Origin of the sequence: Fictibacillus enclensis, assembly GCF_030123385.1 — a bacterium.
GTDB lineage: Bacteria > Bacillota > Bacilli > Bacillales > Fictibacillaceae > Fictibacillus_C > Fictibacillus_C enclensis.
Genome location: NZ_CP126109.1, coordinates 2,758,899 through 2,814,866, shown reverse-complemented (window position 1 = coordinate 2,814,866; position 55,968 = coordinate 2,758,899). Strand labels below are relative to the sequence as shown.

The window sequence follows — 55,968 nt, the reverse complement described above, 5'->3', positions numbered from 1 at the left end:
AGGAGATTCTCCCGTCCAATTTAAAGGACGATCTGCTGCTCCGGGTATCGCTGTTTCAGTTAATCCCGCCCGATGAAGCAATTGCCTTTTTAGAGCGGGCAAAGGAACAGCATATGTTTGGCCATGGCTTAATGGAAAAATGGAGAGACAGTCATTTTCCAGAAGGGCAGTTTAACCAGGGAGATTTAGGAGAATACTTAACATCTGAATTTGGAAAACGTTATATGCAGCATTGGATTGAATGGTGCGACTGGGCAATTCATGTGATCAAGCGTACAAAAGAGAAGGGCAGTGATGATGAATGATCCTGGAATGGACAGAAAAAGCAATAGAGAAAATAGAGCACAAGGTGCAGGGGGGACAGTTGTTTTTGAAATACGATACGGATGGCTGCGGCTGCGTGGTAAGTGGTGTGTCTGCACTCTGGCTGGTCGATGAGCAGCCAGATGGGACAGTGAGGATGGATACCAATTTTCTTCCCGTATATATGGAAAAAAGCAAACTGGTATTTTTTGATGAAAAGATGACGATTGATTACAAAGAAGAGCAAAATACATTTCAACTAAAAAGTCCAAACCAGATGCTTAATCCGAATCTTCGGTTTGAAAATAAAATAGAAACAGGAAAGGGCGCTTAACTCAAAGCGCTCTTTCCTGTTTGGAGAGCAAAAATTGCCGGCTTTGAAGGCCGCGGGAAACGAAGGGAGCAATAAATTCCACAGCCTCCAGCAGGGGCTCAAGCTGAATCCCGGTGCTGATCCCCATGGAATTAAGCATGTATACGGCATCCTCGGTTGCGACGTTTCCGGTTGCACCCGGAGCAAATGGGCATCCGCCAAGTCCGCCGGCAGATGTATCAAACCGATCGATACCGGCCTGGAGTGCAGAGAAGATATTCGCGAGGGCCATTCCTCTTGTATCGTGGAAATGGGCAGCAATCAACAGTGTGGAAGGAAGATGGTGCTTAAGAAGGCTGAACAGTTCGAACACTTCCTGCGGATTGGCAAGGCCGATGGTATCCGCCACGCTTAATTCATCCACGCCAAGCGCCGCAAATTCCTCAGAGAGGGCAAGAACCTCCTGCTCATCCACTTTTCCTTCATACGGACAATAAAAAGCGGTGGAAAGGCAGGCACGGACAAAGAAGCCCTTTCGTTTCATATCTTTAATCAGCGGGGCAAGCTCTTCCATGCTGTCTCTGGTGCTTTTGTTTATGTTCTTTTGGTTGAAGGTGTGGCTTACACCGACAAAAAATGCGGCATTTTTGCAGCCGGAAGAAAGCAGGCGGGAAACGCCTTTTTCATTGGGGACGAGAACAAGATTGCGCGTGACATCATCCAGGCAGTGCTCGATGATCTGTTCTGCATCACTCATTTGCGGAACCCATTTTGGTGAAACAAAAGAGGTGAGTTCCATTTCCTGAATTCCCGAGGCTTTCAGTTTTTGAATGAATTTAATCTTTTCCTGGGCAGGAACAAGCTGCTTTTCATTTTGAAGCCCGTCGCGCGGTCCAACCTCAATGATCGAGACTCTTTGGGGTAATTCCATGCTTCCTCCTATGTATATATCTGTCATTGATTCCTCTTTATTTTACGTTTTGGCCAGTTAAGATGCAATACAGAGAGAGGAAATATGATATGATAAAAGGGAAAATTCAGAAAAAAATACGGGAGTGAGAAGAAATTTATGGCGATACAGGAAGCAGTGATTGTAAGCGCTGTCAGAACACCGATTGGCAGCTTTTTGGGCGCGTTGAAAAATATACCAGCCACCGAACTTGGGGCGATTGTAATTAAAGAGGCATTGGAGCGCGCCAATGTTTCTCCTGATGATGTGAGCGAAGTGATTATGGGTAATGTTCTACAGGCAGGATTGGGGCAAAACCCCGCGCGGCAGGCTGCGATTAAGGCAGGGCTTCCGAATTCTGTTTCAGCAATGACCATTAACAAGGTATGCGGATCGGGTTTAAAGGCGCTGCATCTGGCAAGCCAGGCGATCATGCTTGAAGAGGCGGACATCGTCGTCTGCGGCGGGATGGAGAACATGAGCAGAGCACCGTACCTTTTGGATAACGCAAGAACAGGACTGCGCATGGGAGATGGAAAAATGTCAGATTCCATGATCCATGACGGTCTCTGGTGCGCATTTAACGATTACCATATGGGCATGACAGCGGAAAACCTGTGTGATGCCTATGGACTCAGCCGCGAGGAAATGGATGAGTTTGCAGCAGATAGCCAGCAAAAATGCGAAAAAGCGATCAATGAAGGAAAGTTCAAAGACGAAATTGTATCTGTTGAAATTCCCCAGCGAAAAGGAGAGCCGCTTCAATTCTCAGAAGATGAATATCCGAAAAAAGGAACGACGGCTGAGGGGCTTGCCAAGTTAAGACCGGCGTTTAAAAAGGATGGCACAGTAACAGCCGGGAACGCATCGGGAATCAATGATGGAGCGGCGGCTCTTGTGGTGGTATCGCGGAAAAAAGCCGAGGCACTCGGACTGACACCGCTTGCTAAAATCGTTGCCAACGCCAGCGCGGGCGTGGATCCAAGCATTATGGGAATCGGACCGGTGGATGCCACGAAAAAAGTGCTTGAAAAATCCGGGGTCACCCTTGAGAATATTGATTTGATTGAAGCAAACGAAGCATTCGCTGCACAGTCTCTGGCTGTAGGAAGAGAACTCCAATTTTCAACAGAGAAATTAAACGTGAACGGAGGAGCCATCGCCCTTGGACATCCAATCGGGGCAAGCGGCGCAAGGATTCTTGTCACCTTGCTTCATGAGATGAAAAAAAGGAATAACCGTTTGGGGCTTGCCACGCTTTGTATCGGGGGCGGACAGGGTGTAGCCACCATTGTTGAAAATGAAAATTGGAAATAAGGGGGACGGCATATTATGAAAATGGTGGAAAGCAGTGCATTGAATGCAGTGAAGGATATTCCGGATGGTGCGACACTGATGGTCGGTGGATTCGGCCTGGTAGGAATTCCGGAGAAATTGATTTTGGCTCTTGTGGAAACAGGTACAAAAGATCTGACTGTCATCTCTAACAACTGCGGTATCGATGACTGGGGGCTCGGCCTTCTCTTGCGGAATAAACAGATCAAGAAAATGGTGGGTTCCTATGTGGGAGAAAACAAAGAGTTTGAGCGCCAGGTGCTTTCCGGTGAACTGGAGGTTGAACTCACCCCCCAGGGCACATTGGCTGAGCGCATCCGGGCAGGCGGTGCGGGCATTCCCGCTTTTTATACCCCGGCCGGCGTAGGTACGCCGATTGCTGAAGGCAAAGAAGTGCGTACATTTGATGGGAAGGAATACGTGCTGGAACATGGGATGACGGCGGACTTCAGCCTCGTTCGGGCAGCACATGGCGACAAAGCAGGCAACCTCGTTTTTAATAAAACAGCGCGAAACTTTAATCCAATGATGGCTGCAGCGGGCAAGGTGACCATTGCAGAGGTCGAAGAATTGCACGAGATTGGTGAGCTGGATCCAGACTGCATCCACACGCCTGGAATCTATGTTCAGAGAATGATTGTTGCGCCTCAGGAAAAGCGCATTGAGCGACTGACTGTTCAATCATAAAGAGAGAAAGTGGGGATGGGCTATGAATAGCAGAGAGAAAATCGCCAGAAGAGCAGAAAAAGAAATAGAGGATGGCTTTTATGTAAATCTCGGCATCGGTATGCCGACTATGGTCGCGAACTACATAAGCGAGAATAAGAGTGTGGTGCTGCAGTCGGAAAACGGGCTGCTTGGAATTGGCCCTTATCCTAAAGAAACGGAAGTGGATCCCGACTTGATCAATGCCGGAAAAGAGACCGTGACTGCCATCAAGGGAGCCTCCTATTTTGACAGCGCAGAATCATTTGCCATGATTCGGGGAGGACATGTGAATATTGCCATCCTGGGTGGTATGGAAGTATCAGAAACCGGTGATTTGGCCAACTGGATGATTCCGGGGAAAATGATCAAAGGAATGGGCGGTGCCATGGATCTTGTTCATGGCGCGCAAAAAATCATTGTCATTATGGAGCATGTCAACAAGAGCGGACAGAGCAAAATCCTGAAAAATTGCAGTCTGCCGCTGACAGGAAAGGGAGTAGTGGACCGGATCATTACGGACCGAGCGGTTATTGATGTAACGGATCAGGGACTGAAGCTGATTGAAGTAGCTAATGGGTACAGTATTGAGGATATTAAAAACTGCACCGAGCCGGATTTGATCACCGATGAAGTAACGCTGGGCGTTTATTAAGGCAAAGAGAGCGGGGGAGGAAACATGACGGAAGTATATGTGGTAGAAGGGGCGCGAACGCCGTTTGGAAGCTTTGGGAAATCATTGAAAAATGTTTCGCCGATCCAAATGGGCACCCTGACTGCGCTGGAAGCGATGAAGAGGGCGAATATCGACCCGGCGCAAATCGGGGATGTAGTATACGGAAATGTCATTCATTCCAGCATAGACGCTGCCTATGCGGCGAGGCATGTCGCTTTAAAAGCAGGGGTTCCCGAGACCGTTCCGGCCATGCTGGTAAACCGTTTATGCGGTTCTGGGCTTCAGGCGGTCATCAGCAGTGCACTTGCCATTCAAACAGGTGATGCGGATCTGGCATTATGTGGCGGGGTTGAAAACATGTCCAAAAGTCCGCATTCTACCTTTAATCAGCGGTTTCAAGGCCAAAAGTTTGGGCACCTTGAGTTCGAGGATATGCTTCTTCATACGCTGACCGATCAGTATATTGGCTGCGGAATGGGAATTACCGCAGAAAATCTTGCAGAGAAGTACAGTATCAAACGGGAAGAACAGGATGAATACGCCCTTCTTAGCCATCAAAGAGCGGCTAAAGCGATTCGTGAAGGAAGATTCACACAGGAAACAATACCAGTTGTCATTGAGGAAAAAAAGAGCCTTACCTTCACGGTGGATGAACTCGTAAAGCCTGAATCCACCCTTCAGCAGCTTTCCGCCCTGCGCCCGTCCTTCAAAAAAGACGGAACCGTAACGGCGGGAAATGCAAGCGGAATCAATGATGGTGCGGTATCTTTGGTGCTCGCAGGTGAGGACTCCGTTAAAAGCAAGCAAGTCAAACCGCTGGCACGGATCGTATCCTGGGGAATCAATGGCGTTGATCCTAATATCATGGGAATCGGTCCGGTTCCAGCTTCACAAAAAGCCCTTGCTAAAGCGACCCTTTCCATTGAAGACATGGATCTTGTAGAAATTAACGAAGCGTTTGCCTCCCAATACCTGGCGGTTGAAAAAGAATTGAGTCTGGATCGTGAAAAGACGAACGTGAACGGGGGTGCCATCGCGCTCGGCCATCCGGTCGGTGCCAGCGGATCCCGTTTGCTCCTTACCCTTGCGTACGAACTCCGAAACAGAGGCTTGCGCTATGGATTGGCCAGCCTTTGCATCGGTGGCGGCCAGGGGATTGCCATGATTATCGAAAATGTAACTTCATAACCAAAAAGCTGCCAAACGCCATTTTCAGGCGATGGCAGCTTTTTTAACTTAGTTCTTTCTGGAAGTTGTGGCTTCGGAAGAAACGTTGATTGAAGTGCAAGGTGCGTGACAGGTGAGACTAAGGAGGCGTTTACGCCGGTAAAAGCGAGCAATCTGGAACGGAAATCAACCACTCCCAGAGCAACAAAGCTTATCTTAACGCCGGTGCTGATTGTAGACAGAAGCTTTTGAAAGGGAATGGATCACGGCAACTTCATCTGCCGAAAGTTCAGGTGTGTGAGCAGCTCCTACATTCGACAGCAGCTGATCAACGGAGCTTGCTCCTGGAATAACGGCTGCGACCGCAGGATGATGCAGGCAATAACGGATGGCCGTCTGGCTCAACGTCCGTTCACTGGCCAATTTGTCCTGCAGCCCTTTCACAAGTTCATGGATTTCTTTTCCTTCATATTCAAGATACTGATCACTTTCGCTGCGATTCAACGCCCGCTCGGAAAGCCAGCCTTTGGCAACAGGCCCACGGGCAATCACGCTGATCTTTTTGTGATGAAGGAAGTCAAGCATTTCTTCTTCCGGTCGCCGGTCAAGGATGCTGTACTGCATCATGACGCTGACAATCTCTGAATGCTCAGCGTAATATGAAATCACGTTTGGCCGGATGGACGAAATGCCATATTCACGAACCAAGCCCTCCTGTTTTAATTCGTTGAACGCTGAAATCGTTTCATCCATGTTGTCTTCAATCGTTCCTCCGTGAAGTTGGTATAGATCGATATAATCGGTTCCCAATCGGTGCAGGCTGTCCTTTATGGCTTGTTTTATGTATGTTTTCGAAGGATCCCAGTCCCAGCTTTTTTTATCTGCTGTCCAGCGATTTCCAACCTTCGTGGCCAGAACGACTTTATCTCTGAAGGGACGAATGCTTTTTCCTACGAATTTCTCATTCCAACCGAATTGATAGAGATCGGCTGTGTCAAAGTAAGTAACGCCTTCTTCATACGCACGCTTTAAAATTTCTTTTCCTTCCGCCTCATTTTCCGGCACAAGGGACATGCAGCCCAGTCCAATTTCACTGACTCGCAGCTCTGACGATCCAAGTTGGTTGCGCTTCATTACGTACCAGCTCCTTTATTTGATAGGTTTAAAAAAAGGGTAGCATGAAAACGGGCAAAAAAAAAACTTCCAGCCTGCAGGGTCACTGTTTTGGCCCCGGGGCGGAAGAGATCCACTCTTGCACTGTGGTATGTTCTTTCATATAACGCTTGAGCATGTACCGTATTTGCCACGCTTTTCCCACCAGGGTCACGCTTTTGGGCTGAATATAGATCTTCACTTGAACAGCTCCTTTTAAATGTGTGTTACGCTTTTCCTTATGGTAGACTTTATGTAGCCAAACAAGATATAGAACCAGGAGTGAGATCAGTATGGAACATTTAAATGAAAAGACCCTTTCTACTGAATCCGTCTATGAAGGGAAAATTATAGATTTGGAAATTCAGGAAGTAGAGCTTCCAAACGGAAATAAAAGCAAGCGCGAAATCATCAGACATCCGGGCGCAGTAGCTATTATTGCCATCACACCGGAAAATAAACTTCTCTTTGTCCGGCAGTTCCGCAAAGCGCTGGATAAAATTATTGTGGAAATTCCCGCAGGAAAGCTTGAAAAAGATGAGGATCCGCAAAAGTGTGCAGAGCGTGAGCTGCTTGAAGAAACCGGATATGAGTGTGAAAACTTGGAATACCTCACCTCGTTTTACACGTCACCGGGATTTGCTGATGAATTGATTCATTTGTTTTATACAGACTCTCTGAAAGAATGCAAAGAACAGCAGCCGGATGAAGATGAATTTCTGGATGTGATGGAAGTAACGCTTGAAGAAGCGCTTGAGCTTGTAAACGACCAGCAGATTCATGATGCAAAAACAGCCTATGCGGTGCAATATGAACAACTAAAAAGGAAGATGGAGAATCATGCTTAACACCTATTATGCCGATCTTCACGTACATATCGGCAGATCCCGTTCAGGGAAACCGGTGAAAATTACTGGAGCAAGAACGCTGACTTTATCCAATATTCTCGAGATGGCGTCCTCAGTTAAGGGCATCAATCTTCTGGGAATCATAGATTGCCATGTGCCGGAAGTCATTGATGAGATGGAAGAAATGCTGGCGGCGGGCGAAATGATAGAACATCCGGAAGGCGGATTGTGGTATCAGAATGTTTGTCTTCTTCCCGGGTCCGAAATCGAAATTTACGATGAAAACTGCAAGGGACCCGTACATGTTCTTTCATTTTTTCCTACCGTGGAAAAGATGAAGCATTTCAGCCTGTATTTGCGCGGAAGAATGAAAAACGTGACATTGAGCTCCCAGCGAATCTATGAATCGGCACACAACCTGCAGCGTGTCACCAAAGAGCTGGGTGGCCTGTTCATCCCTGCCCATGTGTTTACGCCTCATAAAAGTGTGTACGGGAAAGGTGTAAAGAGCTCGCTTTCTGAAATATTCCTGCCTGAACTCATCGATGCAATCGAGCTTGGTTTAAGCTCGGATACGAATATGGCGGACGGGATCCAGGAGCTTCGGCAATTTCCGTTCCTCTCAAATTCGGATGCACATTCACTGGAGAAAATCGGGCGGGAATACCAGACGATACAAATGGAAAAACCGACATTTGCAGAGTTTAAACTGGCGCTGATAAATAAAGAAGGACGAAGGATAACAGCCAATTACGGGCTCGATCCGAGGCTTGGAAAATATTACGAAACCACCTGTGCCAAATGCTCTGCGTTTATTTATGAAGAAACAGGAATGAAATGTGCCGAGTGCAAGAGCACCGCAGTCATCCGTGGTGTACGAAACAGAATCACCGAACTGTCAGCCATTCCGGTGACTCCGACTGACAGGGGAGAAAGACCGCCTTATATCCATCAAGTGCCGCTGGAATTTATTCCGGCTCTGGGCCCGAAAACGCTGCAGAAACTTAGGGATCATTTTGGGACGGACATGGCGGTGCTTCATGATATTGAAGAAAAGGATTTAAGAACCGTAGCTCCGCAAGCTGTCGTACGTCATATCCTTCTGGCAAGAGAGGGGAAACTGTCTCTAAAGGCCGGAGGGGGAGGAACATACGGAAAGGTTGCCCAACAGCAAATCTAGTAAATAAAAATAGACATACCTCCCTTTTTGATTCATAGAATGAATTAAGAGAGTAAGGGAGGAAAAAGAGATGGCTTCAATTAAAAGATTTGTTTGGTTCCATTTGCAGGAACACTATTCGCTTTACGTATTTGTTTCCGTCCTGCTGCTGATGGGAGTCATTTTTGGCGCTGTAATTGTAAACAGTCTGACCCTTGGGCAAAAACAAGATCTGCTGAATTACCTGTCGCGGTTCTTTGGTGAAGTCTCCGATGGAAGTTTTGCCAATTCACAGGATATGTTTTCGCAAAGCTACAGCCACTATATTAAATACATTATGCTCATGTGGATTCTAGGCCTGTCCGTCATCGGTCTGCCGGTCATTTTGATCATGCTGTTTATTAAAGGTGTGGTGATTGGGTTTACGGTCGGATTCCTGGTGAACCAAATGGGATGGCATGGGTTTCTGCTTGCTTTTGTATCGGTGCTGCCACAAAACATTATTTTGGTTCCCGGCATCATTATTGCCGCTGCCGCTTCCATTCTATTTTCGATCAAAATGATCAGGCAGCAGTTTCTAAAAAAATCGAGCGATCCTTTTTTTCCAAAGTTCTTCAAGTACTCGGCGCTCATTCTTGCTGTGGGGTTGTTTCTGGGCCTTGCGTCTTTGTTTGAAGCGTATCTCTCTCCCCATTTAATGGAAGGCGTGATGAGTTTGACCAAAAAATAAACCCCTATAAATTATCAGATAATAATTATTTTAAACTGTATATTATAATCATTTTAAATTGACACCTTTTCTTCTCATGACTTATAATATGGATGTGAAACATAAGGGAGGATCAGGTATGGAAAGCCGTATTGACCGTATCAAAAAACAGCTGCATTCCCAGAGCTACAAGCTTACTCCCCAGCGAGAAGCAACCGTTAGAGTCCTCCTGGAGAATGAGGAAGATCATTTAAGTGCAGAAGACGTATATTTGCTGGTGAAGGAAAAAGCGCCGGAGATAGGTCTCGCAACCGTGTACCGTACATTGGAATTATTAACCGAATTGAAAGTGGTCGATAAAATAAATTTTGGAGATGGGGTTTCCCGCTATGATCTACGAACAGAAGGAGCCGCTCACTTTCATCATCACCTCGTCTGCCTCGAATGCGGAGCCGTTGATGAAATTCAGGAGGATCTTCTGGAAGATGTAGAAAAAGTAGTGGAAGAAGGATGGAATTTTAAAATTAAAGACCATCGCCTGACCTTTCACGGGATCTGCCACCGCTGTCACGGGAAGGAAAAAAATGATGAGACATCCGAATGAATGATGCTCATCATTTTTTTATTTATTTACAAATTCAAAGGAATAAGTTAACGTAAAGTTACAGTGAAAATAGAAAATGTGTATAATCCTTTAATTCTTTGGCATAACCTGTACTAATAAGTGTACGGGGAGGCTTAAAGACATGGGATCTTGGCTGAAATTATGCTGGAGTGCATTCAAAATATTTTTTTCATTTACGGCCTGCACATTATTATTCTATTTTGGCTTGCTTTGGATCAATCAGGAATATCAGAATTATCATAGATACGACGTGCCAAAAGGAAAAGCAGTGAAGGTATTCCAAAACGATTCTGCCGCTGAAAGTGTGGACGAGAGCAATTGGCTCATCCGACTGCTGTTTTTTTACGAATCCAGTGAATGAGGAGTGCAGATATGAAAGATCATGTCCAGGATTTTATACATTACTTGATCGTCGAACGTGGTCTCTCGAAAAATACCGTTGATTCTTACCGCCGCGATCTTGAACAGTATGCGCTGTATATGGAAAAGGTCGAACGTATCGATGCGATCGGCAAGATTCAGCGTGCCAACATTGTAGGCTATCTGCTCCATTTGAAGGAAAATGGGAAAGCGGCGACCACCATAGCCAGAAACATTGCATCGATCCGGTCGTTCCATCAGTACTTGCTTCGGGAAAAGATCAGCGACGCCGATCCGTCAGTACATATCGAAACACCAAAAACCGAACGCAAGCTGCCCAAGGTCCTCTCGATGAAGGAAGTGGAAGCGCTTTTAGATGTTCCGGATTCATACCATCCTTTTGGTATGAGGGATAAGGCTATGCTTGAACTTCTGTATGCTACTGGAATCAGGGTGACAGAACTGGTAAGCCTGGATCAGTCCGATGTTCATCTGTCCATGGGATTTTTGCGCTGCCTCGGAAAGGGAAACAAAGAACGGATCATTCCTCTCGGCAAGATGGCGGCAAGTGCCATTCAGGTGTATTTGGAGTCCGGCAGACCGGCTCTCCAAAAAGGGAAAAGCGGCAATGCTCTGTTTTTGAACCATCATGGCAACCGTTTGTCACGGCAGGGATTCTGGAAAATCCTGAAACACCTTGCGCAAAAAGCAAATATTGAAAAAGAACTGACACCTCATACTTTGAGGCATTCATTCGCCACTCACTTGTTGGAGAATGGAGCAGATTTAAGGGCGGTTCAGGAAATGTTGGGCCATGCGGATATTTCAACCACACAGATTTATACCCATGTGTCAAAAACGAGATTGAAAGATATTTATGCTGCCTATCATCCAAGGGCGTAAGCCTTTTTTAAATTGAGAGGTCTGACTTCTGACATCATTCGATCTTAGTTTGCTGTCAGTCATGGTAGGATATAGTATCTAAAGATGAATTATTTTGTACTGGAGGTCATTAGGAATGGAATATAAACGGTTCAAACGCACATTTTTAATTGTGATGGATTCCGTCGGGATCGGGGAAGCACCTGATGCCGAAAAATTTGACGATAAAGGTTCAGATACGCTTGGCCATATCGCACGGGAAATGAATGGACTTCAAATGCCGAACATGGAAGCACTGGGTCTTGGCAACATTCGTGAAATCCAGGGAGTTCAAGCGGCAAAAGCGCCGAAAGCCCATTATGCAAAGCTTCAGGAAGCGTCGAACGGAAAAGACACGATGACCGGTCACTGGGAAATCATGGGTCTCTTTATTGACCAGCCCTTTCAGACGTTCCCGGAAGGATTTCCGGACGACCTGATTCAGCAGCTTGAGGAGAAATCTGGCCGCAAAATCATCGGAAACAAGCCGGCATCAGGAACGGAAATTATGAAAGAGCTTGGCGAGGAACATGTGAACACTGGTGCGCTTATTGTTTATACATCCGCTGACTCTGTTCTTCAGATTGCTGCCCATGAAGACGTTGTTCCGCTTGAAGAGTTGTACAACATCTGTGAAATGGCCAGAAAAATGACGATGAACGACAAATACATGATCGGCCGGATTATTGCCCGCCCGTTCGTCGGTAAACCTGGAGATTTCCAGCGGACTTCAAACCGCCATGATTATGCGCTTAAACCGTTTGGTAGAACTGTGATGAACGAGCTGAAGGACGGTGGCTATGATGTGATTGCGCTGGGGAAAATTTCTGATATCTATGATGGTGAGGGAGTGACTCAGGCGATCCGTACGAAATCCAATATGGATGGCATGGATCAGCTTGTAAAGTCCATGGACCAGTCGTTTACAGGGCTTAACTTCTTAAATCTGGTTGATTTCGATGCGTTATTTGGACACCGACGCGATCCAAAAGGTTATGGAGAAGCCCTTCAGGAGTTTGATGCCCGGCTACCGGAAGTGTTTGAAAAGCTAAATGAGGATGACGTTTTAATCATCACTGCTGACCATGGAAACGATCCGGTTCACCATGGTACTGACCATACACGCGAATACGTGCCTCTTCTTGTTTATTACAAGGGCATCGAATCAGGAAAACCGCTGAAAGTGAGCAAAACTTTTGCTGACATCGGAGCTACAGTAGCCGATAATTTTCATGTGAAGCTGCCGGAGCACGGCGAAAGCTTTTTAGATCAATTAAACTAGGGGGAAATGAAATGGGAGAATTGAAACCGATTCAAACGGCTGCAAATTTTATACAAAACAAACTTTCTTCCCAACCTGAAATCGGTTTGATTTTGGGCTCTGGTCTTGGAATTCTTGCCGATGAAATTCAAAACGCTGTCGTTCTTCCGTACAGTGATATTCCTGAATTTCCGGTCTCAACGGTTGAGGGTCATGCCGGACAGCTTGTCATCGGGGAACTTGAGGGCAAGCAAGTGATCGCGATGCAGGGACGCTTTCATTATTATGAAGGATATTCTTTGGAGAAGGTTACTTTTCCGGTGCGCGTGATGAAGGAACTAGGCGTAAGCAGTGTTATCGTAACGAATGCTGCAGGCGGAATTAACACGTCGTTTCAGGCAGGGGACCTTATGTTGCTTACCGACCATATCAACAACTTGGGTGACAATCCGCTCATCGGGCCAAACGACAGCTCGTTCGGCGTACGTTTCCCGGATATGTCGGATGCATACACGCCAGAGCTGCAGGAGACAGCCCGCCAGGCTGCATCCTCGATCGGTATTTCCCTCAAAGAAGGAGTCTATGTGGCCAACTCTGGCCCAAGTTATGAAACGCCGGCTGAGATCCGCATGCTCCGTATTCTTGGCGGAGATGCAGTTGGCATGTCCACTGTTCCCGAAGTCATTGTGGCGCGTCATTCCGGTATGAAGGTGCTGGGATTGTCGTGCATCTCCAATATGGCTGCAGGGATTCTGGATCAGCCGCTAACCCATGATGAAGTGATGGAAACCACTGAACGGGTAAAATCGAATTTTCTTGGCCTGGTCAAAGGCATTGTTAAAACCATTTAAGGGAGGAAGAAAAGATGGCTACACTATTATCAAATATGAATGAAGCAGCAACGTTGATTCAATCGAAAATAGAAGGAATGCAACCTGAAATTGGTTTAATCCTTGGCTCAGGCCTTGGTGAACTGGCCGATGAAATTGAAAATGCCGTTCAAATCGATTACAGTGAGATCCCACATTTCCCCGTCTCAACGGTTGAAGGACATGCAGGTAAACTGGTCATTGGCACATTGAACGGAAAGACCGTTTTAGCCATGCAGGGCCGTTTTCATTATTACGAAGGTTACAGCATGCAGGATGTAACGTTTCCCGTGCGTGTCATGAAAGGTCTGGGAGTTAAGCTGCTGGTTGTGACTAACGCATGCGGTGGAATGAACCCGGAATTTTCAGCGGGAGACCTTATGATTATTAACGATCACCTGAATATGACGGGTGCCAATCCGCTGATCGGACCGAACGATGCAGAACTCGGGCCGCGTTTTCCTGATATGAGCACAGCTTATACACCAGAACTTGTTCAATTTACAAAAGAAACAGCATCTTCTCTGGGAATTAATGTTCAAGAGGGTGTATACGCAGGTATTACCGGGCCAACCTATATGACGAAAGCAGAGCTTCGCATGCTTCGTACAGTAGGCGCAGATGCAATCGGGATGTCAACTGTGCCGGAAGTTATCGTGGCAAGCCATATGAGCCTGAAAGTGATCGGAATTTCCTGTATCACAGACATGGCGATCGCGGACGAGCTTGAACCGCTTACTCACGAACAAGTAGTGGCAGTGGCGAACCGCACAAAGCCAAAATTCATCAACCTGGTAAAAGAAATCGTAAAAAATGTAACTCTGTAATGGACAGATTTTCAGAAGTAGACCGCTTCTGGTTACTTGAACAAAAATAAAGAAATAGAAAGCTCAATGAGGTGGACATAAATGAGGGCTGTCGATATTATCTTAAAGAAACGACACGGAAAAGAATTAACAAAAGAAGAAATTGATACATTCATCAAAGGCTATACAAACGGTGACATTCCTGATTACCAGGTATCCGCTTTCCTAATGGCCGTGTACTTTAAAGGCATGACAAAAGAAGAAACGGCTCACTTAACTAACGCTATGGTTAAGTCTGGAGACGAGATTGATCTCTCCAAAATTGAAGGTATTAAAGTCGATAAACACTCTACTGGGGGAGTGGGCGACAAGACAAGCCTGATTATTGCTCCTCTTGTGGCTTCAGTAGGCGTTCCTGTGGCGAAAATGAGCGGGCGGGGCTTGGGTCATACTGGAGGTACTGTTGACAAATTAGAATCCATCGAAGGCTTTCAGGTAGAATTAACGACTCAGCAATTTATTGAGAATGTTAATAAACATAAGATTGCAGTTGTTGGCCAAAGTGGCAACTTAACTCCTGCGGATAAAAAACTTTATGCGTTAAGAGACGTTACAGGCACCGTGGACTCTATACCGTTGATTGCATCATCCATCATGTCCAAGAAGATTGCTTCAGGATCCAACGCTATTGTATTGGATGTTAAGTTTGGTTCCGGTGCGTTCATGAAGACGTTGGAAGATGCCAAAGCGTTGGCAAGTGCGATGGTTGGAATCGGTAACGAACTAGGCCGTCAAACAGTTGCCATTATTACAGATATGGACCAGCCTTTAGGACATGAAATCGGGAATGCAAATGAAGTTCAAGAGGCAATTGCCGTCTTAAGTGGTAAAGGTGATAAGGATTTAACAGAGGTTTGCTTGACACTCGCAGGTAATATGGCTGTATTAGGCGGGGCTTATTCTGACTTTGATGAAGCAAAACGTGAGTTGCAGAAGATATTGGAAAGTGGCAAAGCTGTAGAAAAGATGAGAGAATTTGTTGAATCCCAAGGTGGAAACGGTAATCAAATTACAAATCCTGAAACATTGCCTCAAGCTAAATATCACATCGAAATCAAGTCAGATGAAGAAGGCAATGTTCAAACCATTGATGCTGAATCGGTTGGAATTGCTGCGATGCTATTGGGCGCAGGAAGAAAGACGAAAGAAGACAACATTGATTATGCAGTAGGTATTACCTTGAAGAAAAAAGTAGGGGATATAGTTGCCAAAGGAGAAACACTTGCTGTATTCCATGCTAATTTTGAGGATATTGGTGAAGCAGAGAAAACATTGAAGAACGCTTACACATTTACAAATCAATCCGTGGAAGCACCTAAACTAATTCACGATATTATTAAATAAAAGAAATAATTGAATAAAAGCATGACGTAAAGGGAGTTTCTCAGCGAGAAGCTCCCTTTTTTTCTCTCCCGCTGATATTCCTGTATAAACCAAAAATTAATGGAAAAAATAGGGGTATCATGATTGGAGGGAAATGGAATGAAACGATACATAGTGGCTGCTGTTGCGCTCGCGCTTCTGCTGACTACGGGCGGAGGCCGGACATTTGCTTCTGAAAAAACACAAAGTCTTGCTCCAAATGCATCCTCAGCTATTTTGATTGAGCGTGATACGGGAACTGTTCTTTTTGATAAAAACAGCCATAAAAAATTGCCGCCGGCGAGCATGACCAAAATTATGACCATGATTCTGATCATGGAAGCCCTTGATACAGGAAAGATCAAACTGACCGATCCTGTAAGAGTCAGTGAATATGCTGCTTCTATGGGAGGATCTCAAATTTTCCTAGAACCCGGTGAAGAAATGAGCGTTCACGACATGATGAAGGGAATTGCGATTGGAAGCGCAAATGATGCTTCTGTGGCCATGGCAGAAAAAATCGGAGGCTCTGAAGCATCCTTTGTGGATATGATGAACAAGAAAGCGAAACAGCTGGGATTAAAGGACACATTTTTTAAAAATCCTACCGGGCTTCCTGCTGCGGGACATTACTCTTCCGCTCATGATATGGCTATTATGGGGAAAGAACTGTTAAAGCATGAAGAAATCACTAAATATACCGGCCTGTATGAGGAATATCTCCGTCAAAATACGCCGAATAAATTTTGGCTGGTGAATACCAACCGTCTTGTGAAGTTTTATCCAGGTACAGATGGCCTGAAAACCGGCTTTACACAAGAAGCCAAGTATTGTCTTACTGCTACTGCCAAAAAACATGATATGCGGGTGATTGCTGTGGTGATGGGTGCACCCAACCCAAAACAGCGCAATCAACAAGTCACGCAAATGTTTGATTATGCCTTTTCTCAATATGCAACCAAAAAATTATATGACCGCCATCAGATTGTAAAGCAGGTAAAGATCCAAAAAGGAAACAAGCAGCAGCTGGCCGTTGTGACATCCGAAAGCATTTCCCTGCTTTCTAAACGAGGAGAAAAAGAAAACAACGTGAAACCGCTCATTCAGGTGAATCCCGATTTGAAAATGCCGATTAAAAAAGGGCAGCAAGTCGGAACGCTGAGCATTATGAAAGGCGGAAAGACCGTAACAAAAAGTCCGCTTCTTGCTTCAGAGAATGTAAAGAACGCGTCTTGGTGGAGTTTGTTTAAACGTACGCTTGGACATATGGCGAAATCGTCATAACCTCATGTTTTGACTAAATGGGACGAATCCGCACTAGTTTTGTAATAGTGGAGGAATTCGTCCTTTTATTATCGAAAGAGTTGCGTATCAAGAAGAAGGAGGAGAGACGTTTGAGTCTTAACATCGGGCTGGAGATCAAGCATACAGTATTATGTATTCGCCTGGATGGGGAACTTGACCATCACACGGCTGATGAATTGAGGTCAAAGGTAGATGGTATTTTAAAGAATAAGAAAATTGAACATATCATGCTGAACCTTGAAGGGCTGGATTTCATGGACAGCTCGGGCCTCGGCGTAATCCTTGGGAGGTATAAACAAATCAAGAGCAATAACGGCGAAATGGTGGTGTGCGCCATTTCGCCTGCAGTAAAAAGGTTATTCGACATGTCCGGTCTGTTTAAGATTATCAGACTGGAAGAAAATGAAGAATATGCCCTACAAACCCTGGGGGTGGCTTAATCATGAAAAACGAAATGAAAATTCAGTTTTCAGCACTAAGCCAGAATGAATCATTTGCGCGGGTTACGGTTGCAGCCTTTATTGCACAGCTGGACCCTACCGTGGATGAATTGACCGAAATTAAAACGGTGGTTTCAGAGGCTGTGACCAACGCTATTATCCATGGCTATGAAAACTCGTCCGATGGCATTGTTTACATTGAAGTCTTGCTTGATGAGGATACTGTAAAGCTGACCATCCGGGACAAAGGCGTCGGCATATCTGATTTGAATGAAGCAAGGCAGCCTCTCTTCACTTCAAAGCCGGAGCTCGAAAGGTCCGGGATGGGCTTTACGATTATGGAGAATTTTATGGATGAGGTTGAAGTGATTTCCGAACCCTCCTATGGCACCACGATCCACTTGACAAAATTTTTGGCAAAAAATAAAGCGGTTATCAATTAAGGGGTATGCCTTATGGATGTCGAGGTTAAAGGCGGTAAAAACGAATCGTACTTTAAGGATGAGGAAATCAAGCTTTTGATTAAACGAAGCCAGGAAGGCGATCAGTCGGCCCGGGACTTGATCATAGAAAAAAATATGCGTTTGGTCTGGTCGGTCGTACAGCGGTTTATCAACCGCGGTTATGAACCGGATGACCTCTTCCAAATCGGAAGCATTGGGCTTTTAAAGTCGGTCGATAAATTCGATTTAAGCTATGATGTTCGTTTTTCCACGTATGCCGTTCCGATGATCATAGGAGAAATCCAGCGATTCATTCGGGATGATGGAACAGTGAAGGTCAGCCGGTCGTTGAAAGAAATGGGAAACAAAGTCAGAAAAGCGAAGGATGAATTGTCCAAAGTACTTGGTCGAACCCCGACGGTCAACGAAGTCGCTAAGAAGCTGGAGATCAGTGTGGAAGATGTTGTGCTGGCACAGGAGGCCGTACGGGCACCGACTTCCATCCATGAAACCGTATATGAAAACGACGGAGACCCGATTACTCTGCTTGATCAGATTGCAGACAGCACCGAAAATAAGTGGTTTGACAAAATTACCTTGCAGGAAGCCATTGAATCGTTGGATGAACGAGAACGCCTTATTGTTTACCTTCGCTATTATAAGGACCAGACACAATCGGAAGTCGCTGAGCGGCTGGGAATCTCGCAGGTGCAGGTATCCCGGCTTGAAAAGAAAATTTTGGCTCAGATGAAAAGCCAGATGGATGAATGAATCCATCTGGCTTTTTTGTGTGGAAGCTTAAATGTGAATGCAGCTTTTTGCCTATGGTAATTGATGGATAATTCTTGGAAGAAGAATGATACAACTTTATCAAATCCATACTAAACAAGAATGTTGAATATCAGGAGGTGCAGCCATGAAAGAATCTGCTGTTTACATAAGGATGAGACAAAAGGTTCAGGTTGTGCTTGAGCAGCCCGTGACACTTGGAACGGTTGCCCAAATAGTGGCTCCTCCGGCCCTGCAAAAAAAGCTGCAAATGCTGGTCATTTACCAGGTAAAGCCAGCCGATAAGCATTTAATCGTCCTTGATGTGATGAAAGTTGTTCAGCATATTCAGCACGTATGTCCGGGCATTGAAATCCAAACAGTAGGTCCCGCTCAATCGATTCTGGAGATCCAGTACAAAAAAAAGAAGCTTGCGCCTGTCTATTTTGTGCTTGTCTGGCTGCTATTATTTATTGGGTCCGCACTGGCCATCATGAACTTTCATGAGGATGTCAGTATGCAGGTGGTCCACCAAAAGATTTATTACATGGTGACGGGCACTTATGATAACCAGCCGTTGATTTTGCAAATCCCCTATTCCTTGGGACTTGGGATTGGAATGGTTCTTTTTTTTAACCATGTCTTTAAGAAGAGACTGAATGAAGAACCTAGCCCGCTTGAAGTAGAGATGTTTAAATACCAGCAGGATTTGGATCAGTACGTCGTCATTCATGAAAATAAGGAAACCGAGAAAAAAATTCATGGTGATTAAAAGCGTGTTTTTGGCCTTTATCGGTTTTGGCGGGGGCATTGCGGTAGGATCGGGGTTTGTGGCTTTTCTTACGGTGCTTGGCATTATTCCCCGCCTGATGCAGCTCAGTAAAACCTTTTGTTATATCAGGGGGTACGAATGGAGTGTCATCCTCGGTGCTGTCCTTGGCGGATGGGTAAATTTAAAGGATATATCCTTTCACCTTTCCCCGTTGCTGCTCGTGCCGATAGGTGCCTTCTGCGGAGTCTTTGTCGGTATGCTGGCTGCAGCGCTGACTGAGGTCTTGAATGTCATGCCGATTCTTGCGAAACGGATTGGAATGGGCGAAAGGCTGCTGGTCATCCTCATGGCGATCGTTTTAGGAAAAGTGCTGGGCTCTTTGTTCCACTGGATGGTTTACGTTAACCAATAAAAAAGAAGGAGTAACAGGTAATGTCAAATAAAGAACAACAACAAGAATATGCAAAGAAAATCAAACCTCTTCAGCCTAAACCCCCATACTTTATCAATTGCCTGAAGGCGTATTTGGTCGGCGGGCTGATTTGTGTCATTGGCGAGGCACTTATGAAATTTTACATGACCTATTTTAATTTTAATGAAGAAACTGCCGGTAATCCGACCGCGGCCACACTGATTTTAATTGCTGCCCTGTTGACGGGCATTGGGGTGTATGACAAAATCGGACAGTTTGGAGGAGCGGGATCAGCCGTACCCGTCACCGGTTTTGCCAACGCCATAACTAGTGCTGCACTGGAGCATAAGAGTGAAGGCATTGTGCTTGGGATCGCAACCAACTTATTTAAATTGGCAGGTGCTGTTATCGTATTCGGAGCTGTTTCTGCTTATATTTTCGGAATGATACGCTATGCGTTCAAAACGCTAATGTAAAGGAGTGAGGAGCATGAAGCTGCAAGGAAGACAGACGTGGAAATTTGGAGATCAGGTTTTCCTTAATTCCACAGGGACAGCAGTTGGCCCAATGGAAAGTGAAGGGCCGCTCGGTTCTTTATTTGATGTAAGATACAATGATTTGCACTGTAATGAAAAAAACTGGGAGCTTGCGGAACGGCGTTTGATGGAAGACTCCATCGCAAGTTGCCTTAACAAGGCCAAACTGACGAATGACGACATTAACTTTTTTCTCGCCGGTGATCTTTTGAATCAGGTAGTGACGGCAAACTATGTAGCGCGCGGCAATGAGATTCCATTTCTGGGCGTTTTTGGCGCCTGCTCCACATCAATGGAATCCCTGGCCGTGGGTGCGGCATTAGTGGATGGCGGGTTTGCCCAAAGGGTCGTGGCGGCTGTCAGCTCTCATAATGCAACGGCTGAGCGGCAATTCCGTTATCCGACGGAATACGGCGGTCAGAAACCGGATACCGCCACATTTACGGTCACAGGGGCCGGGGCTGCACTGATCACCAGTGAACCCTCATCGGTTAGAATCACATCTGCCACGATCGGAAAGGTTCATGATCTTGGCATAAAAGATCCATTTGATATGGGCTCGGCCATGGCTCCAGCGGCAGCAGACACAATTATGGCGCATTTGAAAGAGACCGGCATGGCCCCCGAAGAGTATGATCTGATTGTGACGGGTGACCTGTCAGGGGTGGGAGCCCCCATTGTAAAGATGCTCTTGAAGGAAAAAGGGATTGATGTCTCGGGTAATCACAGAGACTGCGGATTGATGGTATATCGGCCGGACCAGGAAGTGTTTGCAGGGGGAAGCGGCTGCGGATGCTCAGCGGTGGTCACGTATGGCCATTTGATAAAAGAACTGAATTCCGGCAGCTTGAAGCGGATTCTTGTAGTGGCAACCGGAGCCCTCTTAAACCCGACGATGATCCAGCAAAAAGAATCCATCCCTACGATTGCTCATGCGGTGGCTCTTGAAGGAACCAAAGGGGGAAGCAACTGATGGATTATTTATGGGCATTCCTTGTGGGTGGCGCTATTTGTGTGGTGGGCCAGCTGCTGATCGACATTTTTAAACTGACCCCTGCCCACATAACAACCTCCTTTGTTGTTCTTGGTGCATTGCTTGATGCATTTGGCATTTATGATAATTTGATCAAGTTTGCCGGAGCCGGGGCAACTGTCCCCATTACAAGCTTCGGACATAACCTCCTTCATGGAGCGATGGCTTCAGCGGAGGATCATGGTTTTATCGGAATTGCCATGGGAATATTCGAGCTCACTTCAGCAGGGATTTCATCCGCGATTTTGTTCGGTTTTCTTGTGGCCTTGATATTTAAGCCGAAGGGGTGAATCTGGTGGGGAAAAAACGCGTCATTCTGATAACAGACGGGGATCTTTATGCACTGCGTGCGGTAGAGCATGTCGCCCGCGAAATTGGAGGACGCTGTATTTCCCACTCATGGGGAAATCCTTCAAGGTTAACCGGCCAACAGCTTGTATCCCTGATCTTAAAAACGCCATATGATCCCGTGCTCGTCATGTTTGATGACTGCGGATTCCGTGGGGAAGGACCGGGGGAACTGGCTATGCGCGCAGTATGCGGACATCCGGGAATTGAAGTTCTCGGGGCCATAGCGGTTGCTTCAAAAACACGTCATTCAGAATGGACAAAAGTCCACTTCTCCATTGACCGCTATGGAAACTTTACGGAATTTGGCATTGATAAGAGCGGGCTTCCTGATCTTGAAACAGGGAGGATCAACGGTGACACGGTTTACATTCTTGATGAATTAAACCTGCCGATCGTCATTGGGATCGGTGATATCGGGAAAATGGCTGGACATGATGCGGTGGAAAAGGGGGCACCCGTCACCAGCCTGGCGGTGGCGACCATCCTAGAAAGGAGCGGATTTAATGCAGGAATCAAAGGAAAGACAGAAGACACCAATCAGTAAAAAAATCCAGGAAAACGAACATGAGCTGAAATCGAGGCTCGGGATTGGTGTCAGTTTTGATGTAGGAGTCAGAAAGCTTCATGTCTTGAAAAAGGAAGTTCAGATCTACTATTGCACGGGGCTATGCGACAGTCTCTTTATCATTGAAATCATGCGGGAGCTCATGGACATGGATCATGGGCACCGTGCGCCTTCCAATGTCAAAGAAATTTTGCACGATCACCTTTCCCATCAGCAGGTGGAGTTGACGGATAACCTGGAGATTGCCATAGACAGAATGCTTTCCGGACTGATTTCTGTATTTTTGGAAGGCGAAGACCAGGCATTCATCGTTGATGTAAGAAGCTATCCTGGCCGTCAGCCGGAAGAACCGGACATTGAGAAAGTGGTCCGTGGCTCAAGGGACGGATATACCGAGAACATCATCATTAATACCGCTCTGACCCGCCGGCGTATCCGCGACGAGCGGCTGCGTCATGAAATAATGCAAGTCGGAAAGCGCTCCAAAACGGATATTTGTATATCGTATATTGAGGATATTGCTGATCCAGGGCTTGTCGATCTTGTTAAACAAGAACTTCAGAGTATTGATATCGATGGTATCCCCATGGCCGATAAAACCATTGAAGAATTTCTTGTGAAACAAGGCTGGGATCCTTTTCCGCTTGTCCGGTATACCGAACGGCCGGATGTTGCGGCCCAGCATTTAATGGAAGGCCATGTTCTCGTAATCACCGATACGAGCCCAAGTGTTATCATTACACCGACAACCTATTTTCACCATGTACAGCATGCAGAGGAATTCCGTCAGACGCCGATGGTCGGCGCTTTTATCCGCTGGGTCCGGTTTGCCGGCATCATTGCCTCGCTTCTCCTCCTGCCGCTCTGGTACCTTTATGCTACACAGGAAGGACTGCTGCCACCGAATATCGATTTTATCGGACCAAACAAAACGACGAATATCCCTTTGTTCCTGCAAATTGTCTTTGCGGAAATCGGGATTGAAATCCTGCGAGTAGCCGCGATACATACCCCCAGTCCGCTTTCGACGGCGATGGGCTTGATCGCAGCGGTGCTCATTGGCCAGATCGCCATCGATGTGGGACTGTTTGTTCCGGAAGTCATATTATATGTATCAGTCTCAGCGATCGGAGGGTTTTCTACCCCAAGCTATGAACTCAGTGTTGCCAACAAAATGCTCCGGCTCGTCCTTCTGGTGCTAACGGCCATCTTCCATGTGCCCGGGCTTGTCGTAGGCGCCACTCTGCTCCTTCTGTATCTTGCTTTTGTGAAAAATTTAAATACGCCCTATCTGTGGCCTTTTATCCCATTCAACGCCAAGGCGTTTGTGCAGATCATGATCCGGCTCGCTGTACCTCTATCGAAAGTCCGGCCGAGCATCGTTCATCCGCAAAACAGCAAAAAGCAGCCAACTTCTTAAGAAGTGTTGCCGAATATCCAATTTTGTGATAAATTTGTTCATAACAATTGGATATGCCTCATTTATAAATAATGGGGTAGAGGCGCAAAGCGGATGAGTAGGGTGATGGAGTGAATGGACATGATGAAATCATCTTAAAGGCCAATTTGCCGAAGTGTGGGAATGATCCATCCGTTCTCATGCTGGGCCGCTGCCGAACAGACAGCGGACTGTCACTGCAATGCTTGCAGTGGAGAACTATTCCGGCAAATGGGGGTACGGTAGTAGACAGCCAGTGTACCTTATACATGGGCTGTCTTTGTTTTTTTCGTCGGAAAAGAATCTCTGCAGGATAGAAAAGGGGAGATTATGATGTACTTACATGGCACAAGCTCGATTAATGAAGATAATCATTTGACGATTGGCGGGCTGGACACGGTTCAGCTGGCACAAAAATACGGAACACCGCTTTATATTTACGATGTGGAATTGATCAGGCAACGCGCAAGGTCGTTTAAAAAAGCGTTTGAGGAACAAGGCATAAAAGCCCAAGTGGCGTATGCGAGCAAAGCATTTTCCTGCCTCGCGCAGGTCCAGCTGGTGGCAGAGGAAGGCTTAAGCCTGGACGTTGTTTCCGGGGGAGAGCTTTATACAGCTCTTGCCGCTGGATTTCCTGCAGAACGCATCCATTTTCATGGCAACAATAAAAGCTATGATGAGCTTCAATATGCCTTGAAGTCCGGAATCGGATGCTTTGTTGTGGACAATTTTCATGAGCTGCGCATGCTTAATGAGCTCTGTGACAAAATGAATACACAAACATCCATTCTTCTTAGAATCACTCCTGGTATCGAGGCTCATACCCATGAATACATTCTAACGGGGCAGGAAGATTCAAAGTTTGGTTTCGACCTTCAGAATGGCCAGGCGGAAAAAGCAGTGATTGAAGCACTGGATTCAGAAGCGATTACCCTTCTTGGGGTTCATTTTCATATCGGTTCGCAAATTTTTGAAACAGCGGGTTTCATTCTGGCCATTCAGAAACTGTATGATTACCTTGCCAAATGGAACAATGATTTATCCTTTTTTCCCAAAGTGTTAAATCTTGGGGGTGGATTTGGGATTCGTTATACAGAGGCAGATGAACCGCTCGAGCCCAAAGAATATATTGATGCGATGATCGGTGAAGTGACACGACTATCTGCTTCAAATTCAGTTTCAGTACCTGAAATCTGGATTGAACCCGGCCGTTCGCTCGTTGGAGACGCAGGAACCACCATCTATTCGGTCGGCTCACAAAAGGATATTCCTTCGGTCAGGCATTATGTGGCAGTAGACGGAGGGATGAGCGACAATATCAGACCTGCACTATATCAGGCCCAATATGAAGCGGCACTTGCCAACCGGGCGCGAGAAAAAGGAACAAAAAAGGTGTCTGTTGCAGGGAAATGCTGCGAATCCGGGGATATGCTCATTTGGGATATTCTTCTGCCCGAAGCGCAAACCGGTGATTACCTTGCTGTATTCTGTACAGGGGCCTATGGCTATTCCATGTCCAACAACTACAATCGTATTCCAAGGCCTGCGGTTGTATTTGCGGAAAATGGAGAAGAACAGCTCGTCGTCAAAAGAGAAACCTATGAAGACCTACTAAGGCTGGACCTGCCATTAAAAAACGGCGTATTGGCCGGTAATTAATCAAGCCTCACTGGACGCTCGGCCAAAAAAAGCATAAAATAAGGAAGTATGCTGAATTCAGGAGGTAATATACATGAAAAAAGGTTCAATTGAATTTGAAAACGGAGAAAAAATATCAATCGAGCTGTTTCCGGAAGAAGCACCCGGAACGGTAGCAAACTTTGAAAAGCTTGCAAACGAAGGGTTTTATAATGGGGTAACTTTCCACCGTGTTATTCCCGGCTTTGTAGCACAAGGCGGAGATCCTACGGGAACAGGGGCAGGCGGCCCTGGGTATACCATTAAATGTGAAACCGAAGGAAACCCTCACAAGCATGTCGCTGGTTCATTATCCATGGCGCACGCAGGAAGAGACACAGGCGGAAGCCAGTTCTTCATTGTACATGAGCCGCAGCCTCATTTGAACGGTGTTCATACCGTTTTCGGACAAGTGACAGAAGGCATGGATACCGTGCTTCGCATCAAGCAAGGCGATGTCATGAAAGAAGTGAAAGTCTGGGAAGAATAATAGCAGAAAAAAGCCTCCATTTTAGGAGGCTTTTTTATTTGTTTCCATTTTCTTATTCCGCTGTTTTGTTTTTTCGTTTTTTTTGTGCTTCCCGCTCACGAATGATTTCGCTGCGGTCCCGGGTCCGGTGTTTATGGATAATCTGGTCATTATCCATATCGCTCACAGCTCCCCATAAGGAACCATGTTTCATTATGGATTGGCAGCAAACATCAAGAAGACCCTCATCTGTAACAGGAAGATTCATGTCGGTGTAGGGGCTACGGGTGGAGATATCACTGAGCCGTTTTTTTAACTGATCAAGCAACAGGGAATGATCAAGACCCAGTTCTGTAAGGTTATCTTTTTGGCCGTTAAGGCGTTTAATAGCACTTTCCATCATTCTGCGCGCCCCTTCATAGTTGCTCCTTCGTTGATGATAAAGGGAGACAGCAATCTGAATCAGGCCAACCCAGACGTCATTTTGCATGCCTTCTTTTTTCCAGTGTTCTTCGAGGACTTCATGGCACTCGAAATAATCCCTTGTTCCATGAAAGTATGCCAGAAAGTCAATATAAGCTTCAGGGTACATTGAAGGTCCTCCTTCGGACAGGTTCTTCTTTATTCTACTAAAAAAAGAGAAAGCAAAAAAGGAACTCCCTTTAAAATATGGTATAATTCCGATACAAGATACATTGTAGAAACAGAGGTTGCGAGAATGAAATACAGCGTGAAGATAGATGCATTTGAAGGTCCTCTGGATCTGCTGCTGCATCTTATTGGTACGTATGAAATTGACATTTATGATATCCCGGTCGCGGTCATAACCGAACAATATATGAATTATATACATACCATGCAGGAATTAAAACTGGATGTAGCCAGCGAATATTTGGTAATGGCTGCTACACTGCTTGCCATCAAAAGCAAAATGCTTCTTCCCAAACAGGAAGTTCTCGATTCCGATGATCAGCTTGATCTGGATGAGGATGATGACCCGCGGGAGGATTTGGTACGAAGACTGGTGGAATACAGGAAATTTAAACAGGCCGCGCATGATTTGAAAGAAAAGGAAACGGCCAGAAGCATGATTTTCACCAGAGAGCCAATGGATCTCACTTCCTATGAAAATGAGGAGGATGACCTGAATCCTGTAGCCAATGTAACGATTTATGATATGCTGGCGGCCATGCAGAAAATCTTTGTGAAAAAAATGGAGAAGGTTCCAAGAAAGACGACCATTGAGCGTCAGGAAATTCCGATTGAAACGCGGATGCAGCAAATCATTCAGGACATAAGAACCTCGGGCAGAAAGAAATTTTCAGAGCTGTTTACCACTTCGAGCAGGGAGCACCTTGTTGTTACGTTTCTCGCTGTCCTGGAGCTTATGAAAACGAAAGAAGTAGAATGCGAGCAAGAAGATAACTTTAGCGAAATCTTTATTTATGCACCAAAGGAGAATGAAGTTTGAAGCAATCAGCAGAACAGAAAGCAGTCATTGAAGGACTGATCTTTGTATCCGGAGAGGAGGGCATTGACAAAAAGCAGATGGCAGATGTTCTGCAGGTTAGCTTGACAGAAGTTGAAGCACTGCTAGAAGAACTGCTCAATGACTATCGGTCCGGCTCAAGAGGAATGGAAATTATCGAAATCGCCGGCTCCTATCAATTTGTGACAAAGCGTGAGCATGCATCTTATTACGAGCGGCTGGTCGCAGCTCCGTCACACACCAGTTTATCCCAGGCCGCCCTTGAATCACTGGCCATCATCGCCTATAAACAGCCCATCACCCGGGCAGAGATTGAAGAAGTAAGAGGGGTAAAAACTGAAAAACCGCTGCAGACTCTCTCATCGAAGGGATTGATCGCCGAGATGGGCAGGGCTGAGGGAACAGGGCGTGCCATTTTGTACGGAACGACCAAGAGTTTTCTTGAACATTTCGGCTTGAAGTCCATCGAAGAACTTCCCCCACTTCCTGAGCAGGTCAATGACCCGTCCATTGAAGAGGAAGCAGACTTGTTTTTTTCAAAGTTTCAGGAAACCATGGATGAATGAAAAGGAGCTGAGGATTTGTTGGAAATTCGATCATTTGCCGGATATGAGCTGCAAAAAGCAAAGTCTAATTCCCCTGAGGACCTTTTTAACCGTTCGGAAGTCAAGTATACCCATCAGGGGAAGGACCGTTCCTTTGAGTTGCTGTATGTGAGATTTCTAGAAGAACAATTGCCGGATCTCACAGAGCAGCTCACGATGGAAAATGGAGAGCAGCTCGCTGTGAAGGACATTGCTGCTCTTGCCTGCCTGATGCAGGCGGATGGCTATCTTGAACGCCGGAAAGTATATATCAATAATCAGGATCAATTCTCTATTCTGTTTCAGAATCTTGACTGGAACAAAGTGAAAAAGATCTGGCTCCAGTTGGAACAGCATACATCAAATCCTAAAGAATGCCTCCTTTAAACAGGGGGCTTTTTTCTATTTACAAGCGTAAAAGGAAAGGAAAAAGGGAAAACTCATATAACTACTTATTCGGAGGTTCGTTCATGCCTAAAATTCTATCCGTCCAAACAACAAACCTGCCCCACAAACTGGAACAGGAACAAACACTTGAATTTGCAAGAGGCTTATTTCGCAGCTCGTTTAAGGACATTGAACGGCTTTTGAAAGTCTTTCATAATGGAGAAATCAAAACGCGCTATTTCGCCAAGCCGATCGAATGGTTTGCCGAACCCCACTCTCTGCAGGAGAAAAATGACTCATATATCGAGAGTGCGACCCGGTTTGGCGGCCGGGCCATTCGAAAGTGCTTGCAGGAATCTCCGTTTTTAAACCGTCCGATTGATTATCATGAAATTGATGCCATCTTCTTTATTTCCAGTTCAGGCTTAGCCACACCGAGCATCGAGGCCAGGATTATGAATAAATTGCCGTTTTCCCCGCATACCAAGAGAATCCCGATCTGGGGTCTTGGCTGTGCAGGCGGGGCTTCCGGGTTTTCAAGAGCTTATGAGTATTGCAAAGCGTTTCCGGACGCCAACGTGCTTGTGCTGAGTGTGGAACTTTGCAGTCTGACGTTTCAGCATGATGATCAAAGCAAAAGCAACCTGGTGGGCACGTCACTATTTTCGGATGGAGTAGGCTGCGCCTTGCTTTGCGGGGATGAATCTGAGGCGAGGAGCGCCTCATCTCTTGACGCTGTGCCGGAAGTGAGAGATACCATGTCAACCCTCATGCCAAACTCTGAAGAGGTGATGGGATGGGATGTAAAAGACAACGGATTGTATGTCGTGTTTTCCCGTGACATTCCTAACATCATTCGTGGCTGGCTGAAGCCCAACGTGGATCAATTTCTTGAACGCAATGCCCTTACCGGCCGTGATATTCGTCATTTTATTGCTCACCCCGGCGGAAAGAAAGTGCTGGATGCCTATGTGGATGCATTGGACATGCCTCTTGAGAAAACGGATGTCTCCAAGGCTGTCCTTCAGGAATTTGGGAACATGTCATCCGCTACGGTCTTTTATGTGATGGAACGTTTTATGGCAAGAATGCCTGAAAGAGGGGATACCGGCCTAATGGCTGCGCTGGGACCGGGATTTTCATCTGAATTGCTTTATATACAATGGAGATAAAAAAGGGGGCGGATCCATGCTGTTCTGGATTTTTTTTGCAGTGCTGGTGATTCAACGGCTTGCAGAACTGTTGATTGCCAGAAAAAATGAAAAATACCTGCTTTCCAAAGGAGCCTTTGAAGCAGGACGGGAACACTACAAATGGATGGTCGGCATACATACGTGTTTTTTTATTTCGTTTTTAGTGGAAGTACTCTTGTATAATAAACAACCGGCATTTTGGTGGTGGATCCCTTTTTCTCTATTTCTTCTTGCCCAATGCGCCCGTGTTTGGTGCATCTCCTCTTTAGGCCATTTCTGGAATACGAAGATCATTATATTGCCCGGTGCTCATGTGGTGGCCAAAGGACCATACAAATATATAAGACATCCAAACTATGTCATCGTTACCCTTGAAATTATTACGATTCCTTTAGTGTTTCAAGCCTATTTCACAATGGTGCTCTTTCTCATTTTAAATGCGGTTATTCTGTCTGTCCGAATACCGGAAGAAGAAAAGGCATTGCAGAAGGCAACCAATTATAACGCCCATTTTGAGGGGAAGCATCGGTTCCTGCCAGGCGATGATCGCTGACTGGAAAGAATTTACCAATCATAACCGTCCGTTTTTTGCATAAACTTGTACAAAACAACTAAGGACGGGATACCATGCGCTATTCAACGAAAAAATGGACAATGCTTATTATAGTGGCTGCACTTCTGATGACCTGCATGCCTCCTCAAGTAAAAGCTGCAGGGCCTGGTGTATCAGCTAGGGCCGCTATTTTAATGGAACAGGAATCAGGAAGGATTCTTTATGCCCGCAATGAACACCGTCCCATGCGCATCGCAAGCATTACCAAGATCATGACAGCGATCCTTGCCATTGAATCGGGCAAGCTATCTGACCGTGTCACCATCAGTGATAGGGCGACACGGACGGAAGGATCTTCTCTCTATTTAAAACCGGGGGAGCATATTTCCCTGAATGATCTCGTATATGGATTGATGCTCCGTTCAGGCAATGATTCAGCTGTGGCCATCGCCGAATATGTGGGCGGCAGTCTGGATGGGTTCGTTTATATGATGAATCAAAAAACCCGTGAAATCGGAATGAAGAACACCCTGTTCAGAAATCCGCATGGTCTTGATGACCACGATGACCACTATTCCTCCGCCTATGATATGGCGCTGCTTACCAGGTATGCGATGGAAAATGAAAAGTTCAGGGAGATTTCCTCCTCTGTTATGTACCGGTCGCCACAAGAAGGCGAGAAATGGGAACGGGTCTGGAGGAATAAAAATAAAATGCTGAAGCTGTACCCCTATTCCACTGGCGGAAAAACGGGCTATACGAAGCTTGCTAAACGCACCCTTGTATCCACCGCCAAAAAGGACGACATGGGGCTGATCGCCGTTACGTTGAATGATCCCAATGACTGGGAAGATCACGCTGCCATGTTTAACTGGGGGTACCGGACGTTCAAGCTGACCAGCCTCGTTAAAAAAGGGGTTGTAGACGGGATTAAGCTTAAAGCGTATGAAAATAAAATTGAAGCGGCAAGGGACCTCAATTACCCCTTGATGAAGGGGGAGAAAAGGGAGATCCAAAAATCGGTGAATCTGTATCAGCCACCAAAAGGAGGAAAATGGAAAAAAGGAGCGGTGCCTAAACCAATTGGCAAAATGAAGGTGATGCTTGGAGACCAAATCATTGGTAATCTTCCTTTGTTTTATGAAGGGAAAGGCCTGGTGAAGGAAGACAGGAGTATCTGGAATGTGTTTAAACAGATGGTTGCCTCATTGTTCGCCATAAACGGAGGTACCCGCCATGGTTAATTACATTTGGGTGGGGATGATGGTGACCGGGTTTATTGTCGCGATTTTCAGCGGCAATGTGGATAAGGTGAATGCAGCCGTATTTAAAAGCGCACAGGAAGCCGTCACCATCAGTCTGGGCATGATCAGTATCCTTGTTTTCTGGCTTGGATTGATGAAAATTGCGGAAAAGGGCGGGCTGCTGGAGTTTTTGGCTCTTTTGTTCCGCCCGCTCGTTAAACGGCTTTTTCCAGATGTGCCAGAAGGCCATCCGGCGCTTGGCTACATATTATCCAATATGGTCGCAAACCTCTTTGGCCTCGGGAATGCTGCTACTCCGATGGGCATCAAGGCTATGGAACAGCTGAAGTTATTAAACGGGGGGAAAAACGAAGCGAGCCGCTCCATGATTACCCTGCTGGCGATTAACACTTCGAGCATTACGCTCATTCCTACGACTATTATTGCCATCCGGATGAACTACGGCTCGCAAAACCCTACGGACATAGTAGGGACAACACTGATGGCTACGGCTGTCTCCACCGTGTTCGCACTTTCTATTGACCGCTTTTTCTATTACAGGTCCGTCCGGAAGGGGAAAAAATAGAGTATGAGTTTCATAAATTCATTTTCCATCTGGTTTATTCCTTTTTTGATCGGATTCATTCTGCTATACGGCACCTGCAAAAAGGTGCCAACCTATGAAGCCTTCGTGGAAGGTGGAAAAGAAGGTTTTTCTCTTGCTGTCTCTATGATTCCATATTTGGTCGGCATGCTCGTATCGATATCCGTTTTCCGGGCTTCAGGAGCGCTTGATCTCCTTCTCGATTTTGGAAAGCCGCTGTTTGATTGGATGCATGTACCTGGGGAAGTTGTTCCGCTCGGGCTGATGAGAACCATTTCCGGAAGCGGGGCGCTTGGCATGACTTCTGATTTGATCGCTTCCCATGGCCCTGACTCCTTTATTGGCCGGCTTGCTTCAACGATTCAAGGGAGCACCGATACAACCTTTTACGTGTTGACCGTCTATTTTGGGGCGGTGGGCATCCGGAAAATGGGCTATGCTCTGAAGGTTGGTTTGCTGGCTGATCTTGTCGGTTTTATCGCTTCAATTGTGGTTGTCAGTCTCGTATTTTCATAGAACACACTGGATTGAACCAAACATCCGGTGTGTTTTTGTTTATAAACCGGCTTTTCTGTTGCGACCTTGTGAAATGGAAGGCGAGAGAGTATGATGTTAAATGAGGTGAAATCATGGAACGTTTACAAAAGGTAATTGCCCAAAGCGGCATTACATCAAGAAGAAAAGCAGAAGAGTTAATCACGGAAGGAAAAGTTAAAGTCAACGGAACCGTTGTCCGGGAGCTTGGGACAAAAGTTACAGGAAAAGACCGGATTGAAGTTAATGGCGTGCAAATCGAAAGGGAACAATCGGTTTACTTTTTAATGTACAAGCCATCTGGAGTGATTACAGCAGTTTCGGATGATAAAGGAAGAAAGGTGGTTTCCGATTATTTTCAAGATATCGTGGAGGAACGAATCTTTCCTGTCGGACGGCTGGATTATGATACATCCGGTGTCCTGATTATGACCAATGACGGTACATTTGCCAATGAGTTGATGCACCCGAAATATAAAGTGGATAAAACCTATATTGCAAAGATAAAAGGAATTCCGGAACGGGAAGTTCTGAAAAAGCTTGAAAGAGGGATCATGCTGGATGACGGAAAAACGGCTCCGGCAAGGGTTAAATTCCTTTCGGGAGACAAGAAAAAGCAGACGGCTATTATTGAGCTCACTATCCATGAGGGAAGAAACCGTCAAGTACGGCGAATGTTTGAAGCCATTGGGCATCCGGTCCTGAAGCTGAAAAGGGAACGGTATGCTTTTTTAGACGTGAAAGGCCTAAATCCAGGGGAATTCAGAGAGCTGACGCCTCATGAAGTGAAGCAACTGCGAAACCAAGCTGTCACACAACCGTCAAAAAAGAGGGGCCAAAACTAAAATACAAGGCGTTATAGTTAAGATGGAAACCTAGAAGCAGAAGATGGGAGCGTCGCACGTGAAGAAAAAGCAAAGACTGGTGTTTCGTTCGATTCTCCTTGTCATCGTTGCCGTTGCGGTAGGCTACACCCTATATAATAATGTATTTAACGATAAAAGCGGCAGTGTTCAAAAAGGAGATCAAGCACCCGATTTTGAGTTGACGGATCTACAGGGAAACAAGGTACAGCTTTCAGATTACAAAGGAAAGGGTGTATTCCTGAATTTTTGGGGAACTTGGTGCAAGCCTTGTCAGAGGGAAATGCCGTATATGCAAAAGGAATACAGAAATTATAAGAAGCAGGGAGTAGAGATTCTCGCCGTTAATGTGGGGGAATCCCGCGTTTCTGTTAAGAATTTTGCTGACCGCTTTCATTTGTCTTTTCCTATTCCACTTGATGGATCCAGGGAAGTCACCAAAGCGTATGGCATTGGGCCAATCCCAACCACGTTCCTGGTGGACAAAAACGGAAAAGTCATCGAAATAACAAGTGAGTCGTTATCGAATGAGACCATTAAATCGTATATGGAAAAAATCAAGCCGTAACGGGGTGTGCAAAATTGAAAACAATCAAATGTGAATGCGGCCATAGCAATCCGTTCGGAACCGAAATCTGTGAATCGTGCGGAAAGCCGTTAACCAATGAAAATTCGCGCGAATTGATCAACATGAGGTATGAGGGAAGCGCCGTGCGTTCTCAAACCTACAATAAAACGATCGTTGATAAAATTTGGAATTTCTTTTCATCCGTTAAAGTGGGAATTTGGATCATTATTGTGATTTTAATTGCTGCAGCGATTGGGACCATCTTTCCGCAAGAAATGTACATACCACCTAATGTGGACCCGACAACTTATTACAAAGAGGAATACGGAACACCGGGCCAGATTTTCTATTTGCTTGGTTTTCATAATCTTTATGGTTCCTGGTGGTTTCTTTTGCTGCTTGCAGCGCTTGGCATCTCGCTCATTATTGTGAGCATTGACCGTGGGTTTCCTCTCTACAGAGCCCTTAAATTCCAGCGGGTGACCAGGCATGAGAGCTTTATGAAAAGACAGAGGCTTTTTGCCGTGTCCGACAGCGGAATTTCCATGGACCGTGTGAAACGTGTGCTGGCCAAGAAACATTATAAAATCAAGGAAGACAACGGCAATATCCTTGCTGAGAAAAATCGTTTTTCACGATGGGGGCCCTATGTTAACCATGCCGGTCTGATCATCTTTCTGATTGGGGCGATGCTTCGTTTCTTCCCGGGTATGTATACCGATCAGACACTGTGGATTCGGGAAGGTGAGACAGTGGCTGTACCCGGAACAAAAACGGAAGATGGACAATACTATCTGAAGAACCACAAATTTATAATGGAACTTTATGATAAGAAGGATAAAGAGTATTTAGCTGCCCTGGACAAAACAGGGAATCCGGTGCCTAAAAACTATCAAAGCAATGTCACCCTTTACCATGCGGGTCCTTCTGATGTTGTCGGGGCAAAACCAGAGCTTAAGAAAGAAAGAGACGCTAAAATTAAAGTCAATGAACCGTTATCCTTTAATGATTATTCTCTCTATCAAGTAGATTTTAAGTTAAATGAGTTTCATAGGATGAATCTGAAGCTGGAAAATAAAAAAACAGGAAAAAGCTATGGCGAGATTAAAGTAAACCTGTTTAATCCAAAATCTACCTACGTTCTTGGAAACGGCTACAAAGTGGAGATGGTTGAGTATTTTCCGAACTTCAAACTCGACGAAAATGACCAGCCAACGACGGAAAACAGTGTTCCCGATAATCCTGCCTTTGTTTTCAAGATGTTTACCCCGGAGACGCCGAAAGGGGAAACGGCGTTTATTGGCATACGGAAAAATGTGGAGGCTGGCGACAACAAATACAAAATGTCGTTTTCAGGAATTGAAACTAAGAATGTTTCAGCTTTGACCGTCAAAAAGGATAAGACCCTTCCAATCATCATCATCGGGGGCATTATTTTCATGCTCGGTGTGGTCCAGGGTCTGTACTGGAACCACCGGAGAATTTGGATTCAACAGAGAAACGGCCAATTATGGATTGCTGCCCATACCAACAAAAACTGGTTTGGCTTGAAAAGAGAGATGCAGAACATTTCAGAAGATTCCGGGCTGGTCATGCCGATTGACCAAAGTGACGAAAAAAGTGCTTAAGCCCTGTACAGGAGGTTATTATGGCTGAACTCAGCAGTACTTTGCTTTATATCGCCTTTATTATTTATCTCATTGCAACGCTTGTCTTTGCCATGTCTCTTTCCGATAAAAAAGGAAAAGAGAATAAAGCGGCTTATACGAGAAGATGGGGAAGAGTGGGCTACGCTCTTTCTATCCTCGGTTTTATCTCGCAGCTCGGATATTTTGTGACCCGATGGATAGCCAGCGGACATGCACCGGTCAGCAACCTTTTTGAATTCACAACCTTTTTTGGGATGATGATGGTGTTTGCTTTTATCCTGCTGTATGGGATTTACAAAACCAACGCGCTAGGTGTTTTTGCCATGCCGATCGCGCTTCTTGTTATTGCGTATGCCAGCATGTTTCCAAAGGATATCGCCCCGCTGATTCCTGCACTTCAAAGTGACTGGCTGAAAATCCATGTTACAACAGCTGCGCTGGGAGAAGGAATTCTATCCATTTCCTTTGTCGCTGGATTGATTTTTCTAATCCGGGTCGTTGACCAGACTCGCTCTACCAAAAAGACGAAAATGCTCGAAATCATCATGTATTTTCTCTTATGTGTATTCGGCTTTATTCTTGTCAACGCCATTTCTGCAGCAGCAGGTTATGAAACATCGTTCAACTTCACCGACAAGAAGGATCAGATGGTGGAATTAACCTACAATGTGCCTGCGCTTGTCGGACCGCCGAACGGTACTCAGGCAGATGACCACTTTGGACCGCTCGTTGCCTCACCTTCGTGGATGAACGGAGAGCAGGCTCCAAGGAAATTCAATACCTTTATCTGGTCGCTGCTTACAGGCGGTGTGCTGTACGGCATTGTCCGGCTCATTTTAAGAAAACGAATTTCAGCCGCGATCCAGCCGAAGCTCATGAACCTGAAACCGGATCTGTTGGATGAAATCAGCTACCGGTCGGTGGCCATCGGCTTTCCCGTATTTACGCTCGGGGCGCTGATCTTTGCCATGATATGGGCACAGGAGGCCTGGACCAGGTTCTGGGGATGGGATCCAAAAGAAGTTTGGGCCTTGATCACCTTCCTGTTTTACGCCGCCTATCTTCATTTCCGCCTTTCACGAGGCTGGCATGGCGAAAAATCAGCCTGGCTGTGCGTCATTGGATTTGTCATCATCATGTTCAATCTGATTGCTGTTAATCTTGTAATATCCGGCCTTCATTCCTATGCGTAACACGAAAAAAGCGGCCCTTCATCTCAATTTTTCCTTTTGAGATGAAGGGTTTTGTTATATACAAGCTGTTCATGTATGATAGAGGTGCAGATTCAATGAAATGGAGGAACACCAGTGGAAAAAGAAGCGAAGATTTTAATCGTGGATGATGAAGAACGAATCCGCAAGCTTTTAAAAATGTACCTGGAACGCGAAAATTATGAAGTGGATGAAGCGGAAAACGGAGAAGAAGCTTTGGATTTTGCTTTGACACTGAACTATGATTTGATATTGCTTGATCTCATGATGCCGGGTATGGACGGTATGGAAGTCTGTGAAAAATTAAGACAGCGAAAAGCGACACCAGTTATTATGCTGACAGCAAAAGGGGAAGAAGTTAACCGGATCCAGGGCTTCGAGTCCGGAGCGGATGATTATATCGTAAAACCGTTCAGCCCCCGTGAAGTGATTCTGCGGGTTAAAGCGCTGCTTCGGCGGTCCTCTTCCACAAAATTCTTACAAACGGAGTCGGTAGCCAAAAATATTATTGTGTTTCCGCATCTGACCATTGACCATGACGCTCACCGTGTGATTGCCGGGGGCAAGGAGGTCAACCTGACACCAAAAGAATACGAGCTCCTTTATTATCTGGCCAAAACACCGGATAAAGTGTATGCTCGGGAACAGCTCTTAAAAGATGTTTGGAACTATGAGTTCTTTGGGGATTTGAGAACAGTGGATACGCATGTTAAACGGCTCCGTGAAAAATTAAATAAAGTGTCTCCGGAAGCTGCATCCATGATTGCGACGGTGTGGGGAGTCGGCTACAAATTTGAGGTTGCAGAACAAGCATGATCTGGCGTAGTGTCGTCGGAAAACTGTGGGTCACCATTTTACTTCTGGTTTCGGTTGTTTTGTTCATACTGACGGTGATGCTGACGCAGTTTGTTGGCCGTTATTACGATAATCAAGCGGAAGAACAGCTCACCAAGCTCACGCATAAAATGGTGGAACTTCTTGAGGACTATAACAGCAAGGAAGAGGCGCTGCGCATTTCATCGGAGCTCGTGGATGCCTATTCCTTGAACGCCATGATCATCATGAATAAAAATGAGCATTACTCACCGACATCACGAAAGCAGGAAGAAGCGGACCTTCCGGTGAGTGTCTTTTTTAAAAATAAATCCCTCGCCTCTGTTTACCAAAACGGTAAAAAAGTGGTGAAGAAGGGCGATTTTCCAGTCATGTCAAAAGGGAAGGAAATACATAACAGGCTTCTGATCGTCGGTCTTCCCTTTAAGATGGAAAACGGAAAAACCGGTGCCGTTTATGTGTATCAGTCACTGGAAAACATAGCCGAAAGCACCAATTATACCAAAAGACTGATCTTTTTATCGGCTGGCATCGCCATCATCCTGACAACAATCTTTGCTTTCTTTCTATCCAGCCGTGTGACTGCGCCGCTGCGCAAGATGAGGGAAGCGGCCTCTCATATGGCTCGTGGTGAATTCGATATGAAGGTGCCGATGCTGACCCATGACGAAATCGGTGAACTTGCCATGGCGTTTAACAGGATGGGGAGGCAGCTGAAAAATTTCATTACTGCGTTGAATCAGGAAAAGGAACAGCTGTCTGGAATTCTCAGCTCGATGGCCGATGGCGTTATTACGTTTGACCGCAGGATGAGCATCCTTGTTTCGAACCCTCCTGCACAGCGTTTTTTGCAGGCTTGGTATTATGAACAGGGAATGGACAAGGACAAAAAAGAAGCCCTGCCATCGGAGCTTACCGAGTTGTTTCAAAATGTTGTCACTTCCGAAAAAGAACAGTACATCGAAATTGATATTCAGGGGCGAAGCTGGGTGGTCGTTATGACTCCGCTTTACAACCAATCCTTTGTAAGGGGAGCGGTGGCTGTACTTCGTGATATGACAGAAGAGCGGCAGATGGAGAAACTGAACAAAGATTTCATTGCCAATGTCTCGCATGAACTCAGAACACCGATTTCGATGCTTCAGGGATACAGTGAGGCCATCGTGGACGATGTGGCTGGTTCCAGGGAGGAGGAAAAAGAAATTGTGAAGATCATTCATGATGAATCGCTCAGAATGGGGCGGCTGGTCAATGAGCTACTCGATTTGGCAAGGCTTGAAGCCGGACAGATGAAGCTGCGTCCGGCGACGGTTTCGGTTAACGAGTTCTTTGAGCGGGTCGTCCGGAAATTTTATGGCATTGCCAGAGAGCGTGACATTGAGCTGACCCTTAACCTGAAGGCAGATGGCACTGCCCGGTTTGACCCTGACCGAATTGAACAGGTGCTGACCAATTTGATCGATAACGCCCTTCGCCATACCGCCTCGAACGGCAAGGTCGCCATTTTGGTGGAACGGTTCAAACAGGGGCTGAAGATTGAAGTGACAGACAATGGATCAGGGATTGCAGAAGAAGACCTTCCGTTTGTGTTTGAGCGGTTTTATAAAGCCGATAAAGCACGAACACGCGGAAAAAAAGGCGGTACCGGCCTTGGACTGGCCATTGCAAAAAATATTGTGGTGACCCACAATGGGAGCATTTCGGTTCACAGCAAGCTCAACGAAGGTACCACTTTTTCCATCTTCTTGCCGCTATCTGTTGAAGAATAGGTAATTCGCCCGGTTTTTCTTGTTCCATAAGAAACAAACCCAAAAACAAACGGTTCCCGCCGTTTGTTTTTTTATTATCTCGTACGGTAAAGGTTCTTAAAAAACGTCTTCCGCATAACATGAAAGGGTGATTCTTGTTTCAGGAGGAAAAGATGAAAGACTACGGAAGACGTTTTTTGGTAGTACTGGCGATCACCCTTTGTATTGGCATGCTATTTCTTGGAGGGAAGGGCGGAGAGGCGAAATCGAGGGGAAATTTCGAAAAACACTTGAAGCAACCCGTTTTTCATGGTACAAAAGTGGATAAGGATTTGCCCAAGAAATAGGTTGTACAATAAGAGGAGGAAACGGTTTGCCGACAGACTATCACAATCATTTGGAAAAAGGAACGCTCACACTGGACTACTTAAAGAAATTTGTGGATGAAGCACGCTCTAAAAACATTCCTAATTTCGGGATTTCTGAACATGCCTATCATTTCTATCAAACGAAGGATATTGTCAGCAAGCCCTGGATGGAAGAACGCAGATACTATGATATGGAAGACTATGTGAAATTGTTTCATGAAGCATGGAAAAACGATTTGGATGTGAAGATGTCGATCGAAATGGACTACACCCCCGGTAGCCATAAAGAGATGGAGCAGTTTATCTCAAACTATGATTTTGATTATGTCATTGGTTCTGTCCACTGGGTAGGCGATTTCGGAATCGACCTGGCGGAATACCGCAAAGAATGGGACCGCAGGGACCTGTATGAGGTGTACAGACAATATTACGATCAGGTGGTCACGCTCGCGGAGTCCAATCTTTTTGACATCATTGGCCATATAGATCTTGTTAAGATTTTCAAGTACATACCCAAGGATGAAGAATTTTTGCTTGAGCAGTACGACCGGGCCACTGAAGCACTGAAAAATTCAAAGACCTGTGTGGAGATTTCGACTGCCGGCTTAAGAAAACCCGTTCAAAGGCTGTACCCAGAACCCGTTCTTCTCAAGATGTGCAAAGATAAAGGAATACCGATCGTCTTTTCTTCTGACGCACACGAGCCCGCTCATGTAGGAGCTGATTATGATCAAGCGTTTCAACTGGCAAAGGAAACAGGATACACCTCGGTTATGACGTTTAACAAGGGACAAAGAAAAGAAATATCCTTTTAACTTAAAACACAGCAAAAAGCACGGAGTTTCGATCTCCGTGCTTTTTGCGTTACAGATTAATTTTGGTGGCTGACACAACGTCTGGCAGTTCCTTGATTTTCAGCAGAATGTCTTGAGCCAGCTCCTTGTCAAAGCTCAGCATCATGATGGCCTCTCCGCCTGCCATTTTTCGTCCCACCTGCATTGACGCAATGTTAATCTCAAGGTCGCCGATCAGCTTACCGACCCTTCCGATGACGCCCGGGCGATCGATATGTTCAATATAAACAAGATAGCCTTCGGGGACAAAATCGGTAGAATATCCGTTAATATTGACGACTCTCGGTCCATACCCGCTGATAAAGGTGGCCTGAAGGCTGAAGCTGTCATGTTCTCCGATTACTCGGGCTTCCATCCAATTTTCATAGCCCTGAGCATCCGTGCTGTAGGTTTCGCAAAAGGTAAATCCTTGTTCTTTAGCAATCAGTGCGGCATTAATATCGTTTACGATCCGGTCAACTCTTGGCTGTAAAAAACCTGACAGTAGCCCTCTCGTTACCAGTCCGGTGTCATAGTCGGTGATGGAACCAGCAAAGGTAATTTTAATTTCCTTAATTGGGGAGGAAAAAGATTGTGACAGCAATTGGCCAGACATCTTGGCAAGCTCATAGAATGGGTAAATTTTTTGAAATTCCTCATTGGAAACCGCAGGGAGATTCACGGCATTTTTGACCGGCTTTCCCTTGAAAAAGGAGGATATCTCATGAGCAACCTGTGATGCGACATTTAACTGGGCTTCGGTCGTAGATGCAGCAATATGGGGTGTGGCAATCACATTGTTCAGTTGAACGAGCCTGTTTTCCACCGCTGGCTCGGTTTCAAAAACATCAAGAGCACAGCCCGCCACATGTCCACGGGTCAAGAAAGTATAAAGAGCTTCTTCATCGAGAATCCCCCCTCTGGCACAGTTGATGAGGTAAACCCCCTGTTTTGTTTTTGATAGATTGTCAGCGTTGATCAATTTTTTGGTGTCGTTTGTGAGCGGTGTATGTACACTGATAATATCGCTTGTACTCAGCAGCTCATCAAGCGGTAAAGAAGTTACCTGAAGTGTTTTTGCTCTGTCATTGGTCAGAAAAGGATCATAAACCTGCACCTTTGCGCCGAATACTCTTGCCCGTTTGGCTAATTCCGTGCCAATCCTGCCCATACCGACAATGCCAAGCGATTTTCCGGACAGTTCGGTTCCTTTGAAACTCGAACGGTTCCATTTTTTTTCTTTAACCGATTGATTGGCCTGAGGAATTTTTCGAAGGAGGGCCATGATCATCGCAAACGTATGCTCCGCTGTGGAAATAGTATTGCCGTCGGGAGCATTGATGACCAGTATTCCTCTCTGTGTGGCTGCGTCGATATCGATATTGTCTACCCCCACACCAGCGCGGGCAATGATTTTCAAGTTTGAAAAACGCGACAACAGCTCTTTGGTTACCATGGTGGCACTCCGCACAACCAGAGCATCAATATGTTCTGGTTGGGAAATATCGTTAACGTGCCCGTAGATGACAGAAACACCAGGCTCGCTCTCCAGTTCTGCCATTCCTTGCTTTGCAATCGAATCGGTTGCCAGCACCGTATACATAAGATCACTCCGCTCCTGATATTTTTCAGAATATTTATATAACACTGATAATTTATCACAGGATTTTTTTGCTTACAAACAAAATCTGAGAAATTGTTCGTTTGAGGACATTGACAAGCCGGATTGGTATGATTTTTAATGAATATAAAAAGCCCTTCGGATGAAGGGCTTGGTCCGTCCTTAACTATTCAAATTTTAATGGGTCGCCTTCAAACGGCTCGTCTGCTACTTTGATTGAATCAGTAGGGCAGCCTTCGAACGCGTCTTGCATATCATCGACCAGTACATCTGGAATTTCAACGATACCCTGGTTTTCATCAAGAGTAACAAAAGCGATCCCTTCATCATCATAATCATAAATATCAGGGGCGGCAGCTCCACAAGCTCCACAGGCAATGCAAGTGTCTTTGTCTACAATTGTGTACTTTGGCATATTTATAACCTCCTAATCATGGTAAAACGATACAATATATTACGTATACATGCAAATTGTTATACTTCAATATATGTGTGCTATACATATTGTAAGTTATTCTCTACCATTATTTCAATAGAAAAAATGATCGTTTGTGCAAACACTCCTCGAATACTTCCGATTCCCCTGCAGTTTCTTCACAGAACAAGCAACCCATAGTTAAGCTTTTTCATGTAAACTATAAGCGTGGTGATAAAACAATGAATATGACAGAAGGACTTCTTCTATACTTGATTAAAAAATTTAACGGGGAACGCAGCCTTTCAGGTCTTCTCCACATGCTTAATGGAAAAAAGACGTCACAAACCCTCTCAGACGGCCACTTGTTCAATATTTCATCTTTTTTTGGAATATTGCCTGGTCTTCGCCGGAATGAGGCTGAACATACGGCTGCAGAGCTGCTGAAAAGAGGGTGGGTGTGTCTGGAGAATGATCGCTATACGATAACGGATAGAGGGGCACAGGTGACTGAAGATTTCTTTAATCTGCACCCTTACCTGTTTATGTTTGATGGCATGCGCTACAAACAGGCTGAGCAGCCTTTCTACCAGTTGCTAACACTTTACATACAATCACTTTCTCATGCGATCAGGCAGGATTTTTCTTTTTTGCCAGTTTCGCAGGATCCAGCTGTTCTTCATTCAGTAAAGGTGTGGTTCCCAAAAGGGGAAGATAGGCAGAAGGAAGCGGATCAGTTGTATAGGGAAATGTTAGCCCTTCTTAGTGAATGGGCCGATCTTGACGCGGAGAATTTTGTCCTGAGACTGAGCAGGCATAACCGGACAGGCTTAACGAACAAACAAGTTGCACAGATTCTTCAGATCCCGGAAGTGGAAGCACAGCTTCGTTTTCGTTCCATGCTTCACTTTCTTTTGAAAAGGGCCAAGGAGGCACATGAGGAGTACAGGGTGCTTAACAAATTGATGGCTGGTCTGGATCTGGACAAGCCGTTAACTCTTTCGGCACAAAAAACTTGGAATCTTTTGAACGAAGGAAAGAGCATGGAGCAAATCATTAATATTCGCAGGATGAAAAAAAGCACCATTGAAGATCATCTTGTTGAAATTGCCATCCATTATGACCGTTTTTCAATCGATCACTATGTTTCTTTGGAAGAACAGCAAAGGATTTTAAATGCTTATACTGTCCTTCAGACAAAAAAGCTGAAAGTGATTAAAGATAGACTGGAAGATATATCGTATTTTAAAATCAGGCTTGTCTTAGGAAAGGCGGGAGATATTCTTGGAACTTCAAACCCTGTTATATGAACGTTTTGGCTATCGTGAATTTCGTGCCGGCCAGCTTGAAGTCATTGAGGATATTCTGTGCAAACGAGATGTATTGGCAATGATGCCGACAGGAACAGGGAAATCTCTGTGCTACCAACTACCCGGATATGTTTTTTCAGGAGCGGTGCTCATAGTATCTCCATTATTATCGCTGATGGAAGACCAGGTGGAACAACTGAAGCGGTCGGGAGAGAAAAGAGCGGTAGCCCTGAACAGCTTTATGGATTTTCAAGAAAAAAGAAGGGTTTTGCGGAACCTTTACTATTACAAGTTTATTTATGTATCCCCAGAGATCCTGCAAAATGAATATATGATCAGAGAGTTAAAAAAACTATCGATCTCTCTTTTTGTAGTAGACGAAGCCCATTGCATTTCCCAGTGGGGACACGAATTCCGCACCAGCTATCTTAAACTTTCTTCCATACGGTCACAACTGGGCCAACCCCCATGTCTGGCATTGACGGCAACAGCAACACCCGAAGTCAGGAGGGACATTTGTGACAAGCTTGGAATTCCTTCATGCATAGAGCATGTGTACAGTGTAGACCGTCCAAATATTGCACTCGCCACCGAACAGCACCCGGTTCATATGGACAAGCTGAACCGGGCACTGGAGCTCGCTTCTACCCTGGAAGGACCCGGACTTTTATATGCTTCAACCCGGTCATGGGCAGAACAACTCGCAGAAATGCTTCGTGCGCATGGCAAGAGCAGGGTGGCTGCCTATCATGGAGGCCTTGAAAATGAAGACCGGCTGTTGATTCAAAAACAGTTTCTAAATGATGAGCTGGATTTGATTTGCTGCACGAACGCCTTTGGAATGGGCATCAATAAACCGAATATCCGTTATGTCATTCATTTTCATATGCCAGCCAATATTGAATCGTATGTACAGGAAATCGGACGGGCCGGAAGGGATGGTAAGCCCAGCCTTGCTGTGCTTTTGTACAGCTGCGGGGATACTGAACTTCCGGAAATGTTCATTGATCATGAGTATCCAAACGAAACCCAAGTCCTTCATTGCGCTTCGTTGCCTGCCGGTGATCCTCTTCAATTTTTAGAGATGCTCGAACGCATGGAAATGGGGGAGAGCGCGAGAAGATTTATGTTTTACCAATTTGAGGAGGAAGGTTATTTTTCCAGAACCAGACAGCTCTTGCCAGAAACGGCAAGAGATCGCATTTTATCAAAAATTCAACACAGAAAAGCGCACAAGCGCAAAAAACTGAATGAAATGGTAGAATGGACGAAAGGTGATTTCTGCAAACGGAAAAAAATCGGGGATATCTTTAGTGAAACCAGCCAAAGCATGGAAAGAAATTGCTGCAGTTTTTGCCAATTGGACCTCGGTCTTTTTCATAGAAAAGAAGAAAAGGAACGTTCTTTTGAAGAGCATATGAGCTGGCAAAAGGAGCTTCGATATATTTTTAATCAGGAAAGCGATGGTGTTCATGAAGAAGTGGGATCAATCTGCGCTGATCCGGCAAATGAGCGACAAGGAGCTGCGACTTAATATATATGTGTCCCAGGGAGTTTTTCTGGCTGCGGGAACATTGATTATGCTGTTTACCGGGTTTCATCTGGAGAGGTTCAGGTGGGGAGTGTTTCCTGTACTTGTACTCGGTCTGGGGACAGCCCTTCTGGTGGTGCTGGTCAATCTGCTGCTTCATTTGATTTTACCCGAAAGAATGCTCGATGATGGCGGCATCAATGAACGGATTTTCAGAAAGGTCCCGATTTGGCACATTGCCTTTTTGACGGCTGTGATCTCGTTTTCCGAAGAGTGGCTGTTCCGCGGTGCCATTCAGCCTCTATTGGGTTTCAGCCTAACGAGTTTACTATTTGCTGTACTCCATGTACGATATATAAAAAAGCCAGTTCTATTCATAGCAGCGGTTCTATTAAGTTTTCTGCTCGGATACTTATATGAAAAAACCAACAATTTAGTTATACCCATGACTGCACATTTTTTTATTGATTTCCTGCTTGGCCTTCTTATCTCTAAAGGCTGGCTGATTTCCCGTAACAATCGGGCTGAAAACGGAGGTGGTTTTTTTGAAGAACGTGAGTGAGGAGACTGGACTGATTCAGGATCGTCCACTGCCTTCGAGAAAAGAATTTCATCAAAGAAAAGCGAAAAGGATCAACGGGACACAAGCCGGAGAAAAGACACCCCCTGCGCCTTCACCTCCGGAAAAGAAAAAACGGCTGCCGCTGACCCGGAGCCTCCTTCTGGCATTTATGCTGCTTGTTGTTTTTATTCTTACTTATAATATCTGGTTTCCGAAAGTCATGAATCCGATTAACGGAAAAGATGATGTTCAAAAAGTGCAGATCGAATCTCATAATTAAGCTGACGGCATAGCTGCCGTCAGCTTTTTTTCATGAACAAAAACAGGAAGCCCATTCGGAATGATTTAATTGGCAGTAGCATAATTTGAAGCAGGAGGGGGCTTATATGAATGCATTGAACAATTGGAAGGTCGAGCCTTATATTTCGGACATTTGCAAAGTGGTTCTCCAAACGTTAATCGAAAAAAAGGAACGAAAAGACCAGCTTGACAAGCAGATGAAATGGTGGGCCTTTTACAGTTCACTCATGGGGTGCTTAAGTTTGATTTATTTGTATGGATTTAAGTGGAATGAGGCAGAAAGTGTGCGGGCGGCAGTGGCATCCCTGGCAGGTGACCAGATGGTTTGGTTTATTTTTGTTTACTTTTTGCTGGCAGGGGTTCAGTGGAAACGGATGAAAAAGAAATGTTCAAAAGCAGATGAAGAGTTTGAAAGCATACGGAAAGAGATCGTAGAGCGTGGCGACGATTTATGGCCAAGACCTGACATGTGGAATAACAGGCACCAGGTCATGGAGTTTATAAAATCAGAATACGACATTAATCTGTATCACAAATGAAAGGTTAGACGGCACATGGGCAGCCAAAGAAGAAATAATCAGCAATTGCATGTTTTTCCGAATTGATTACGACAAAATGGTCATCCAGCGTTTCAATCCTCCCGAAAGCAATGGTTTGATGGGCCAGAGGGCAATAAACTTCAACGGGAAGACCCAGTTTTTCGTTATATTCAAGATCTTTATTTAACACGAGAGATTTTGTCTTGATTTTTAATAAAGTCATGCTGTTCCTCTCCAATCTATTTGAAATTTATCGGTTGTAATTTTAATGATAAGACAATTTTACAGGATTTACAATAAAAGATTTTTAAATATTCTCATAATTTTAATAAAGATTGCCCTGCTCATGTAAATATTGAGACGGGAAAATTTACATGTTGGGGAGGAAAAATAGGGTATGTTTGTGAAAAGTCATATGGTTCCATTGAGGAAAACACATTTTATCCAAAAGAATGCATCGGTCCAGGAGGCATTGGATTTGATGGAAAAACATGACCTGGATGGCATACCGGTTGTTGAGGAAAAACGCTATCAGGGAATCATCACACGCCACTTCATCTATGAGTCCTGCTTCATAAGCTCTTTGTCAAAAGAGCAATTCTTGCTGAAAACAAAAGCCGGGGAAATTTCAAGGTACAAAAACCAGGCTGTGTCTGAGGATGAAATGTTTGAACAAACGCTTCTTATGGTCAACGACATGCCAATCGTTGCGGTGGCGGATAAACATAATGTGCTCCTTGGCATTATCACAAGGTATGATGTGCTTGAACAGTTTCAAAGCGCGTTTGGCATGAAAATGCCTGGAGTGCGAATCGCCTTTGCGTCTTTGGAAGCGGAAGGCAGGATTGCGAGACTGTCTGAAATTACAAAACAATTTCATGAAAACATTATTTCGTTAACCACTTTTGATGAGACGGATAAATTGGTCAGAAGGATGGTGATGAAGGTAGAAAAAACCCCTAACCTTAAAAAATTTACGGAAAAGCTCAGCCAGTCCGGATTCAGGATTTTAAGCATACATGAAGATTGAGACGGCCCTTAATTTAGGGCTGTCCTTTTTAGCAATTTTCAGTTAAAATGTGTTTTACCAAACAGCATCTTAGGGGAATGAAAAATAAAATCTCCCAATAAAAAAGAGTATTTAGTAAAAATTGGTTTTTCTTGGATTCCTGAAATTTTACACCAGTAAATCTGTCCGCTATACTAATAGGTATAATCAGCTATTGGAGGATATAGAAATGGCATCACAGGAAGGAAAATACAATATAAAAGCCGTGTGTAAGATGCTTGGCATCCAGGCAGGAACACTTCGTGCATGGGAGCGGAGATATTCGATCATTGAGCCCAAGAGAAACGAAGCGGGCCACCGGCTTTATACTGATGAACATATCTATATTATCAAATGGCTTATGAATAAAATTAAACATGGTTTTACAATAAGCCAGGCAGTCGACCTGCTGGAACACCATGGGAATAAAATATCACAGATTGTTGTGGAAAGCAGCGGGCAGAAGGATGTAGCAATGCAGCTGTCGGACGAGCTTCTTTCCGCTCTGATGTCATTCAATGAGCGCAAAGCCAAGGAAGTGATGGACAGGGCTTTCAGCCTTTTTACTCTCGAAAAAGTGACCATCGACATTCTGGGTTCATTGCTTGTTAAGGTAGGTGACATGTGGGAAAACAAAAAAATAACGGTGGCCCATGAGCACTATGCCTCCAGCTTTTTAAAAGGGAAGATTGGTAATATTATGTTTCATCTTCCTGTGGACAGCTATCTTCCAAGGGTGATAGCAGTATGCGGACTAAAAGAGACTCACGAACTGGGCCTTTTGATTTTTACACTTTACCTGCGGCAAAAAGGATTTGAGGTGATTTACCTCGGTGAAGGCATCCCTCCTGAAGATCTCGATACTGTCATCCGGGAGGTTGATCCTAAATTGCTATTTGTTTCCTGCACCATCGAAGAGCATTTGCTGTCAACAGTTGAATGGATAGAGCAGGCGGCATACAACCATCCCTCCCTCCAAATTGGCTTGGGAGGCCTGGGACTTGAATATTTATCCAATGATATAAAAACCAAATTTAAAGACATTATAATAGGGAACACCAAAACGGAATGGGATCAATGGATTCACCAAAAATTAAAAGAAGAAAAACGACCGCCTCTTTGGTCACAGAAGTGAGAGGATCATTAATCACCAACTGCCTTCTCACTCATATAGTGTAAGTAAAGAGATGCGGAATCGAATGTAAGGGGGACCAGAAATGCGGGTAGAGCGATTAACTTATAACAAGATCAAAATCTTCCTAACGTTTGATGATTTAAAGGAACGCGGAATATCCAAAGATGAGATATGGCAGGACATTCCAAAAGTTCACCAATTATTCCGAGACATGATGACCGAAGCAGACGATGAAGTAGGGTTTAAAGCAGACGGACCGATCGCTGTTGAAGTTTTTGCTTTACCGGCGCAAGGAATGGTGGTCATTGTGACAAAAGGGCATAACGAGTATGAACTTGAAGATGAATACGATGATGACTATATTGAAATGCAGGTTACACTTGATGAAAGTGACGAAATCTTCTATGAGTTTTCTTCCTTTGAAGATGTGATTGCACTTGCACAACGCCTGAAACCTTTAAATTTGGATGCTGGCGTTCTCTACTCGTTCGAAAATTGTTTTTACTTGAAATTTGAAGAACATGACCTTACAGAAATCGAATTGGATACTTTGATTGCGCTGATGGCCGAGTTTGGCAGTTCATCTACGATTACGAGCCACAGGGTGATCGAATACGGAAAAGCACTGATGGACAGTCATGCGATTTCGCAAATTAATAAGTATTTTAATTAAGCTCCCGTCCAAACGGGAGTTTTTTTAGTTCAAAAGGCGGTGTTTGCTATTACATCAAGCACTAAACGTGGTATGATAGATTGGATTTCCTCAAAGAAAAGCTCATACGGAGTGGCAGGGAATATACTGATAATACATATATTTTGGGTAGGAGTGATTCTTAACAATGAAGATTGCAGTATTATATGGCGGCATATCTGCTGAACGAGAGGTTTCCATCTCCTCCGGCAAACAAATCATCAATGCTCTTGAAAGCAAAGGACATGAAGTGATTGGTGTTGACTTTCATCCCGACCGTCTCGATGACATTATTCATCTTGATGTGGATGCTGTTTTTATAGGATTGCACGGGCGTTATGGCGAAGACGGCCGCTTGCAAAGCTTGCTTGATATGCTGAAAATTCCATATGTCGGTTCAGGCGTTCTAGCCTCTGCTCTTGCAATGGATAAAGCAAGGTCCAAGCAGTTTTTTAAGAATGCTGGTATCCGCATCGCTCAAGAAGTGGTGCTGGAGAAAAAGCTGTATAAGGAAGATCAGCTGGATGTGCCATTCGGTTTTCCATTGGTGGTTAAACCCAACCATGAAGGCTCCACCATTGGGTTAACGATTGCAAAGGACGAAGAAGAAATGCTGAAGGGAATTTCTACAGCCATGCTTCACGATCAGACCGTCCTGATTGAAGAATTTATCTCAGGAAAAGAAGTAACCGTAGCGGTTATGGGAGATAAAGGGGATGTCAAAGCTCTTCCTGTTGTTGAAATTGTACCGAAAAATGAATATTACGATTATGAATCTAAATATGCCGCAGGCGGCAGCGTCCATTATGTTCCTGCACGACTGGATGAAGAAACAACGGGTTTGCTTCAAAGGCAAGCGGTGGATGCTCATGAAGTATTGGGATGCGAGGTTTATTCACGTGTTGACTTTATCGTTCCGGGAGATGGAACCGATCCAGTTATTCTTGAAGTAAATACTCTTCCTGGCATGACACCTACAAGCTTATTTCCGGATGCGGCAAAAGAAGCAGGTCTTTCTTACCCTGAAATGATTGAACAGCTTGTTCAGCTTTCACTAAAAAAATAAAAGTTGCCCTTCTGTTGGAACAGGAGGGCTTTATTGCTGACTTTTTTGCGGATGGGAAAAAAGTACCGTAAGCGCTTACGTTTTTCGGGACATTCTTCAAAATTCCCTTCTCATGGAGCAAACAAAGGTGTATACTGTCTCTGAAGATTGACTAAACTTTAGAGGTGACATTAATGGGAGGTAAACAAATGACTGCCCAAAACGCAGCAGATCACAAATCAGAAAATCATGAAAATAACAATGTGCTAACCGCAACACAATCCGTGATTGGGGAAGCATTGGATAAATTGGGATACCCTGAAGAAGTATTTGAGTTGTTGAAAGAGCCCATCCGAATGCTGACTGTCCGCATTCCTGTAAAAATGGATGACGGATCCACTAAAATTTTTACAGGTTACCGTTCTCAGCACAATGACTCTGTCGGACCTACAAAGGGTGGCGTGAGATTCCATCCAAGTGTAACCGAAACAGAAGTAAAAGCGCTTTCGATTTGGATGAGCCTTAAGGCTGGAATTGTGGACCTGCCTTATGGAGGCGGTAAGGGGGGCATTATTTGCGACCCGAGAAACATGTCATTCCGCGAGCTTGAACGCTTAAGCCGCGGTTATGTTCGCGCAATCAGCCAGCTTGTAGGTCCTACAAAAGATATTCCTGCTCCAGATGTATTCACGAACTCCCAGATTATGGCGTGGATGATGGACGAATACAGCCGGATCCGCGAGTTTGATTCTCCCGGATTCATCACCGGTAAACCATTGGTTCTCGGCGGATCCCATGGACGTGAAACCGCTACGGCAAAAGGTGTGACCATCTGCATCCGTGAAGCCGCTGCAAAACGCGGTTTTTCCCTTGAGGGTGCGCGTGTGGTCATACAGGGATTTGGAAACGCAGGAAGCTTCCTGGCGAAATTCATGCATGATACTGGCGCAAAAGTAATCGGAATCTCCGATGCCTATGGTGCCCTGCACGATCCGGATGGACTGGACATCGACTATCTGCTGGAAAGACGCGACAGTTTTGGCACGGTTACCAAATTATTTAAAGACACCATATCCAATAAAGAACTATTGGAGCTGGATTGCGACATTCTGGTTCCGGCTGCCATTGAAAACCAGATCACAGCCGAGAATGCCCACAACATAAAAGCTTCCATCGTTGTGGAAGCAGCAAATGGACCAACGACGCTTGAAGGTACAAAAATACTGACAGAACGCGGTATTCTCCTTGTACCGGATGTGCTGGCAAGTGCCGGCGGCGTAACCGTTTCTTATTTTGAATGGGTGCAAAACAACCAGGGCTACTACTGGACCGAGGAAGAAGTCGAGAAGAAGCTTGAAACCGTGATGGTCAAGTCATTCAATAACGTGTATACAACCTCAACGAACCGCAAAGTGAACATGCGGCTTGCCGCTTACATGGTCGGTGTCCGCAAAATGGCGGAAGCTTCCCGCTTCCGCGGATGGATTTAATTTTTTGCAAATAACGGTTCAATCCCCTATCATTACTTTCAGATAGGGGATTTTTTTGTTTTTGGATAATTCAATCCTCTGATTGAATACTATGGTTGTGCAGACAAAAGATCCCTACAGATAAAGACCAGGAGAGTGGAGAAATGAAGTACGATGTTGTGATTATAGGCGGGGGTCCCTGCGGTTTATCCGCAGCAATCGCCGTAAAAGAAAAAGGGCTATCCTATTTGGTCATTGAAAAGGGGAACATTGTAGAAAGCATCTACAACTATCCGACGCATCAAACCTTTTTTAGTACCAGTGAAAAGCTCGAAATAGGAAATATGCCTTTTGTGAATGAAGAAAGAAAACCAAGAAGAATCCATGCTTTAACCTACTATCGGGAAGTGGCGAAGCGGAAGGAAATTAACATTCATACGTATGAGAAGGTCACCGGGGTAGAGAGAATCAATGACGCTGAATTCACTGTCCAGACCGAAACGGTAAAAGGTGAACAGCATGAATATTCCTCTGGTGCCGTCATCATCGCCACAGGCTATTACGATAATCCGACGTACATGAATGTAAAAGGTGAAGACCAGGGACACGTTTTCCATTATTTTAAAGAAGGACATCCATACTATGATAAAGACATAACCGTCATTGGGGGAAAAAATTCAGCGGTCGATACGGCGCTTGAATTGCAGAAAGCCGGGGCGAGGGTTACGGTTCTTTACCGTGGACAGGACTATTCCCCAAGTGTAAAACCGTGGGTGCTTCCCGATTTTGTATCCCATGTGAATCATGGAAGAATTGCAATGCACTTTGGAGCAAATGTGCTTGAAATCGGGGAAGACCATGTCATCTATGAGAAAAATGGAGAAGAAGCTTCAGTGAAAGCTGACTTTGTATTCGCAATGACTGGTTATCATCCTGATCATAGTTTTCTGCATAAAATCGGCATCGATATCGACAAGGAGACCGGCCGTCCGGCACACCATCCGGAAACCATGGAAACGAACGTTAAAAATGTGTTCATTTGCGGGGTCATTGCTGCCGGTAACAACGCCAATGAAATTTTCATTGAAAATGGCAGGTTTCATGGCCATCTCATTGCAGAAGCCCTTACAGCTCCGCGGCAATAACGCGGGGCTTTTTTTTTTTTTTTGCGATTTCCTGCAAACCCGCTGTGTTATGATACGAAAGAGGTGTATACATATGACAAAAAAAGTGGCATTAATAACGACAGGCGGAACGATTGCCAGCAAGCCGAATGAAACGTCAGGACTTTTGTCTTCGGGCGCTCTTACAGGAGAAGAGCTTGCTGATATGATTGAACTTCCCAGCGACATTGAAGTGAAAATATTTTCGCTGTTTCAGGTTCCAAGCATGCACATGACCTTTGATCATTTGAAGGTGTTGAAAGAAGCAATTGAAAATCTGTACCGTGAGGATCAATATGACGGTGTGGTAATCACCCATGGCACCGACAGCATCGAAGAAACCGCATATTTCCTTGATTTGACGGTAGCGGATGAGCGTACAGTGGTCGTTACCGGTTCCCAACGATCACCGGGAGAAACCGGAAGCGACTCCTACACAAATATGCGCCATGCGATTTACACTGCCTGTGATCCGGACTTAAAGGGTTCTGGTACCGTAGTGGTGTTCAATGAACGGATTTTTAGTGCCAGGTATGTAAAAAAGGTGCATGCGTCCAATCTTCAGGGCTTTAATTCATTTGGATTTGGCTATCTGGGGATTATTGATAATGATAAAGTGGTTCCCTATCAAAAACCGATCAGCCGGGAAGTATACCCCCTCCACAAGGAAGTGCCTCAAGTGGATATTATCAAATGCTATATTGGTGCTGACGGGAAATTTATCAAAGCGGCCATGGATAGCGGGGTAAAGGGACTTGTTCTTGAAGGGGCCGGTCGCGGCCAGGTGGCCCCGCTGATGATGGAAGCGATCGTGGATGCAGTGAAATCAGGCATTCACGTCTTAATCACCACCAGTTCAGAAGAAGGTCAAGTGTATCCGACGTATGACTACCTGGGAAGCACATATGACCTGGTTGAGAACGGTGTAATCCTCGGCAAGGATTATGACAGCAAAAAAGCAAGAATCCGGCTTGCCGTTCTGCTTGCCGCACAGGAGCAAGACCGTATCAATAGCATTTTCTAATCAATGGACACCAGCGCTTGTCGGACCTGGGCAAGGTGCTGAAGCTTTTCTTTTGTAAAATTGACAATTTGTTTATAAAACGGGTCTTGTTGTTCCCATTCTTCTTTTTCCATGGTACGATGAATGAAAACAGCTGAAAAGAGGGCTGCTATGTTTGGAATCATTTCAGCAGGGCTCGCACCTGCTATTGCCCTGCTTGCTTTTTTTTATCTGAAAGATAAATACGAGACAGAGCCTGTATCAATGGTGATCCGTTTATATATTTTCGGGGCTTTGCTTGTTTTTCCCGTAATGGTCATTCAATTTGGATTTAAAGAAGAACTTATGGTCTCACCGCTGACGGATGGAATCCTATTGTCGGCGCTGCTTGAAGAGTTTCTAAAATGGTTTTTAGTTTTTTATTGTGCCTATATGCATGCCGAATTTAATGAGCCATATGACGGTATTGTGTATGCAGTATCTTTATCCCTTGGATTTGCTTCCATGGAAAACATATTCTATTTGTATGTTCATGGTGTGAATGAAGCATTGGGAAGAGCATTGATGCCTGTATCCAGCCATGCGCTGTTTGGCGTTATCAGCGGATACTACTTTGGAAAAGCCAAGTTTTCATCCGGCTCCAAGAAAAAATGGCTTCTCGTGTTTTCTCTAATCATTCCGTTTGCTTTGCACGGAGTATATAATTGGATTTTATTGGCTTTCGAGCAGGATTTTTTAATTGCCATGCTTCCGTTCATGCTATTCCTTTGGTGGCTGGGGTTAAAAAAGGTGAAACTTGCCAATGCCCACAAAACTGCTTGGCTGGCAAGACAAAAAAATATTGGTTCATAAAACCCGAAGATGTGTGCTTCGGGTTTTTTGTATGGTTTCTTTTTGTATAAAATGCTGAGATTTACAAAAGCTAACACCATCATACAAAGCTGAGAATATTTCACAGGAGGCACTTTCCATGAAGAAACCAATGCGTTACATAAAGCGGACGCTGTTGTTTTTAATTGCGATATTTTGTTTTTTGACCGGATTTACTCCGGAAACCACTCATGCTTTTACCCCCCAAGTCATTCAAAAAGGAGCAACGGGTGATGATGTAATCGAGCTTCAATCCAGATTGCAGTATATCGGTTTTTATAATGGTCCGATAGATGGCGTCTTTAGCTGGCGAACGTACTGGGCGCTCCGTAATTTTCAGTATGAAAACAGGGTGAAAGTGGACGGTCTGGCCGGTTTTACGACAAAAAAGAAACTGGCGGATCAAACGAAATTTGATTATGGATGGGTGCACAAGCAGATCCGAAAAGGCAACAAATTCACAACCTATGGCGGTGTAGCGAAAGAAAAGCAAGTCAAAAAATCAACAGGCAAAACCGGTGCCGGTGCAAAAGGCACACCCCCCAAGCAGGGAGCAAAGGGAAAAGCTGCAAAACCTGGCGCAAAAGCGGCAGTGAAGGTACGCACACCGAAGCAGGGAGCAAATATCCCGGACGGTTATTCACAGAATGATATCAATTTAATGGCAAATGCGGTATATGGCGAATCACGGGGCGAACCCTATATCGGTCAAGTCGCTGTAGCAGCGGTCATCATCAACCGGGTGGAAAACTCTGAATTTCCGAATACGGTTTCCGGCGTTATTTTTGAACCTGGTGCCTTTACAGCAGTGGCGG

Annotated in this window: 67 protein-coding genes and 1 riboswitch (2 of these 68 running past the window's edge); of the genes, 59 read left to right on the top strand and 8 right to left on the bottom strand. The window is 45.1% G+C overall.

Features of this window, described 5'->3' with window-relative positions:
• Both QNH15_RS14790 and QNH15_RS14785 read left to right on the top strand, forming a co-directional pair.
• Positions 1–305 carry the 3' portion of a PadR family transcriptional regulator gene (locus QNH15_RS14790; RefSeq protein WP_283889130.1) on the top strand. Its footprint begins 256 nt before the window's first position, so 305 of the gene's 561 nt are visible here — the last part of the coding sequence; its start codon lies off the left edge, out of view; it ends in the stop codon at positions 303–305.
• The gene (locus QNH15_RS14785; RefSeq protein WP_061970845.1) at positions 302–637 is read left to right on the top strand and encodes an iron-sulfur cluster biosynthesis family protein; all 336 of its coding nucleotides are present in this window, start codon (positions 302–304) and stop codon (positions 635–637) included. The genes QNH15_RS14790 and QNH15_RS14785 overlap by 4 nt, the downstream gene beginning before the upstream one ends.
• 1 nt (position 638) lies before the next feature.
• On the opposite strand, the gene QNH15_RS14780 is transcribed toward QNH15_RS14785, so the two are convergent.
• Positions 639–1,547, bottom strand: coding sequence for a hydroxymethylglutaryl-CoA lyase (locus tag QNH15_RS14780; protein ID WP_283889129.1), 909 nt, complete (start codon positions 1,545–1,547; stop codon positions 639–641).
• A gap of 138 nt (positions 1,548–1,685) precedes the next feature.
• On the opposite strand from QNH15_RS14780, the gene QNH15_RS14775 reads away from it, so the two are divergent.
• The 4 genes from QNH15_RS14775 to QNH15_RS14760 are packed head-to-tail and all read left to right on the top strand — an operon-like array spanning position 1,686 to position 5,469.
• Positions 1,686–2,882, top strand: a complete 1,197-nt coding sequence (locus tag QNH15_RS14775) for an acetyl-CoA C-acetyltransferase (RefSeq protein ID WP_283889128.1) — start codon at positions 1,686–1,688, stop codon at positions 2,880–2,882.
• A 15-nt stretch (positions 2,883–2,897) separates the two neighbouring features.
• Positions 2,898–3,587, top strand: coding sequence for a CoA transferase subunit A (locus tag QNH15_RS14770; RefSeq protein ID WP_283889127.1), 690 nt, complete (start codon positions 2,898–2,900; stop codon positions 3,585–3,587).
• A 22-nt stretch (positions 3,588–3,609) separates the two neighbouring features.
• Positions 3,610–4,260 (top strand): CoA transferase subunit B, encoded by a 651-nt coding sequence (locus QNH15_RS14765; protein WP_061970837.1) that lies wholly within the window; start codon positions 3,610–3,612, stop codon positions 4,258–4,260.
• A gap of 24 nt (positions 4,261–4,284) precedes the next feature.
• Entirely contained in the window at positions 4,285–5,469 is a 1,185-nt protein-coding gene (locus QNH15_RS14760) for a thiolase family protein (protein WP_283889126.1), read from the top strand.
• A 195-nt stretch (positions 5,470–5,664) separates the two neighbouring features.
• On the opposite strand, the gene QNH15_RS14755 is transcribed toward QNH15_RS14760, so the two are convergent.
• Positions 5,665–6,582, bottom strand: a complete 918-nt coding sequence (locus QNH15_RS14755) for an aldo/keto reductase (protein ID WP_283889125.1) — start codon at positions 6,580–6,582, stop codon at positions 5,665–5,667.
• A gap of 82 nt (positions 6,583–6,664) precedes the next feature.
• A complete protein-coding gene (mciZ, locus tag QNH15_RS14750; RefSeq protein ID WP_090234197.1) occupies positions 6,665–6,802 on the bottom strand; it encodes a Z-ring formation inhibitor MciZ in 138 nt (45 codons plus the stop codon).
• A gap of 91 nt (positions 6,803–6,893) precedes the next feature.
• On the opposite strand from mciZ, the gene QNH15_RS14745 reads away from it, so the two are divergent.
• The 23 genes from QNH15_RS14745 to QNH15_RS14635 all read left to right on the top strand — a co-directional run bounded on the left by QNH15_RS14745 (position 6,894) and on the right by QNH15_RS14635 (position 25,810).
• Positions 6,894–7,448: an NUDIX hydrolase gene (locus tag QNH15_RS14745; protein WP_283889124.1), complete on the top strand. Its 555-nt coding sequence runs from the start codon at positions 6,894–6,896 to the stop codon at positions 7,446–7,448.
• Positions 7,441–8,628, top strand: coding sequence for an endonuclease Q family protein (locus QNH15_RS14740; protein WP_283889123.1), 1,188 nt, complete (start codon positions 7,441–7,443; stop codon positions 8,626–8,628). Before QNH15_RS14745 ends, QNH15_RS14740 begins: the two co-directional genes overlap by 8 nt.
• 70 nt (positions 8,629–8,698) lie before the next feature.
• On the top strand, positions 8,699–9,337 hold the full coding sequence (gene spoIIM, locus QNH15_RS14735) for a stage II sporulation protein M (protein WP_283889122.1): 639 nt from the start codon (positions 8,699–8,701) through the stop codon (positions 9,335–9,337).
• 118 nt (positions 9,338–9,455) lie between these two features.
• Positions 9,456–9,920, top strand: coding sequence for a ferric iron uptake transcriptional regulator (gene fur, locus QNH15_RS14730; RefSeq protein ID WP_090234192.1), 465 nt, complete (start codon positions 9,456–9,458; stop codon positions 9,918–9,920).
• 142 nt (positions 9,921–10,062) lie between these two features.
• Positions 10,063–10,302 carry a YqzK family protein gene (locus QNH15_RS14725; RefSeq protein WP_061970823.1) on the top strand — a complete coding sequence of 80 codons (240 nt, stop codon included), beginning with the start codon at positions 10,063–10,065 and terminating at the stop codon, positions 10,300–10,302.
• Between the two features lie 11 nt (positions 10,303–10,313).
• On the top strand, positions 10,314–11,204 hold the full coding sequence (xerD, locus tag QNH15_RS14720; RefSeq protein WP_061970821.1) for a site-specific tyrosine recombinase XerD: 891 nt from the start codon (positions 10,314–10,316) through the stop codon (positions 11,202–11,204).
• A 115-nt stretch (positions 11,205–11,319) separates the two neighbouring features.
• On the top strand, positions 11,320–12,504 hold the full coding sequence (deoB, locus tag QNH15_RS14715) for a phosphopentomutase (RefSeq protein WP_283889121.1): 1,185 nt from the start codon (positions 11,320–11,322) through the stop codon (positions 12,502–12,504).
• An 11-nt stretch (positions 12,505–12,515) separates the two neighbouring features.
• Positions 12,516–13,334, top strand: coding sequence for a purine-nucleoside phosphorylase (locus tag QNH15_RS14710; RefSeq protein WP_061970816.1), 819 nt, complete (start codon positions 12,516–12,518; stop codon positions 13,332–13,334).
• Positions 13,335–13,348: 14 nt separating this feature from the next.
• Positions 13,349–14,179 carry a purine-nucleoside phosphorylase gene (locus QNH15_RS14705; protein ID WP_283889120.1) on the top strand — a complete coding sequence of 277 codons (831 nt, stop codon included), beginning with the start codon at positions 13,349–13,351 and terminating at the stop codon, positions 14,177–14,179.
• An 81-nt stretch (positions 14,180–14,260) separates the two neighbouring features.
• Positions 14,261–15,562: a pyrimidine-nucleoside phosphorylase gene (locus QNH15_RS14700; RefSeq protein ID WP_283889119.1), complete on the top strand. Its 1,302-nt coding sequence runs from the start codon at positions 14,261–14,263 to the stop codon at positions 15,560–15,562.
• 138 nt (positions 15,563–15,700) lie between these two features.
• The gene (locus QNH15_RS14695; RefSeq protein WP_283889118.1) at positions 15,701–16,864 is read left to right on the top strand and encodes a D-alanyl-D-alanine carboxypeptidase family protein; all 1,164 of its coding nucleotides are present in this window, start codon (positions 15,701–15,703) and stop codon (positions 16,862–16,864) included.
• 110 nt (positions 16,865–16,974) lie between these two features.
• Complete coding sequence (gene spoIIAA, locus QNH15_RS14690; RefSeq protein ID WP_283889117.1) at positions 16,975–17,325, top strand: anti-sigma F factor antagonist; 351 nt, start codon at positions 16,975–16,977, stop codon at positions 17,323–17,325.
• 2 nt (positions 17,326–17,327) lie between these two features.
• The gene (gene spoIIAB / locus QNH15_RS14685; protein WP_090234179.1) at positions 17,328–17,768 is read left to right on the top strand and encodes an anti-sigma F factor; all 441 of its coding nucleotides are present in this window, start codon (positions 17,328–17,330) and stop codon (positions 17,766–17,768) included.
• A gap of 12 nt (positions 17,769–17,780) precedes the next feature.
• Positions 17,781–18,539: an RNA polymerase sporulation sigma factor SigF gene (gene sigF / locus QNH15_RS14680; RefSeq protein WP_061970804.1), complete on the top strand. Its 759-nt coding sequence runs from the start codon at positions 17,781–17,783 to the stop codon at positions 18,537–18,539.
• A 145-nt stretch (positions 18,540–18,684) separates the two neighbouring features.
• Positions 18,685–19,308, top strand: a complete 624-nt coding sequence (locus QNH15_RS14675; protein WP_283889116.1) for a stage V sporulation protein AA — start codon at positions 18,685–18,687, stop codon at positions 19,306–19,308.
• Positions 19,298–19,720: a stage V sporulation protein AB gene (locus QNH15_RS14670; protein ID WP_283889115.1), complete on the top strand. Its 423-nt coding sequence runs from the start codon at positions 19,298–19,300 to the stop codon at positions 19,718–19,720. The genes QNH15_RS14675 and QNH15_RS14670 overlap by 11 nt, the downstream gene beginning before the upstream one ends.
• A gap of 20 nt (positions 19,721–19,740) precedes the next feature.
• Positions 19,741–20,196 carry a stage V sporulation protein AC gene (gene spoVAC / locus QNH15_RS14665; protein WP_061970798.1) on the top strand — a complete coding sequence of 152 codons (456 nt, stop codon included), beginning with the start codon at positions 19,741–19,743 and terminating at the stop codon, positions 20,194–20,196.
• A gap of 13 nt (positions 20,197–20,209) precedes the next feature.
• Positions 20,210–21,229, top strand: coding sequence for a stage V sporulation protein AD (gene spoVAD / locus QNH15_RS14660; RefSeq protein ID WP_283889114.1), 1,020 nt, complete (start codon positions 20,210–20,212; stop codon positions 21,227–21,229).
• Positions 21,229–21,579: a stage V sporulation protein AE gene (gene spoVAE / locus QNH15_RS14655; protein WP_283889113.1), complete on the top strand. Its 351-nt coding sequence runs from the start codon at positions 21,229–21,231 to the stop codon at positions 21,577–21,579. Before spoVAD ends, spoVAE begins: the two co-directional genes overlap by 1 nt.
• A gap of 5 nt (positions 21,580–21,584) precedes the next feature.
• Positions 21,585–22,184, top strand: a complete 600-nt coding sequence (gene spoVAEA, locus QNH15_RS14650; protein ID WP_074440493.1) for a stage V sporulation protein SpoVABEA — start codon at positions 21,585–21,587, stop codon at positions 22,182–22,184.
• The gene (locus tag QNH15_RS14645) at positions 22,144–23,625 is read left to right on the top strand and encodes a spore germination protein (protein ID WP_283889112.1); all 1,482 of its coding nucleotides are present in this window, start codon (positions 22,144–22,146) and stop codon (positions 23,623–23,625) included. The genes spoVAEA and QNH15_RS14645 overlap by 41 nt, the downstream gene beginning before the upstream one ends.
• A gap of 69 nt (positions 23,626–23,694) precedes the next feature.
• Positions 23,695–23,873: riboswitch (Lysine riboswitch) on the top strand.
• A 103-nt stretch (positions 23,874–23,976) separates the two neighbouring features.
• A complete protein-coding gene (lysA, locus tag QNH15_RS14640) occupies positions 23,977–25,302 on the top strand; it encodes a diaminopimelate decarboxylase (protein WP_283895578.1) in 1,326 nt (441 codons plus the stop codon).
• A gap of 73 nt (positions 25,303–25,375) precedes the next feature.
• Positions 25,376–25,810 carry a peptidylprolyl isomerase gene (locus tag QNH15_RS14635; RefSeq protein ID WP_283889111.1) on the top strand — a complete coding sequence of 145 codons (435 nt, stop codon included), beginning with the start codon at positions 25,376–25,378 and terminating at the stop codon, positions 25,808–25,810.
• A 52-nt stretch (positions 25,811–25,862) separates the two neighbouring features.
• On the opposite strand, the gene QNH15_RS14630 is transcribed toward QNH15_RS14635, so the two are convergent.
• A complete protein-coding gene (locus QNH15_RS14630; RefSeq protein ID WP_283889110.1) occupies positions 25,863–26,381 on the bottom strand; it encodes a DUF309 domain-containing protein in 519 nt (172 codons plus the stop codon).
• 126 nt (positions 26,382–26,507) lie between these two features.
• On the opposite strand from QNH15_RS14630, the gene QNH15_RS14625 reads away from it, so the two are divergent.
• The 16 genes from QNH15_RS14625 to QNH15_RS14550 all read left to right on the top strand — a co-directional run bounded on the left by QNH15_RS14625 (position 26,508) and on the right by QNH15_RS14550 (position 40,433).
• Entirely contained in the window at positions 26,508–27,260 is a 753-nt protein-coding gene (locus QNH15_RS14625; RefSeq protein WP_283889109.1) for a segregation/condensation protein A, read from the top strand.
• Positions 27,257–27,844: an SMC-Scp complex subunit ScpB gene (gene scpB / locus QNH15_RS14620; RefSeq protein WP_283889108.1), complete on the top strand. Its 588-nt coding sequence runs from the start codon at positions 27,257–27,259 to the stop codon at positions 27,842–27,844. The genes QNH15_RS14625 and scpB overlap by 4 nt, the downstream gene beginning before the upstream one ends.
• 15 nt (positions 27,845–27,859) lie before the next feature.
• The gene (locus tag QNH15_RS14615; RefSeq protein ID WP_283889107.1) at positions 27,860–28,249 is read left to right on the top strand and encodes a hypothetical protein; all 390 of its coding nucleotides are present in this window, start codon (positions 27,860–27,862) and stop codon (positions 28,247–28,249) included.
• Between the two features lie 83 nt (positions 28,250–28,332).
• Positions 28,333–29,421: a type III polyketide synthase gene (locus QNH15_RS14610; protein WP_283889106.1), complete on the top strand. Its 1,089-nt coding sequence runs from the start codon at positions 28,333–28,335 to the stop codon at positions 29,419–29,421.
• A 16-nt stretch (positions 29,422–29,437) separates the two neighbouring features.
• The gene (locus QNH15_RS14605) at positions 29,438–29,995 is read left to right on the top strand and encodes an isoprenylcysteine carboxyl methyltransferase family protein (protein WP_283889105.1); all 558 of its coding nucleotides are present in this window, start codon (positions 29,438–29,440) and stop codon (positions 29,993–29,995) included.
• A 74-nt stretch (positions 29,996–30,069) separates the two neighbouring features.
• Positions 30,070–31,239 carry a D-alanyl-D-alanine carboxypeptidase family protein gene (locus QNH15_RS14600; RefSeq protein ID WP_283889104.1) on the top strand — a complete coding sequence of 390 codons (1,170 nt, stop codon included), beginning with the start codon at positions 30,070–30,072 and terminating at the stop codon, positions 31,237–31,239.
• Positions 31,232–31,825, top strand: a complete 594-nt coding sequence (locus QNH15_RS14595) for a nucleoside recognition domain-containing protein (protein ID WP_061970773.1) — start codon at positions 31,232–31,234, stop codon at positions 31,823–31,825. The genes QNH15_RS14600 and QNH15_RS14595 overlap by 8 nt, the downstream gene beginning before the upstream one ends.
• Positions 31,826–31,828: 3 nt before the next feature.
• Positions 31,829–32,359 (top strand): spore maturation protein, encoded by a 531-nt coding sequence (locus tag QNH15_RS14590; protein WP_283889103.1) that lies wholly within the window; start codon positions 31,829–31,831, stop codon positions 32,357–32,359.
• A 113-nt stretch (positions 32,360–32,472) separates the two neighbouring features.
• Positions 32,473–33,222 carry a pseudouridine synthase gene (locus tag QNH15_RS14585; protein WP_283889102.1) on the top strand — a complete coding sequence of 250 codons (750 nt, stop codon included), beginning with the start codon at positions 32,473–32,475 and terminating at the stop codon, positions 33,220–33,222.
• 58 nt (positions 33,223–33,280) lie between these two features.
• On the top strand, positions 33,281–33,808 hold the full coding sequence (gene resA / locus QNH15_RS14580) for a thiol-disulfide oxidoreductase ResA (protein ID WP_061970767.1): 528 nt from the start codon (positions 33,281–33,283) through the stop codon (positions 33,806–33,808).
• 14 nt (positions 33,809–33,822) lie between these two features.
• Positions 33,823–35,436 carry a cytochrome c biogenesis protein ResB gene (gene resB, locus QNH15_RS14575; RefSeq protein WP_283889101.1) on the top strand — a complete coding sequence of 538 codons (1,614 nt, stop codon included), beginning with the start codon at positions 33,823–33,825 and terminating at the stop codon, positions 35,434–35,436.
• Positions 35,437–35,456: 20 nt separating this feature from the next.
• Positions 35,457–36,650, top strand: a complete 1,194-nt coding sequence (gene ccsB, locus QNH15_RS14570) for a c-type cytochrome biogenesis protein CcsB (RefSeq protein WP_283889100.1) — start codon at positions 35,457–35,459, stop codon at positions 36,648–36,650.
• Positions 36,651–36,764: 114 nt separating this feature from the next.
• Entirely contained in the window at positions 36,765–37,484 is a 720-nt protein-coding gene (locus tag QNH15_RS14565; RefSeq protein ID WP_061970761.1) for a response regulator transcription factor, read from the top strand.
• Entirely contained in the window at positions 37,481–39,271 is a 1,791-nt protein-coding gene (locus QNH15_RS14560) for an ATP-binding protein (protein WP_283889099.1), read from the top strand. The genes QNH15_RS14565 and QNH15_RS14560 overlap by 4 nt, the downstream gene beginning before the upstream one ends.
• Before the next feature lie 152 nt (positions 39,272–39,423).
• On the top strand, positions 39,424–39,597 hold the full coding sequence (locus QNH15_RS14555) for a hypothetical protein (RefSeq protein ID WP_156412563.1): 174 nt from the start codon (positions 39,424–39,426) through the stop codon (positions 39,595–39,597).
• A 26-nt stretch (positions 39,598–39,623) separates the two neighbouring features.
• On the top strand, positions 39,624–40,433 hold the full coding sequence (locus QNH15_RS14550; protein WP_283889098.1) for a histidinol-phosphatase: 810 nt from the start codon (positions 39,624–39,626) through the stop codon (positions 40,431–40,433).
• 49 nt (positions 40,434–40,482) lie between these two features.
• Here the strand turns inward: QNH15_RS14550 and serA are convergent, their stop codons facing one another.
• Positions 40,483–42,054 carry a phosphoglycerate dehydrogenase gene (gene serA, locus QNH15_RS14545; RefSeq protein ID WP_283889097.1) on the bottom strand — a complete coding sequence of 524 codons (1,572 nt, stop codon included), beginning with the start codon at positions 42,052–42,054 and terminating at the stop codon, positions 40,483–40,485.
• Between the two features lie 184 nt (positions 42,055–42,238).
• Positions 42,239–42,487, bottom strand: a complete 249-nt coding sequence (locus tag QNH15_RS14540; protein WP_061970751.1) for a ferredoxin — start codon at positions 42,485–42,487, stop codon at positions 42,239–42,241.
• A gap of 242 nt (positions 42,488–42,729) precedes the next feature.
• On the opposite strand from QNH15_RS14540, the gene QNH15_RS14535 reads away from it, so the two are divergent.
• From QNH15_RS14535 to QNH15_RS14515, 5 genes are all read left to right on the top strand, one after another.
• Entirely contained in the window at positions 42,730–43,797 is a 1,068-nt protein-coding gene (locus QNH15_RS14535) for a YpbB family protein (RefSeq protein WP_283889096.1), read from the top strand.
• Positions 43,772–45,331: a RecQ family ATP-dependent DNA helicase gene (locus QNH15_RS14530; protein WP_283889095.1), complete on the top strand. Its 1,560-nt coding sequence runs from the start codon at positions 43,772–43,774 to the stop codon at positions 45,329–45,331. The genes QNH15_RS14535 and QNH15_RS14530 overlap by 26 nt, the downstream gene beginning before the upstream one ends.
• Positions 45,270–45,890: a CPBP family intramembrane glutamic endopeptidase gene (locus QNH15_RS14525; protein ID WP_283889094.1), complete on the top strand. Its 621-nt coding sequence runs from the start codon at positions 45,270–45,272 to the stop codon at positions 45,888–45,890. Before QNH15_RS14530 ends, QNH15_RS14525 begins: the two co-directional genes overlap by 62 nt.
• A complete protein-coding gene (locus QNH15_RS14520; RefSeq protein WP_283889093.1) occupies positions 45,874–46,170 on the top strand; it encodes a hypothetical protein in 297 nt (98 codons plus the stop codon). Before QNH15_RS14525 ends, QNH15_RS14520 begins: the two co-directional genes overlap by 17 nt.
• 106 nt (positions 46,171–46,276) lie before the next feature.
• Positions 46,277–46,729, top strand: coding sequence for a DUF2663 family protein (locus tag QNH15_RS14515; protein WP_283889092.1), 453 nt, complete (start codon positions 46,277–46,279; stop codon positions 46,727–46,729).
• Between the two features lie 4 nt (positions 46,730–46,733).
• Here the strand turns inward: QNH15_RS14515 and QNH15_RS14510 are convergent, their stop codons facing one another.
• A complete protein-coding gene (locus tag QNH15_RS14510; protein ID WP_061970731.1) occupies positions 46,734–46,952 on the bottom strand; it encodes a hypothetical protein in 219 nt (72 codons plus the stop codon).
• A 174-nt stretch (positions 46,953–47,126) separates the two neighbouring features.
• Between QNH15_RS14510 and QNH15_RS14505 the strand changes: the two genes are divergently transcribed.
• The 7 genes from QNH15_RS14505 (at position 47,127) to QNH15_RS14475 (ending at position 54,304) form a co-directional block, all read left to right on the top strand.
• Positions 47,127–47,759: a CBS domain-containing protein gene (locus tag QNH15_RS14505; protein WP_283889091.1), complete on the top strand. Its 633-nt coding sequence runs from the start codon at positions 47,127–47,129 to the stop codon at positions 47,757–47,759.
• 208 nt (positions 47,760–47,967) lie between these two features.
• Positions 47,968–48,912 carry a MerR family transcriptional regulator gene (locus QNH15_RS14500; protein WP_283889090.1) on the top strand — a complete coding sequence of 315 codons (945 nt, stop codon included), beginning with the start codon at positions 47,968–47,970 and terminating at the stop codon, positions 48,910–48,912.
• An 82-nt stretch (positions 48,913–48,994) separates the two neighbouring features.
• Complete coding sequence (locus QNH15_RS14495; RefSeq protein WP_061970724.1) at positions 48,995–49,585, top strand: genetic competence negative regulator; 591 nt, start codon at positions 48,995–48,997, stop codon at positions 49,583–49,585.
• 166 nt (positions 49,586–49,751) lie between these two features.
• Entirely contained in the window at positions 49,752–50,669 is a 918-nt protein-coding gene (locus tag QNH15_RS14490; RefSeq protein ID WP_283889089.1) for a D-alanine--D-alanine ligase family protein, read from the top strand.
• 188 nt (positions 50,670–50,857) lie between these two features.
• Positions 50,858–52,138, top strand: a complete 1,281-nt coding sequence (locus QNH15_RS14485; RefSeq protein ID WP_061970721.1) for a Glu/Leu/Phe/Val family dehydrogenase — start codon at positions 50,858–50,860, stop codon at positions 52,136–52,138.
• 143 nt (positions 52,139–52,281) lie between these two features.
• Positions 52,282–53,262 carry a YpdA family putative bacillithiol disulfide reductase gene (locus tag QNH15_RS14480; RefSeq protein WP_283889088.1) on the top strand — a complete coding sequence of 327 codons (981 nt, stop codon included), beginning with the start codon at positions 52,282–52,284 and terminating at the stop codon, positions 53,260–53,262.
• A 73-nt stretch (positions 53,263–53,335) separates the two neighbouring features.
• The gene (locus QNH15_RS14475) at positions 53,336–54,304 is read left to right on the top strand and encodes an asparaginase (RefSeq protein ID WP_283889087.1); all 969 of its coding nucleotides are present in this window, start codon (positions 53,336–53,338) and stop codon (positions 54,302–54,304) included.
• Here the strand turns inward: QNH15_RS14475 and QNH15_RS14470 are convergent.
• The gene (locus tag QNH15_RS14470; RefSeq protein WP_156412562.1) at positions 54,301–54,468 is read right to left on the bottom strand and encodes a hypothetical protein; all 168 of its coding nucleotides are present in this window, start codon (positions 54,466–54,468) and stop codon (positions 54,301–54,303) included. The two genes, QNH15_RS14475 and QNH15_RS14470, sit on opposite strands and share 4 nt — an antisense overlap.
• On the opposite strand from QNH15_RS14470, the gene prsW reads away from it, so the two are divergent.
• A complete protein-coding gene (prsW, locus tag QNH15_RS14465) occupies positions 54,455–55,135 on the top strand; it encodes a glutamic-type intramembrane protease PrsW (protein WP_283889086.1) in 681 nt (226 codons plus the stop codon). The two genes, QNH15_RS14470 and prsW, sit on opposite strands and share 14 nt — an antisense overlap.
• 118 nt (positions 55,136–55,253) lie before the next feature.
• Positions 55,254–55,968 carry the 5' portion of a spore cortex-lytic enzyme gene (gene sleB / locus QNH15_RS14460; protein WP_283889085.1) on the top strand. 179 nt of this gene lie beyond the right edge of the window, so only the first 715 of its 894 coding nucleotides appear in the window; it begins with the start codon at positions 55,254–55,256; the stop codon falls past the right edge of the window.

Coding starts and splice junctions, on each gene's coding strand:
- QNH15_RS14785 (WP_061970845.1), top strand. CDS start 302: ATGATCCTGGAATGGACAGAAAAAGCAATAGAGAAAATAGAGCACAAG.
- QNH15_RS14780 (WP_283889129.1), bottom strand. CDS start 1,547: ATGGAATTACCCCAAAGAGTCTCGATCATTGAGGTTGGACCGCGCGAC.
- QNH15_RS14775 (WP_283889128.1), top strand. CDS start 1,686: ATGGCGATACAGGAAGCAGTGATTGTAAGCGCTGTCAGAACACCGATT.
- QNH15_RS14770 (WP_283889127.1), top strand. CDS start 2,898: ATGAAAATGGTGGAAAGCAGTGCATTGAATGCAGTGAAGGATATTCCG.
- QNH15_RS14765 (WP_061970837.1), top strand. CDS start 3,610: ATGAATAGCAGAGAGAAAATCGCCAGAAGAGCAGAAAAAGAAATAGAG.
- QNH15_RS14760 (WP_283889126.1), top strand. CDS start 4,285: ATGACGGAAGTATATGTGGTAGAAGGGGCGCGAACGCCGTTTGGAAGC.
- QNH15_RS14755 (WP_283889125.1), bottom strand. CDS start 6,582: ATGAAGCGCAACCAACTTGGATCGTCAGAGCTGCGAGTCAGTGAAATT.
- QNH15_RS14745 (WP_283889124.1), top strand. CDS start 6,894: ATGGAACATTTAAATGAAAAGACCCTTTCTACTGAATCCGTCTATGAA.
- QNH15_RS14740 (WP_283889123.1), top strand. CDS start 7,441: ATGCTTAACACCTATTATGCCGATCTTCACGTACATATCGGCAGATCC.
- spoIIM (WP_283889122.1), top strand. CDS start 8,699: ATGGCTTCAATTAAAAGATTTGTTTGGTTCCATTTGCAGGAACACTAT.
- fur (WP_090234192.1), top strand. CDS start 9,456: ATGGAAAGCCGTATTGACCGTATCAAAAAACAGCTGCATTCCCAGAGC.
- QNH15_RS14725 (WP_061970823.1), top strand. CDS start 10,063: ATGGGATCTTGGCTGAAATTATGCTGGAGTGCATTCAAAATATTTTTT.
- xerD (WP_061970821.1), top strand. CDS start 10,314: ATGAAAGATCATGTCCAGGATTTTATACATTACTTGATCGTCGAACGT.
- deoB (WP_283889121.1), top strand. CDS start 11,320: ATGGAATATAAACGGTTCAAACGCACATTTTTAATTGTGATGGATTCC.
- QNH15_RS14710 (WP_061970816.1), top strand. CDS start 12,516: ATGGGAGAATTGAAACCGATTCAAACGGCTGCAAATTTTATACAAAAC.
- QNH15_RS14705 (WP_283889120.1), top strand. CDS start 13,349: ATGGCTACACTATTATCAAATATGAATGAAGCAGCAACGTTGATTCAA.
- QNH15_RS14700 (WP_283889119.1), top strand. CDS start 14,261: ATGAGGGCTGTCGATATTATCTTAAAGAAACGACACGGAAAAGAATTA.
- QNH15_RS14695 (WP_283889118.1), top strand. CDS start 15,701: ATGAAACGATACATAGTGGCTGCTGTTGCGCTCGCGCTTCTGCTGACT.
- spoIIAB (WP_090234179.1), top strand. CDS start 17,328: ATGAAAAACGAAATGAAAATTCAGTTTTCAGCACTAAGCCAGAATGAA.
- sigF (WP_061970804.1), top strand. CDS start 17,781: ATGGATGTCGAGGTTAAAGGCGGTAAAAACGAATCGTACTTTAAGGAT.
- QNH15_RS14675 (WP_283889116.1), top strand. CDS start 18,685: ATGAAAGAATCTGCTGTTTACATAAGGATGAGACAAAAGGTTCAGGTT.
- QNH15_RS14670 (WP_283889115.1), top strand. CDS start 19,298: ATGGTGATTAAAAGCGTGTTTTTGGCCTTTATCGGTTTTGGCGGGGGC.
- spoVAC (WP_061970798.1), top strand. CDS start 19,741: ATGTCAAATAAAGAACAACAACAAGAATATGCAAAGAAAATCAAACCT.
- spoVAD (WP_283889114.1), top strand. CDS start 20,210: ATGAAGCTGCAAGGAAGACAGACGTGGAAATTTGGAGATCAGGTTTTC.
- spoVAE (WP_283889113.1), top strand. CDS start 21,229: ATGGATTATTTATGGGCATTCCTTGTGGGTGGCGCTATTTGTGTGGTG.
- QNH15_RS14645 (WP_283889112.1), top strand. CDS start 22,144: ATGCAGGAATCAAAGGAAAGACAGAAGACACCAATCAGTAAAAAAATC.
- lysA (WP_283895578.1), top strand. CDS start 23,977: ATGTACTTACATGGCACAAGCTCGATTAATGAAGATAATCATTTGACG.
- QNH15_RS14635 (WP_283889111.1), top strand. CDS start 25,376: ATGAAAAAAGGTTCAATTGAATTTGAAAACGGAGAAAAAATATCAATC.
- QNH15_RS14630 (WP_283889110.1), bottom strand. CDS start 26,381: ATGTACCCTGAAGCTTATATTGACTTTCTGGCATACTTTCATGGAACA.
- QNH15_RS14625 (WP_283889109.1), top strand. CDS start 26,508: ATGAAATACAGCGTGAAGATAGATGCATTTGAAGGTCCTCTGGATCTG.
- QNH15_RS14610 (WP_283889106.1), top strand. CDS start 28,333: ATGCCTAAAATTCTATCCGTCCAAACAACAAACCTGCCCCACAAACTG.
- QNH15_RS14605 (WP_283889105.1), top strand. CDS start 29,438: ATGCTGTTCTGGATTTTTTTTGCAGTGCTGGTGATTCAACGGCTTGCA.
- QNH15_RS14600 (WP_283889104.1), top strand. CDS start 30,070: ATGCGCTATTCAACGAAAAAATGGACAATGCTTATTATAGTGGCTGCA.
- QNH15_RS14595 (WP_061970773.1), top strand. CDS start 31,232: ATGGTTAATTACATTTGGGTGGGGATGATGGTGACCGGGTTTATTGTC.
- QNH15_RS14590 (WP_283889103.1), top strand. CDS start 31,829: ATGAGTTTCATAAATTCATTTTCCATCTGGTTTATTCCTTTTTTGATC.
- QNH15_RS14585 (WP_283889102.1), top strand. CDS start 32,473: ATGGAACGTTTACAAAAGGTAATTGCCCAAAGCGGCATTACATCAAGA.
- ccsB (WP_283889100.1), top strand. CDS start 35,457: ATGGCTGAACTCAGCAGTACTTTGCTTTATATCGCCTTTATTATTTAT.
- QNH15_RS14560 (WP_283889099.1), top strand. CDS start 37,481: ATGATCTGGCGTAGTGTCGTCGGAAAACTGTGGGTCACCATTTTACTT.
- QNH15_RS14555 (WP_156412563.1), top strand. CDS start 39,424: ATGAAAGACTACGGAAGACGTTTTTTGGTAGTACTGGCGATCACCCTT.
- serA (WP_283889097.1), bottom strand. CDS start 42,054: ATGTATACGGTGCTGGCAACCGATTCGATTGCAAAGCAAGGAATGGCA.
- QNH15_RS14540 (WP_061970751.1), bottom strand. CDS start 42,487: ATGCCAAAGTACACAATTGTAGACAAAGACACTTGCATTGCCTGTGGA.
- QNH15_RS14535 (WP_283889096.1), top strand. CDS start 42,730: ATGAATATGACAGAAGGACTTCTTCTATACTTGATTAAAAAATTTAAC.
- QNH15_RS14525 (WP_283889094.1), top strand. CDS start 45,270: ATGAAGAAGTGGGATCAATCTGCGCTGATCCGGCAAATGAGCGACAAG.
- QNH15_RS14515 (WP_283889092.1), top strand. CDS start 46,277: ATGAATGCATTGAACAATTGGAAGGTCGAGCCTTATATTTCGGACATT.
- QNH15_RS14510 (WP_061970731.1), bottom strand. CDS start 46,952: ATGACTTTATTAAAAATCAAGACAAAATCTCTCGTGTTAAATAAAGAT.
- QNH15_RS14505 (WP_283889091.1), top strand. CDS start 47,127: ATGTTTGTGAAAAGTCATATGGTTCCATTGAGGAAAACACATTTTATC.
- QNH15_RS14500 (WP_283889090.1), top strand. CDS start 47,968: ATGGCATCACAGGAAGGAAAATACAATATAAAAGCCGTGTGTAAGATG.
- QNH15_RS14495 (WP_061970724.1), top strand. CDS start 48,995: ATGCGGGTAGAGCGATTAACTTATAACAAGATCAAAATCTTCCTAACG.
- QNH15_RS14490 (WP_283889089.1), top strand. CDS start 49,752: ATGAAGATTGCAGTATTATATGGCGGCATATCTGCTGAACGAGAGGTT.
- QNH15_RS14485 (WP_061970721.1), top strand. CDS start 50,858: ATGACTGCCCAAAACGCAGCAGATCACAAATCAGAAAATCATGAAAAT.
- QNH15_RS14480 (WP_283889088.1), top strand. CDS start 52,282: ATGAAGTACGATGTTGTGATTATAGGCGGGGGTCCCTGCGGTTTATCC.
- QNH15_RS14475 (WP_283889087.1), top strand. CDS start 53,336: ATGACAAAAAAAGTGGCATTAATAACGACAGGCGGAACGATTGCCAGC.
- prsW (WP_283889086.1), top strand. CDS start 54,455: ATGTTTGGAATCATTTCAGCAGGGCTCGCACCTGCTATTGCCCTGCTT.
- QNH15_RS14470 (WP_156412562.1), bottom strand. CDS start 54,468: ATGATTCCAAACATAGCAGCCCTCTTTTCAGCTGTTTTCATTCATCGT.